General features: G+C 73.1%; 54 protein-coding genes, 1 tRNA gene and 4 pseudogenes (1 of these 59 cut by a window edge). 25 read left to right on the top strand and 34 right to left on the bottom strand.

Annotation, left to right across the window (positions count from 1 at the left end; translation table 11 throughout):
* Positions 1-1,228, top strand: the 3' portion of a protein-coding gene (locus AB0C62_RS01290; protein ID WP_362969019.1) for a hypothetical protein. 284 nt of this gene lie to the left of the window's left edge; 1,228 of the gene's 1,512 nt are visible here — the last part of the coding sequence; the start codon falls outside the window, past its left edge; the stop codon is at positions 1,226-1,228.
* Between the two features lie 82 nt (positions 1,229-1,310).
* Here the strand turns inward: AB0C62_RS01290 and AB0C62_RS01285 are convergent, their stop codons facing one another.
* Both AB0C62_RS01285 and AB0C62_RS01280 read right to left on the bottom strand, forming a co-directional pair.
* The gene (locus tag AB0C62_RS01285; RefSeq protein ID WP_362969018.1) at positions 1,311-2,552 is read right to left on the bottom strand and encodes an amidohydrolase; all 1,242 of its coding nucleotides are present in this window, start codon (positions 2,550-2,552) and stop codon (positions 1,311-1,313) included.
* A 136-nt stretch (positions 2,553-2,688) separates the two neighbouring features.
* Positions 2,689-2,850 (bottom strand): hypothetical protein, encoded by a 162-nt coding sequence (locus AB0C62_RS01280; RefSeq protein WP_362969017.1) that lies wholly within the window; start codon positions 2,848-2,850, stop codon positions 2,689-2,691.
* A 151-nt stretch (positions 2,851-3,001) separates the two neighbouring features.
* Between AB0C62_RS01280 and AB0C62_RS01275 the strand changes: the two genes are divergently transcribed.
* Positions 3,002-4,345, top strand: a complete 1,344-nt coding sequence (locus AB0C62_RS01275; protein WP_362969016.1) for a helix-turn-helix domain-containing protein — start codon at positions 3,002-3,004, stop codon at positions 4,343-4,345.
* Positions 4,346-4,767: 422 nt separating this feature from the next.
* On the opposite strand, the gene AB0C62_RS01270 is transcribed toward AB0C62_RS01275, so the two are convergent.
* Positions 4,768-5,043 carry a ribosomal protein L7/L12 gene (locus AB0C62_RS01270; RefSeq protein WP_362969015.1) on the bottom strand — a complete coding sequence of 92 codons (276 nt, stop codon included), beginning with the start codon at positions 5,041-5,043 and terminating at the stop codon, positions 4,768-4,770.
* Between the two features lie 11 nt (positions 5,044-5,054).
* Positions 5,055-5,528: a MarR family winged helix-turn-helix transcriptional regulator gene (locus AB0C62_RS01265; RefSeq protein ID WP_362969014.1), complete on the bottom strand. Its 474-nt coding sequence runs from the start codon at positions 5,526-5,528 to the stop codon at positions 5,055-5,057.
* A gap of 63 nt (positions 5,529-5,591) precedes the next feature.
* Here AB0C62_RS01265 and AB0C62_RS01260 point away from each other — a divergent pair, with 63 nt between their 5' ends.
* Positions 5,592-6,425: an alpha/beta hydrolase gene (locus AB0C62_RS01260; protein ID WP_362969013.1), complete on the top strand. Its 834-nt coding sequence runs from the start codon at positions 5,592-5,594 to the stop codon at positions 6,423-6,425.
* 56 nt (positions 6,426-6,481) lie between these two features.
* Here the strand turns inward: AB0C62_RS01260 and AB0C62_RS01255 are convergent, their stop codons facing one another.
* Positions 6,482-7,198 carry a L,D-transpeptidase gene (locus tag AB0C62_RS01255; protein WP_362969012.1) on the bottom strand — a complete coding sequence of 239 codons (717 nt, stop codon included), beginning with the start codon at positions 7,196-7,198 and terminating at the stop codon, positions 6,482-6,484.
* Between the two features lie 22 nt (positions 7,199-7,220).
* Positions 7,221-7,778 (bottom strand): SigE family RNA polymerase sigma factor, encoded by a 558-nt coding sequence (locus tag AB0C62_RS01250; RefSeq protein ID WP_362969011.1) that lies wholly within the window; start codon positions 7,776-7,778, stop codon positions 7,221-7,223.
* Between the two features lie 112 nt (positions 7,779-7,890).
* Between AB0C62_RS01250 and AB0C62_RS01245 the strand changes: the two genes are divergently transcribed.
* The 6 genes from AB0C62_RS01245 (at position 7,891) to AB0C62_RS01220 (ending at position 13,027) form a co-directional block, all read left to right on the top strand.
* Complete coding sequence (locus AB0C62_RS01245; RefSeq protein WP_362969010.1) at positions 7,891-8,865, top strand: L,D-transpeptidase; 975 nt, start codon at positions 7,891-7,893, stop codon at positions 8,863-8,865.
* 105 nt (positions 8,866-8,970) lie between these two features.
* Complete coding sequence (locus AB0C62_RS01240) at positions 8,971-9,573, top strand: hypothetical protein (protein WP_362969009.1); 603 nt, start codon at positions 8,971-8,973, stop codon at positions 9,571-9,573.
* 209 nt (positions 9,574-9,782) lie between these two features.
* The gene (locus AB0C62_RS01235; RefSeq protein ID WP_362969121.1) at positions 9,783-10,250 is read left to right on the top strand and encodes a SigE family RNA polymerase sigma factor; all 468 of its coding nucleotides are present in this window, start codon (positions 9,783-9,785) and stop codon (positions 10,248-10,250) included.
* A complete protein-coding gene (locus AB0C62_RS01230) occupies positions 10,247-10,972 on the top strand; it encodes a hypothetical protein (RefSeq protein WP_362969008.1) in 726 nt (241 codons plus the stop codon). Before AB0C62_RS01235 ends, AB0C62_RS01230 begins: the two co-directional genes overlap by 4 nt.
* A 167-nt stretch (positions 10,973-11,139) precedes the next feature.
* Positions 11,140-12,219 carry a tyrosine-protein phosphatase gene (locus tag AB0C62_RS01225; protein WP_362969007.1) on the top strand — a complete coding sequence of 360 codons (1,080 nt, stop codon included), beginning with the start codon at positions 11,140-11,142 and terminating at the stop codon, positions 12,217-12,219.
* A 586-nt stretch (positions 12,220-12,805) separates the two neighbouring features.
* Positions 12,806-13,027, top strand: a complete 222-nt coding sequence (locus AB0C62_RS01220; protein ID WP_081218430.1) for a hypothetical protein — start codon at positions 12,806-12,808, stop codon at positions 13,025-13,027.
* A gap of 34 nt (positions 13,028-13,061) precedes the next feature.
* On the opposite strand, the pseudogene AB0C62_RS01215 reads toward AB0C62_RS01220, so the two are convergent.
* Both AB0C62_RS01215 and AB0C62_RS01210 read right to left on the bottom strand, forming a co-directional pair.
* Positions 13,062-13,612 (bottom strand): annotated as a pseudogene (locus AB0C62_RS01215) (TerD family protein); the annotation flags it as partial.
* Positions 13,613-13,751: 139 nt separating this feature from the next.
* Positions 13,752-14,618, bottom strand: a complete 867-nt coding sequence (locus tag AB0C62_RS01210) for a hypothetical protein (protein WP_362969006.1) — start codon at positions 14,616-14,618, stop codon at positions 13,752-13,754.
* A gap of 204 nt (positions 14,619-14,822) precedes the next feature.
* Here AB0C62_RS01210 and AB0C62_RS01205 point away from each other — a divergent pair, with 204 nt between their 5' ends.
* Both AB0C62_RS01205 and AB0C62_RS01200 read left to right on the top strand, forming a co-directional pair.
* A complete protein-coding gene (locus tag AB0C62_RS01205) occupies positions 14,823-15,137 on the top strand; it encodes a MerR family transcriptional regulator (RefSeq protein ID WP_362969005.1) in 315 nt (104 codons plus the stop codon).
* A gap of 302 nt (positions 15,138-15,439) precedes the next feature.
* Positions 15,440-15,643: a cold-shock protein gene (locus AB0C62_RS01200; RefSeq protein ID WP_020871138.1), complete on the top strand. Its 204-nt coding sequence runs from the start codon at positions 15,440-15,442 to the stop codon at positions 15,641-15,643.
* A 197-nt stretch (positions 15,644-15,840) separates the two neighbouring features.
* Here the strand turns inward: AB0C62_RS01200 and AB0C62_RS01195 are convergent, their stop codons facing one another.
* Together AB0C62_RS01195 and AB0C62_RS01190 are read right to left on the bottom strand one after the other, a co-directional pair.
* Complete coding sequence (locus AB0C62_RS01195) at positions 15,841-16,260, bottom strand: ATP-binding protein (protein ID WP_362969004.1); 420 nt, start codon at positions 16,258-16,260, stop codon at positions 15,841-15,843.
* A 222-nt stretch (positions 16,261-16,482) separates the two neighbouring features.
* A complete protein-coding gene (locus tag AB0C62_RS01190) occupies positions 16,483-16,932 on the bottom strand; it encodes a cupin domain-containing protein (RefSeq protein ID WP_362969003.1) in 450 nt (149 codons plus the stop codon).
* An 80-nt stretch (positions 16,933-17,012) separates the two neighbouring features.
* On the opposite strand from AB0C62_RS01190, the gene AB0C62_RS01185 reads away from it, so the two are divergent.
* Positions 17,013-17,948 (top strand): FkbM family methyltransferase, encoded by a 936-nt coding sequence (locus AB0C62_RS01185; protein ID WP_362969002.1) that lies wholly within the window; start codon positions 17,013-17,015, stop codon positions 17,946-17,948.
* Positions 17,949-18,094: 146 nt separating this feature from the next.
* Here AB0C62_RS01185 and AB0C62_RS01180 read toward each other — a convergent pair whose 3' ends face one another.
* The 3 genes from AB0C62_RS01180 to modA all read right to left on the bottom strand — a co-directional run bounded on the left by AB0C62_RS01180 (position 18,095) and on the right by modA (position 21,038).
* Positions 18,095-19,177 (bottom strand): ABC transporter ATP-binding protein, encoded by a 1,083-nt coding sequence (locus AB0C62_RS01180; RefSeq protein ID WP_362969001.1) that lies wholly within the window; start codon positions 19,175-19,177, stop codon positions 18,095-18,097.
* 28 nt (positions 19,178-19,205) lie between these two features.
* Entirely contained in the window at positions 19,206-20,096 is an 891-nt protein-coding gene (modB, locus tag AB0C62_RS01175; RefSeq protein WP_362969000.1) for a molybdate ABC transporter permease subunit, read from the bottom strand.
* Between the two features lie 96 nt (positions 20,097-20,192).
* Positions 20,193-21,038: a molybdate ABC transporter substrate-binding protein gene (gene modA / locus AB0C62_RS01170; RefSeq protein WP_362968999.1), complete on the bottom strand. Its 846-nt coding sequence runs from the start codon at positions 21,036-21,038 to the stop codon at positions 20,193-20,195.
* Between the two features lie 238 nt (positions 21,039-21,276).
* Between modA and AB0C62_RS01165 the strand changes: the two genes are divergently transcribed.
* The gene (locus AB0C62_RS01165) at positions 21,277-21,774 is read left to right on the top strand and encodes a molybdopterin-dependent oxidoreductase (protein ID WP_362968998.1); all 498 of its coding nucleotides are present in this window, start codon (positions 21,277-21,279) and stop codon (positions 21,772-21,774) included.
* Here AB0C62_RS01165 and AB0C62_RS01160 read toward each other — a convergent pair.
* Positions 21,741-21,941, bottom strand: a pseudogene (locus AB0C62_RS01160) (hypothetical protein); the annotation flags it as partial. The gene AB0C62_RS01165 and the pseudogene AB0C62_RS01160 sit on opposite strands and share 34 nt — an antisense overlap.
* On the opposite strand from AB0C62_RS01160, the gene AB0C62_RS01155 reads away from it, so the two are divergent.
* From AB0C62_RS01155 to AB0C62_RS01145, 3 genes are all read left to right on the top strand, one after another.
* A complete protein-coding gene (locus AB0C62_RS01155) occupies positions 21,853-22,473 on the top strand; it encodes a helix-turn-helix domain-containing protein (protein ID WP_362968997.1) in 621 nt (206 codons plus the stop codon). The pseudogene AB0C62_RS01160 and the gene AB0C62_RS01155 sit on opposite strands and share 89 nt — an antisense overlap.
* A 55-nt stretch (positions 22,474-22,528) precedes the next feature.
* On the top strand, positions 22,529-23,464 hold the full coding sequence (locus AB0C62_RS01150; protein ID WP_362968996.1) for a LysR family transcriptional regulator: 936 nt from the start codon (positions 22,529-22,531) through the stop codon (positions 23,462-23,464).
* A gap of 104 nt (positions 23,465-23,568) precedes the next feature.
* Positions 23,569-24,744, top strand: coding sequence for an NAD-dependent formate dehydrogenase (locus tag AB0C62_RS01145; protein WP_362968995.1), 1,176 nt, complete (start codon positions 23,569-23,571; stop codon positions 24,742-24,744).
* A 44-nt stretch (positions 24,745-24,788) separates the two neighbouring features.
* On the opposite strand, the gene AB0C62_RS01140 is transcribed toward AB0C62_RS01145, so the two are convergent.
* Complete coding sequence (locus AB0C62_RS01140) at positions 24,789-25,184, bottom strand: helix-turn-helix transcriptional regulator (RefSeq protein WP_362968994.1); 396 nt, start codon at positions 25,182-25,184, stop codon at positions 24,789-24,791.
* Between the two features lie 86 nt (positions 25,185-25,270).
* Positions 25,271-25,882: a hypothetical protein gene (locus AB0C62_RS01135; protein WP_362968993.1), complete on the bottom strand. Its 612-nt coding sequence runs from the start codon at positions 25,880-25,882 to the stop codon at positions 25,271-25,273.
* 571 nt (positions 25,883-26,453) lie between these two features.
* Here AB0C62_RS01135 and AB0C62_RS01130 point away from each other — a divergent pair.
* Complete coding sequence (locus AB0C62_RS01130; RefSeq protein ID WP_362968992.1) at positions 26,454-27,269, top strand: hypothetical protein; 816 nt, start codon at positions 26,454-26,456, stop codon at positions 27,267-27,269.
* A gap of 79 nt (positions 27,270-27,348) precedes the next feature.
* On the opposite strand, the gene AB0C62_RS01125 is transcribed toward AB0C62_RS01130, so the two are convergent.
* The gene (locus AB0C62_RS01125) at positions 27,349-28,737 is read right to left on the bottom strand and encodes a hypothetical protein (RefSeq protein ID WP_362969120.1); all 1,389 of its coding nucleotides are present in this window, start codon (positions 28,735-28,737) and stop codon (positions 27,349-27,351) included.
* A 419-nt stretch (positions 28,738-29,156) separates the two neighbouring features.
* On the opposite strand from AB0C62_RS01125, the pseudogene AB0C62_RS01120 reads away from it, so the two are divergent.
* Positions 29,157-29,717: pseudogene (locus AB0C62_RS01120) on the top strand (hypothetical protein); the annotation flags it as partial.
* A gap of 630 nt (positions 29,718-30,347) precedes the next feature.
* Positions 30,348-31,004: pseudogene (locus tag AB0C62_RS01115) on the top strand (molybdopterin-dependent oxidoreductase); the annotation flags it as partial.
* A gap of 454 nt (positions 31,005-31,458) precedes the next feature.
* On the opposite strand, the gene AB0C62_RS01110 reads toward AB0C62_RS01115, so the two are convergent.
* The 3 genes from AB0C62_RS01110 to AB0C62_RS01100 form a co-directional block, all read right to left on the bottom strand.
* Positions 31,459-32,391: a methyltransferase domain-containing protein gene (locus AB0C62_RS01110; RefSeq protein ID WP_362968991.1), complete on the bottom strand. Its 933-nt coding sequence runs from the start codon at positions 32,389-32,391 to the stop codon at positions 31,459-31,461.
* Positions 32,392-33,068: 677 nt separating this feature from the next.
* Entirely contained in the window at positions 33,069-33,836 is a 768-nt protein-coding gene (locus AB0C62_RS01105) for a DUF2064 domain-containing protein (protein WP_362969119.1), read from the bottom strand.
* Positions 33,837-33,859: 23 nt separating this feature from the next.
* Positions 33,860-34,717 (bottom strand): glycosyltransferase family 2 protein, encoded by an 858-nt coding sequence (locus tag AB0C62_RS01100; protein ID WP_362968990.1) that lies wholly within the window; start codon positions 34,715-34,717, stop codon positions 33,860-33,862.
* Positions 34,718-34,828: 111 nt separating this feature from the next.
* Between AB0C62_RS01100 and AB0C62_RS01095 the strand changes: the two genes are divergently transcribed.
* Together AB0C62_RS01095 and AB0C62_RS01090 are read left to right on the top strand one after the other, a co-directional pair.
* The gene (locus AB0C62_RS01095) at positions 34,829-35,749 is read left to right on the top strand and encodes a response regulator transcription factor (protein ID WP_362968989.1); all 921 of its coding nucleotides are present in this window, start codon (positions 34,829-34,831) and stop codon (positions 35,747-35,749) included.
* Positions 35,746-36,861: a HAMP domain-containing sensor histidine kinase gene (locus tag AB0C62_RS01090; RefSeq protein WP_362968988.1), complete on the top strand. Its 1,116-nt coding sequence runs from the start codon at positions 35,746-35,748 to the stop codon at positions 36,859-36,861. Before AB0C62_RS01095 ends, AB0C62_RS01090 begins: the two co-directional genes overlap by 4 nt.
* 87 nt (positions 36,862-36,948) lie before the next feature.
* Here the strand turns inward: AB0C62_RS01090 and AB0C62_RS01085 are convergent, their stop codons facing one another.
* From AB0C62_RS01085 to AB0C62_RS01075, 3 genes are all read right to left on the bottom strand, one after another.
* Positions 36,949-37,944: an NAD-dependent epimerase/dehydratase family protein gene (locus tag AB0C62_RS01085; RefSeq protein ID WP_362968987.1), complete on the bottom strand. Its 996-nt coding sequence runs from the start codon at positions 37,942-37,944 to the stop codon at positions 36,949-36,951.
* An 89-nt stretch (positions 37,945-38,033) separates the two neighbouring features.
* Positions 38,034-38,378, bottom strand: a complete 345-nt coding sequence (locus AB0C62_RS01080; protein WP_362969118.1) for a hypothetical protein — start codon at positions 38,376-38,378, stop codon at positions 38,034-38,036.
* Between the two features lie 281 nt (positions 38,379-38,659).
* A complete protein-coding gene (locus tag AB0C62_RS01075; protein WP_362968986.1) occupies positions 38,660-38,986 on the bottom strand; it encodes a MerR family transcriptional regulator in 327 nt (108 codons plus the stop codon).
* A 449-nt stretch (positions 38,987-39,435) separates the two neighbouring features.
* Here AB0C62_RS01075 and AB0C62_RS01070 point away from each other — a divergent pair, with 449 nt between their 5' ends.
* Positions 39,436-39,810: a hypothetical protein gene (locus tag AB0C62_RS01070; protein WP_362968985.1), complete on the top strand. Its 375-nt coding sequence runs from the start codon at positions 39,436-39,438 to the stop codon at positions 39,808-39,810.
* 163 nt (positions 39,811-39,973) lie between these two features.
* Here the strand turns inward: AB0C62_RS01070 and AB0C62_RS01065 are convergent, their stop codons facing one another.
* The 7 genes from AB0C62_RS01065 to AB0C62_RS01035 all read right to left on the bottom strand — a co-directional run bounded on the left by AB0C62_RS01065 (position 39,974) and on the right by AB0C62_RS01035 (position 45,714).
* On the bottom strand, positions 39,974-40,288 hold the full coding sequence (locus tag AB0C62_RS01065) for an SCO5918 family protein (RefSeq protein WP_362968984.1): 315 nt from the start codon (positions 40,286-40,288) through the stop codon (positions 39,974-39,976).
* 121 nt (positions 40,289-40,409) lie between these two features.
* Positions 40,410-40,616, bottom strand: coding sequence for a hypothetical protein (locus AB0C62_RS01060; protein ID WP_362969117.1), 207 nt, complete (start codon positions 40,614-40,616; stop codon positions 40,410-40,412).
* A gap of 279 nt (positions 40,617-40,895) precedes the next feature.
* On the bottom strand, positions 40,896-42,449 hold the full coding sequence (locus AB0C62_RS01055) for a DEAD/DEAH box helicase (protein ID WP_362968983.1): 1,554 nt from the start codon (positions 42,447-42,449) through the stop codon (positions 40,896-40,898).
* A 508-nt stretch (positions 42,450-42,957) separates the two neighbouring features.
* Positions 42,958-43,161 carry a cold-shock protein gene (locus AB0C62_RS01050; RefSeq protein WP_030224351.1) on the bottom strand — a complete coding sequence of 68 codons (204 nt, stop codon included), beginning with the start codon at positions 43,159-43,161 and terminating at the stop codon, positions 42,958-42,960.
* A gap of 355 nt (positions 43,162-43,516) precedes the next feature.
* A complete protein-coding gene (locus tag AB0C62_RS01045; protein WP_362969116.1) occupies positions 43,517-44,326 on the bottom strand; it encodes a hypothetical protein in 810 nt (269 codons plus the stop codon).
* 326 nt (positions 44,327-44,652) lie between these two features.
* Entirely contained in the window at positions 44,653-45,417 is a 765-nt protein-coding gene (locus tag AB0C62_RS01040; RefSeq protein WP_362969115.1) for a polysaccharide deacetylase family protein, read from the bottom strand.
* Positions 45,418-45,640: 223 nt separating this feature from the next.
* A tRNA-Gly gene (locus AB0C62_RS01035) sits at positions 45,641-45,714 on the bottom strand.
* 269 nt (positions 45,715-45,983) lie between these two features.
* Between AB0C62_RS01035 and AB0C62_RS01030 the strand changes: the two genes are divergently transcribed.
* From AB0C62_RS01030 to AB0C62_RS01020, 3 genes are all read left to right on the top strand, one after another.
* Positions 45,984-46,142, top strand: a complete 159-nt coding sequence (locus tag AB0C62_RS01030; protein ID WP_362968982.1) for a hypothetical protein — start codon at positions 45,984-45,986, stop codon at positions 46,140-46,142.
* Positions 46,143-46,256: 114 nt separating this feature from the next.
* A complete protein-coding gene (dcd, locus tag AB0C62_RS01025) occupies positions 46,257-46,832 on the top strand; it encodes a dCTP deaminase (protein WP_010985889.1) in 576 nt (191 codons plus the stop codon).
* Positions 46,833-46,842: 10 nt separating this feature from the next.
* Positions 46,843-47,340, top strand: a complete 498-nt coding sequence (locus AB0C62_RS01020; RefSeq protein WP_362968981.1) for a phosphoribosyltransferase — start codon at positions 46,843-46,845, stop codon at positions 47,338-47,340.
* A gap of 103 nt (positions 47,341-47,443) precedes the next feature.
* On the opposite strand, the gene AB0C62_RS01015 is transcribed toward AB0C62_RS01020, so the two are convergent.
* The 4 genes from AB0C62_RS01015 to AB0C62_RS01000 all read right to left on the bottom strand — a co-directional run bounded on the left by AB0C62_RS01015 (position 47,444) and on the right by AB0C62_RS01000 (position 53,447).
* The gene (locus tag AB0C62_RS01015) at positions 47,444-48,466 is read right to left on the bottom strand and encodes a YIP1 family protein (protein ID WP_362968980.1); all 1,023 of its coding nucleotides are present in this window, start codon (positions 48,464-48,466) and stop codon (positions 47,444-47,446) included.
* A gap of 58 nt (positions 48,467-48,524) precedes the next feature.
* Positions 48,525-49,961, bottom strand: a complete 1,437-nt coding sequence (locus tag AB0C62_RS01010) for an FG-GAP-like repeat-containing protein (protein WP_362968979.1) — start codon at positions 49,959-49,961, stop codon at positions 48,525-48,527.
* 112 nt (positions 49,962-50,073) lie between these two features.
* Positions 50,074-51,561, bottom strand: a complete 1,488-nt coding sequence (locus tag AB0C62_RS01005) for an FG-GAP and VCBS repeat-containing protein (protein ID WP_362968978.1) — start codon at positions 51,559-51,561, stop codon at positions 50,074-50,076.
* A 446-nt stretch (positions 51,562-52,007) separates the two neighbouring features.
* Positions 52,008-53,447 carry an FG-GAP and VCBS repeat-containing protein gene (locus AB0C62_RS01000; RefSeq protein WP_362968977.1) on the bottom strand — a complete coding sequence of 480 codons (1,440 nt, stop codon included), beginning with the start codon at positions 53,445-53,447 and terminating at the stop codon, positions 52,008-52,010.
* Between the last annotated feature and the right edge of the window lie 481 nt (positions 53,448-53,928).

Here is a 53,928-nt window from a genome sequence, read left to right as displayed (position 1 = left end):
CCCGGCGACGGTCCGCTACACCGCCTTCCCCTGGCACTGGGTCACCGAGGAGCTGCGGCTGCGTCCGCCGGGCCTGACCAGCATCTTCGTCGATCTGCACGCGGACGCGGACACCTGGTCCCTGCTCTCCGGGCGCCCGCTCACCGCGGGACCGTCGACCGCGCTGTACGGCAGGGTCGCGCCCCCGCCCCCGCGTCGTACGGTGGCTCACCCGACGTACATGAAGGCCGTCGCCACCCTGCTGCGCAGCGGTCACCGCCCGCCGCTGCCGCAGCTGCACCAGCAGGCACTGACGAGGACATCGGGCGAGGAGACGGGCCGTCCGGGACCGGCGGACCTCGTGTTCGCACCCGGGCAGAGCGGTCCGGTCGGCTCGGTCGCTCCTGTCGCTTCGAGCGGCCCGGTCGTGGCCGCGGTGATCCCGGCCGCGACGGTTTCGGTCCCGACGGTCCCGGAGGCCGGGGCTCCCGCGTTCCAGCCCGCCGCCGGCCAGTCCTGGGCCGGTCAACCCTGGCCGCCCGCACCGGAGTTCACGCCGGTGACCCCACTGCCCCCGCACGCTCCCCCGGAGCCCGTTCACACCGACCGGGCCGCCCCCCTCGTCACGGCGTCGCTCGGCACCGCACCGCCGATGCCCCTCACGCCGCCCGGCGGCGAGCCGCCCACGGCTCCGGCCGCACAGGCGACCCCGCAGCCGGCGTCACCAGTCTCAGCGACCTCAGCGGCCTCGCCCGCGGAGCGACCTGCAGGCGTCGACCTCGTGACGCTTCCCGACCAGGCTGTCCAGCAGCGGAGTTCGGCTCCTCTCGATCCCCACGAGACGATCACCACCGCCGTGCGGGCGGGCCGGCACGGCGAGGCGCTCGCCCTGGCGGGGACGTGGGAGGAGGAGGCGGCCCGGGTGCACGGGCCCGGCTCCGAGCAGGTGCTGCACTGGATGGAGGTACGGGCCGACCTGGCGATGTTCGCGGGGGACCCGGAGCGCAGTTGCCGTACCTGGCTGGCGGTCGCGGCGGCCCGGCTCGACGCGGGACAGGCCCCGGACGCGCCGGAGGTGGAGTCGGCCGTGGACCGCGCGCACCACCAGTGGGGCCGGGTCGACGCACCGGCGCGGGCCCGCGAACTCGGTGCGGAACTGGCCTCCTTGAGGCTTCGGGTGCCCGGGCGTCGGCAGGGCGCGCTGGACCACGTCCAGCAGCAGTTGCGCCAGTTGCAGACGCAGGCCTGAGCGGGCGGGGACGACAGCTCCGCCGTAGGGACGGGCGGACGGCTCGGTCGTACGGCTCGGCCGGCCGGTTCCGGCGGCCGGCTCAGGCGGACAGTGAGGCCAGCGCCCCCGACACCAGGGTCCGTACGCCCGGCGCGACCGTGGAGAGGTCCGGGGCGAAGTGCGGACTGTGGTTGCTGGGCACCGCCTCCAGCCGGGCCATGAGGTCGTCGCCGCCGGGGGCCGCGTTCCAGACGTCGGCCGGGGTGCCGGTGACGAACCAGAAGGAGTAGGGGATTCCGCCGGCCGCGAGCCGGGAGAAGTCCTCGCTGCCCATCGCCGGGCCGGGGTCGAGGACCGTCCCGGCACCGAACACCTCGCCGTGCACGGCGGCGATCCGCCGGTCGGTCTCGACGTCGTTGACCGTCACGGGGAAGTCGTTGCCGACGGTGACGTCGGGCTCCCTCGGGCAGCCGGCCGCCGCGCACTCCCCCGCCGCCACCCGCCGCACGGCGGCGATCATCCGCTCCCGCACCCCCGGCGACTGGGTCCGCAGGTTCAGGGAGATCCGGGCCTCGGACGGGATGATGTTGTGCCGGGTGCCCGCCTCGATCCGCCCGACCGTCAGCACGGCGGAGTCACGGGCCGCGATCTCCCGGCTGACGACCGTCTGGAGCCGCGTCACGATGTACGCGGCCGTCACCACCGGGTCGACGGTCGACTCGGGCCGCGAACCGTGACCGCCCCGGCCGTGCACCACGATGTCGATGTCGGTCGCGGCGGACATGATCAGCCCGGGGGAGTGCGCGTACAGGCCGGCGGGGCCGGGCGCCACATGCTGGCCGAGCAGCACGTCGGGCCGCGGGAAGCGTTCGTGGAGACCGTCCTCGATCATGCGGGCCGCGCCCGCGCCCGTCTCCTCGGCGGGCTGTCCGACCAGGACGAGCGTGCCGGACCAGGTGTCGCGTCCGGCGGCGAGCGCGTCGGCGGCCCCGGCCAGCCAGGTGACGTGCAGGTCGTGACCGCAGGCGTGCATGACCCCGTCGTTCCCCGAGGAGTACGACAGGCCGGTCTCCTCGGGAACGGGCAGCGCGTCCATGTCGGCGCGCAGCAGGACGGTGGGCCCGTCCCCGTTGCGCAGGACGCCCACCACGCCCGTACCGCCCACGCCCTCGGTCGTCTCGTACCCGGACGTGCGCAGTCGCCGCGCGAGGGCGGCGGCCGTGCGGTGTTCCTGGAGCGAGAGTTCGGGATGCCGGTGCAGGTCCCGGTAGAAGTCCTCCAGGGCGGGGACCGGGAGGTCGGCGGTGAGGTCCAGTGCGGTGCGGGCTGCGGCTGAGGTCACCGGGTCAGCGTATGCCGCGCCCCGTGCCGTCGGCAGTCAGTGGCGCGGTGGGCGCCGTCCGGGCGGGAGAGGACGCGCGGACGGCGCCGTCCGGGCGCCGGTCGGCGGGGGGCCGACGGGTCCGGCGCGGGCCCGGTCACCGTCCGGCGGGCAGGGCTCCCTGCTCGGACGTGTGCGCGGCACCGCTCGGTACGGTGGCCCTCGCCGGGCCGACGTTGGCCACCGTCACGAGCGCGGCGACCGCGAGGAGCGCGGCGAGAAACCCTCTGGAGTAGCGCGCGGAAATACGTCGGAGCACGGTGACCTCACAACAACAGCGGCGTATTAAGCATGCTTAATCCGCCGCTTAACGTAGAGGCTTCCGGGCTCACCTCGCAAGGGGGCCAAGGGAGTTGGACAATAGTCAAAAGCTGGACCGACTTAACTCGGCTTAATGGCATGCTTAACCCATGGCGGAGCGGGACGGCCCGGAGATCATCGGGCGCAGGGTGCAGCAGTTGCGGACGAAGCGCGGCCTGACACAGAAACAGCTGGCGGAACCCGCCTACACCCCGGCGTACATCTCCACCCTGGAGGCGGGACGCGTGCGGGCCTCCGAGCCGGCGCTGCGGCACATCGCGGAGCGACTCGGCATCGCCTACGAGGAGTTGGCGACCGGGCGGCCCGCCCACCTCGCCACCGACCTGCGGCTGCGGCTCACCGACGCGCAGCGCACACTCGCCACCGGCGAGGCCGAGGTCGCCGCCGAGGCGTACACCGCGCTGCTCGCGGAGGCGGTCGCGCACGGGCTGGAGGCCGAGGAGGCGGCGGCGCTGCTCGGGCTCGGCGAGTGCGCCCTGGACACCGGGGACCTGGAGACGGCGCGCCGGCGCTTCGAGGAGTCGGAGCAGCGGCTCGGGGACGCCCCGCTGCCGCAGCGGGTGCCGGCGGTGCGTGGGCGGGCGACCGCCCACTATCTCGCCGGTGAACTCCGCTACGCCTGCTACCTGTTCGAGTCCACGCTCGACGAGCTGAACCGGACCGGCCTGCACGACCCCGACGCCCTCCTCCTCCTCTACACGGGTGTCATAGCGCCCTACATGGACATGGGCGCGCACGCCCGGGCCGCGCAGGCCGCCGAGTTCGCCCTCGCCCTCGCGCCGCAGGTCGGCGACCCCGCCCTGGTGGCGCGCATGCACCGGTCGGTGGCGCGGACGATGATCGCCGAGGGGCGGATCGCCGAGGCCGACGTGTCCCTCGGCAAGGCCGCCGAGCTCTACAGGCAGCTCCAGATCCGTACCGAACTCGCCAACTGCCACTGGATGCGCGGGTACCTGTACGCGCAGAACGGTGAACTGGAGCGCGCCGAGACGGAGTTGCGCGAGGCGCAGGCCATGCTCTCCGCCAAGCGGGCGGCGCTCTACACCAGCCAGGTCGCGGTGGAGCTGGCCGACGTGCTGCACCGCCGGGGCAAGTCGGACGAGGCCGGCTCCCTGCTGCGCCAGGTGCTCGGGGACCTGAGTTCCGAGCGGGGAGCCATCCACTCCGCCGCCGCGCACCGGCTGCTCGGCATCATCGCGGAGGACGCCCGGGACACGGAGGCCGCGGAGGAGCACTACGTCCGGGCGATGAGCCTCCTGGAACGGGCCGGCGCGGCCGGTGACCTGGCCGACCTGTGCAGGCTGCTGGGCGACCTGCTGCGCCGCACGGGCCGTGTGGAGGCGGCCCTGGACGCCTACCGCACGGGCCTCGGCCACCGCACGGCCCCCGGCACCACGACCCTGGGCCCGGCCCCGGCACAGCCCCCGCTCTGACGACGCCCGACGGTCCGATGCCCGGAGGTCCGGTGCCCGACGGTCCGATGCCCGGAGGTCCGATCCCCGGCGTCGGTCACCGGGCGGAGAACCCGACAGCGGCGGGCGTCCGGGTGGGGCGGCGCGCCCGCGGACGGTGATGCCGGCGGGCGGTCAGGTTCGCGGAGCCGGTCCGCGACCGTGAGGCCGGCAGGGCGTCGATTCGGGCGGCCTCCGGTCCGGTGCCCGGCGTCGCTTGCCGGGCGTCAGACCGGAGAGTGGCGGGCCTCCGAGTAGGGAGGTCGACCCGCGGGACGTGAGGCCGGCGGGGTCAGACCGCGGAGCAAGTCGGGGGCCGTGAGGCCGACAGGGCGCCGAGTAGGGCAGGTCCCGGTCCGGTGTCCCGGACCGGGGCGGCGGGAGCGGGGGCGGCGTGAGGGCCGTCAGTCCATGCGCTCCACGGCCTCCTTCGCCTCCAGGAGTCCCGCTCCCGTGGCCTGCCGGTACGCCTTGATCGCCTCGATCCTCTTGCCGTCGCGCAGCAGCTCGGTGACCCGCGGCAGCGACGGCTGCTCCTCGTGGATGCCGAGATGACCGAGGATCAGGTCGAGTTGCCGCTCGACGCGCTCGATCTTCCGGCGGGTGCGCCCGAGTCGGGCTTCGAGACCGGCGAAGCTCGCGATCATCAGGGCGGAGAGAAAAAGACCCCATATTTCCATGGTCACGAATCTTAGGGCGCCTCGCCCGCAGAGCCCACGCGGCGCAACAGCGCGAGCAGCGTGGCCCGTTCGGGCTCGGTCAGGGGGCCGAAGGACGCGGCGAGGACGTCGCGGGTGACGGTGCGGCCCGCGGCGAGTACGCGTTCGCCGGCCTCCGTCAGATGATGCTCGATCCGGCGGCCGTGGCCCGGGCGGCGTTCGACGAGCCGCCGCGCCGCGAGGCGGGACGCCAGGGTGCCGAAGGCCTGGTCGCCCTGGAAGGTGGCGACCGCCAGCTCGTGCGCGGACGCGCCGGGTGTCCGGGCGATCGCCCGCAGCGCGTCCCACTGGGCCAGCGTCGTGCCGACCCCGGCGAGCCGTGTGTCGAGCGTGCGGTGATGCCGGTACTGCGCCTCCTTCACGGCGCGGCCCAGCTCTTCGAGATCGACGGGGCGGTGGCGGGACCCGGCGTCCACGGCCCCCGCTTCCTCTTGGTTCGCGGTCATGTCCGCATCCTAATCCAGTATCTAAGCTTGCGTATATACGTATGCGTAGATACCGTGGGGCGCATGACCGAAGCAGAGATCCAGACCCGTACCCGTACCGTCTTCCCGCGTCCCGACCTCCCCCTGACCCTCACCGAGAGCGGCCCCGCCGACGGCCCGCTCGCCCTCGTCCTGCACGGCGGTGGCGGCCCCGCCACCGTCCGGGGCATCGCCACGCACCTGGCCGGCCGGCACGGCATGCGCGCGATCGTCCCCACGCATCCGGGCTGGAACGGGACCGAGCGCCCCGACTGGTTCACCGGCGTCGACGACCTGGCCCTCGCGTATCTGCACTGGCTGAAGGACGAGGGCCACCGTGACGCCCTCGTCGTCGGCTCCTCTCTCGGCGGTTGGACCGGCGCCGAGATGGCCTTCCGCGACGACGGCGCGGTCATCGGCTCGCTCGTGCTGGTGAACGCCGCGGGCGTGGCCGTCCCGGGAGAGCCGGTCCGTGACGTCTTCGGGCTCCGGCCGGACGAGCTCGCCGCGTACTCGTTCCACGACCCGGCCCGCTTCGCCGTGGACCCCGCCGCCCTCGGCGAGGAGCGGATCGCCGCCCAGCGCGCCAACATGGCCACCCTGCGGATCCTCGCCGGCGACCCGTACATGCACGACCCGAAGCTGCTGAACCGGCTCGGCCGGGTGCGGATCCCGGCCCTCGTGCTGTGGGGCGAGAGCGACCGCGTCGTCACACCGGCGTACGGGCGGGCCTTCGCGGCGGCCTTCGCACAGGCTCGGTTCGAGACGATCGCCGAGGCCGGCCACCTGCCGCAGATCGAGCGGCCGGCCGAGACGTTCGCCGCGCTCGACACCCACCTCGCCGCGCTCGCCGAGAGCAGGAGCGCGTCCGTCGCGTGACCCCGGTGGGCGCGGGCGGCGCGTCGTGCCGCCCGCACGGGACCCGGCGCCCGGAGTCAGCCGCCCGAGGCTCCCGGGCCGCTGCCCGTGCCTGTTCCCGCCGTCTCCGGTCCCCCGGTCCCGCGCGTGGCCCCGTCCTCGCCCTCGGCCCGGTTCGTGGACGTGGCAGTGGACGACGTCGACCCGGCCGAGGCCTCGATGTCGACCACCGCGCCCACGTCGAGGTGCCCGTACAGCCACTGCGCGTCGTCGGGGCGCAGCCCGATCCAGCCGTTGGTCCGGTCGTACTTCCCCGGCGCCTTCGTGTCGTACGTCAAGGCCGCGACGAAGCTCTTCGCGCCGTCGGAGCCGGTGAGCTCGATCACCCACGGGATCTTGACGTCGTACTTCTCCCCGAGGCCGACGTCCTCGGCGACCATCCGCCTGACCTTCACCTTGGCGGTGACCGTCATCCGGCCCGTCGGCGTGGGGGTCTTCGCGGTCCCGGCGGTGAGCGGCATGGTGCGGCCGGACGCCGAGAGTTCGCGCCGGGACAGGTCGACCGTGGCGTTCGGCGTCACCGGCGCGCTCGGTGTGCCGACGGGGCTCGCGGCCGGGGGTGCGGGGCGGTCCGTCCCGCCGCCCAGGCTCACCATGACGACCAGCGCGAGCGCGCCCGCCGCGGAGGCGCCGGCAGCGGCCAGTGCCGTACGGCGGCGGCGTCGGCGGCGTCCCGCCCGGCCGCGGATCTCCGCGCCGGTCAGCGACGGGGACGACTCGCCCTCGGCAGCCAAATCCCTTAGTCCAGAGGTGAGTTCATCGGACACGGTCGTCCTCCCTCTCCCCCTCGTCCGGCGGGCCCGCGCCGTCCGGTGGACGCGTGGAACCGGCGGGGTCGGCGGCGTCCTCCGAGAGCACCCGTGCCAGCGCCGCCCGGCCCCGGGACAGCCGGGCCTTGACCGTGCCGACGGGGGCACCGGTTTCGGAGGCTACCTGCTCGACGCTGAGGTCGCACAGATGGTGCAGAAAGACCGCCATCCGCTGTGCCTCGGGCAGCGAGCGCAACGCGGCGACCAGCGCGGCCCGTTCGGGTCCCGGGCCGGGGGTGTGCTCGGGCGGCGGAGTGCGCCGTACGAGCTCCAGCCAGCGGCGCGCACGACGCCAGCGGCTCACCGCGAGCCGTATCGCCACCGTCCGGATCCACGCCTCGGGCGCACCCTCGGCGAGGAACTCCCGCCGCCGGTCCCAGGCGCGGACGAACGCCTCCTGGACGACGTCCTGCGCCTCGCCGTGGTCCCCGGTGAACGCGTAGAGCTGGCCGGTCAGCCGGGGGAACGCGGACGCGTAGAACGCGTCGAACTCTTCCTCGGTCATGTCCCCCGCCGGATGGTGCGGATTTCCTCCCGGCCGCGTGCAACCCGGCCGTCGGTGCCGTGCGTACAGGTCCCGTACGTCGCACATCGAAACACATCACAGGGGGATCACCATGACCACGGAACTCAAGCCCGGCCGGGGCCGGTTCGCCCGCGCCTGGAGCGCGGCGGCCGTGTGCGCGCTCGCGCTCACCGGATGCTCGGCGCGGGCGCTGGCCGACGGGGGCGGGAGCGGTACGGAGGAACGGCCGGCGGCCACGGCCACCGGAACCGTCGACCCGACGGGCAGCACCCGTCCGAAACCGTCGGTCACGCCGCTCGGTTCACTGCCCGGCGCGCACATCAACATCACCGACGGGCAGACCGTGGGCGTCGGCATGCCGATATCCGTGACCTTCGACCGCCCGGTCCCCGCCGGTGAACGTGCGCGGGTGGAGCGGCAGTTGAAGGTGAAGGCCGACGTCGAGGGGTCCTGGGGCTGGGTGAAGGACCGCAACCTCCTCGACGGACAGCGCGTCGACTTCCGGCCCCGCGCCTACTGGAAGCCCGGCACGGCGGTCACCGTCCGGGCCGGCGCGGACCTCACCCGGCACTTCACCGTCGGCCGCTCACTCGTCGCCACGGTGGACGTCCGCACCCACGTCATGACGGTGGAGAAGGACGGCGCGTCGCGTCGCGTCCCGATCACCGCGGGCGCGCCGGGCATGGACACCTGGAACGGCACGATGGTCGTCTCCGACAAGGCGACCCGCGTCTTCATGAACTCGCGGACCGTCGGCTACGGCGACGCCTACGCGGGCTACTACGCCTACGCCGTCCACCTCACCGCCTCGGGCACCTACCTCCACCAGAACCCGAAGGCGAACCTCTACGGCGGCCGCCAGAACGTCACCCACGGCTGCGTCGGACTCGCCACCGACGGCACCGCGAAGCGCTTCTACGACGAGGTCGTCCCGGGCGACGTCATCAAGGTCGTCGGCTCCCGCGACACGGTCGCCGTCGGCAACGGCTACGGCGACTGGAACCTGCCCTGGAACGAGTGGCGGGAGACGAGCGCGCTCGACCGACCGAACCCCTCGCGGAATTGATCGCTGACGGTGTCATCCGATCCCGGGGCGACCGGAGTTTGTACGGGGGGAGAGGCGCCCTCCCTCGTCCGAACGTCGGGTACACCGCGAGGAGTTGTCCGTTCAATGACAGGGATCAAGAAGTACGTGGCCGCGACCGCCGTCGCCGCAGCACTGCTCGGGCTGCCCACGGTGTCGTACGCCGTCCCACAGGGGAGGACGGCGCACGGCACGGTCCCGGCGGCCGCGCAGCGGGGATCCACCGGCACGGGGACGAGGACGGCCCCCTCGCTCAAGGCGCCCACGGCCCGGATCGTCGCCCCGGGCCGGCGCGTCCGGGTGTCCGACGGATCGCGGATCTGGCTCACCGAGGAGGGCAAGCACTGGACGACGCCCGACGATCCCGACCCGCGGTTCCGCAGCGTGGTCGACGGCAACATCGACCTCGGCACACCCGGGGTGTCGCTCCAGGCGGAGGGCCTGGGCGGCCACTACCTGCTCTCCGGCCTGTACTACGGCGGCACGGGCACCGCCTCGCGCGTCACCGTCCGCACCACGGCCGGCACGGTGCACGGCAGACTCCTGGAACTCGACGGCAGCCCCGGCTGGGGCGTCTGGTACGCCACCGTCGACCTGCCGGCGGGCGGGGGCAAGGACGGCCTGGACTTCCTGGCCGTCGTCGTCCGCGACACCGAGGGCAAGATCTACGCCCGGCTGGGCCTGAACTGAAAGGGCCACGACCGCACTGAAATCGTGGGCGGGGGAGCCGGGTCGCTCAGGTCCCGGCTCCTCCGCCCCGGCCCACCCCACGCATCCGACCCGAGGGACCGCAGGTCGTGCCCCAGCACCCCACCGTCACTTCCCCGGTCCCCGCGGGCGGCGCGTTCGGCGCCGACAGCGGGGACTTCGCCGCGTACGCCACCGCGGCGTGGCCCCGGCTGGTGCGCACCGCGCACATGCTCACGGGGGACTTCCACGAGGCCGAGGACCTCGTCCAGACCACCCTGGCCAAGGTGTACGTCCGCTGGCGGCGCATACCGGGCGACGAGATCGACTTCTACGTACGCCGCTCGCTGGTCAACAACAACCTCAGCCGGACCCGCAAGAGACGGGTCGCGCACCTGCTGATGCCCTTCGTACCCGAGCGGGCTCACCGGCCCGACCCCGGTCACGCGGAGGCGGTCACCCAACGAGCCGCCCTGGACGCCGCTCTGGCCGATCTGTCGGCGCGGCAGCGTGCCGTGCTCGTGCTGCGCTTCTGGGAGGACCTGGGGGAGGGCGAGACGGCCGAACTGCTCGGCTGCTCGGTCGGCACCGTGAAGACCCACACGCGGCGCGGCCTGGAAGCGCTGCGCGCCCACCCCCTGTTCGCCGGCCGCCTTCCCGTTCCCGGAGCACGCCCATGAACCACTCGTCCCGCTCCGCGCGCGTGTCGGCGGAGGCCGAGCGGCTGCGCGAGGTGTTCGCCGAAGCGGCTCAGGACCTCACACCGTCGGCCGTGCCGCTGCGCTCCATCGAACGCGCGGGCCGCCGCCGGCTGCGGCGCCGCAGGGCCGCCGTGCTCGGGGCCGCGTGCGGAGCCCTGCTGGTGCCGCTCACCCTGTTCGGGCCCCGTGACGGGTCGGTCCCGCATCCCGCCCGGTCGGTGAAGCCGTCCCCCAGCCGTACCGCGAGCGCCTCCCCCTCGCCCTCCGCCCCGGCGCCGACGGTGCGGACCGTCGCCCCCGGCGAGCGGGTGCGGGTGGCGTCCGGCATCCGGATCTGGCTGACCCAGGAGGGCAAGCACTGGTCCGAGCCGGACCGGCCCGACGAGTTCCGCAGCGCCGTCGACGGCAACCTGGACCTGACCCGGCCCGGCCTCTCCCTCCAGTCCTCCGGACAGGACGACGGCCGCGTCTTCCTCTCCGGGATCTTCTACGGGCCCGGCACACCGGCCCGCGTCGAGATGACGACGGACACGGGCCCGGTCGCCGCCGTCGGCCTCACCCTCCCGGGCAGGCCCGGCTGGGGCGTCTGGTACGCGCTGATGAAACGGCCGGCGCTGGTCGACGGCCAGGAGAACCCGGCGGACACCGTCACGAAGGTCACGGTGTACGACGCCAAGGGCCGGGTGATCGCGAAGGGGTGATCGCGTGGGGCGAGCGGCAGGGGGACGTCCGGTGAGGGAGCAGGAGACGCACGGGGGCCGGGTCCGGCACCTCGGCCGGATCGGCTCGCCGGTCCGACATCTCGGAGTCCGCGTGGATCCGTGCCCTGTACACCCGGAGTTTGTTTCAACGGCCAACCATCCGGGTCATGAAGATCGCTTCCCTCACCGGTGTCGTGCTCGCCCTGACGGCCGTCTCCGTGACCGTCCCGGCCGCCTCCGCCGCTCCGTTCCACGCGTCGGTCCGGCACGGCGCCGCCCACCACGCGGCTTCGCAGCGCATCCCGTTCACCGGCGCGACCGTCACCGCCGGCGCCGACGGTTCGTACCGCATCGTGTGGAAGGCCCCCGGGGTGCGTCAGGTGGTCGTGCGGGCCGCAGGGCGGGTCGTCGCCCGCGGCGGCGCCACGGGTGACGTCACCGTGCGCGGGCTGCCCGCGGCCGACCGGCAGTGGTTCGACCTGGTCCCCGAGCGCGGCGGTTCCCTGCGCCTCGCCGACCGCCTGATCAAGCTCGACGGCGCGGTCAACTTCCGGGACGCAGGCGGCTACCGCACCGGCGACGGCCACTGGGTGAAGATGGGCGAGATCTACCGCTCCGACGCCCTGGACAAGCTCACCGCCGCCGACCTCGCGAAGCTGAGGCGGCTCGGCATACACGCCGTGTACGACCTGCGGATGGAGTCGGAGCGCTCGTCCGCCCCCGACCGCGTTCCGGCGGGAGCCACCTACACGGTCGCCGACGTGCTCGCCGGATCCCCGGCCTACTCGGTGATGCCGACCACCGAGGCCGAGGCCGTCACGATGATGGTGGACGGCGAGAAGTTCATGGTGAGTGGCGACTCCGCGCGGGCCGCGTTCAGCACGGTCTACGCCGGTGCCGCGGCCGGCGACGGGGTGCTCTACCACTGCACCGCCGGCAAGGACCGCACCGGCTGGTCCAGCGCCGCCCTGCTCACCGCTCTCGGCGTCCCGCGCGACACCGTGATGAACGACTACCTCGCGAGCAACACCTACCGCGCCGCCGCCAACGCCGCCGCGCTCGCCTCCATGCCCCCGGCGCAGGCGGCCGTCTACAAGCCGCTGCTGGACGTCCGCGCCGAGTACCTCAACTCCGGCTTCGACGAGGTCCGCTCCACGTACGGCGGCTTCGGCTCTTACCTGAGGAAGGGCCTGCACATCGACTCCGAGGAGCTGCGCGACCTGCGCGCAGAGCTGCTCGTCGGCTGATCCCTCCGGAGTGGGCGGGGGCGAACCGCGCGGTCCGCCCCGGGCCGCGAGACCTCCCGGCGGGCGCGCGGTGCGGGGGCCCCTCGCTTCCTCGAATCCAAGTGCGACAGGTGCGGCGTGCCGCCCGATCGCGGACCCGGACGAGGACGGGCCCCGGCGACCGGCCGCAGGCTGCCCGCGGGAAGCAGCCCGGCGGGGGCGGAGCGGCCCACGCCGCGGGCCTCCGGGACCGCCACGGCTGTGGCGTCCGGGAGCACCCGCGGCCGCCGACGCGCGGGCGTACGCCCCCGGAGCACCGCCCGGCCGGGCACCCGGGATCCCGGGTCCGCCCGGCCCCGGACCCGCCACGGAGATCTCCGTCTCGTGCGCGCCCAGCCCACCCCGTGGACCGTTCCGCGCGCCAGGATGATCACCGAGGCCGAGCCCCGCGGCTGACCTCAGCGAACGCGCGGCAGGACCGGCCGGGACGCCGGGCCGGCCCCCCGGCCCACCCGCGTTCCGGGGCGCCCCGGGACACCGAGTCGGAGCGGGATCGAGACCATCAAGCCCTACCGCGCGCCGGAATAGGGCCCATACTGGCAACACGATGACTAAGCCCTCCGCGCCCCGGCGCCACCTGCCCACCAGCCCCTTCGCCGCCCCGGTCGTCCCCGTGGCCAAGGAGTTCAGCCTCGGAGACCGTGTCTCCCACGACCAGTACGGCCTGGGCACGATCGTCGGCGTCGAAGAGGGCATTGCGATGCTCGTCGACTTCGGCGCTCGCCAGGTCCGCGTCCTGAGTCCCTACACCCGGATGGACCGGCTCTGACGCACATTTCCTGACACCACCCCGGCCCGCCACCTCAGCCCGCGGCAGCCCCCACCACCGGCTGCCGGGGCCGCGGTGCGCGGCGGTCGAGGTGTTCCACGACAGACGTGTGGAAGCGGTCGACGGAGTCGTCGACGCTTCGGATGAAGCCCGACTCGGCGTTGCCCCGGGTGTTTCCCATGCCCCGGAAGAGCGACAGCCGGAACCCGGTGATCTGAGCGGCGTTCCTGGGCAGCATGTCCGCCGGTTCCGGCCGCAGCCGCTCCAGCGTCCCCCGCGGCCCACCCAGGTCCCCGACGACCAGCGTCTCCACGTGCAGGTCGGCCGGCGCCTCCTCCAGCTGCCGCACGAGCCGCTTGGCCCAGGTGAGCGGATACCCCTGCTCCGGCGCCGGGATCTCGATGGACGTCCGCAGCTTGCCCGTCCGCAGGTCCGCGCAGAGCGCGAGGACACCGGGCGTCCCCTCGATACGCAGCTCTGCGTCCAGCTTCCCGTCAGTGCACAGCCGGTCCGCGAGCGCGGCACGCCGAGCCTGCGGCTCCCCTCCCCGCCTGGCCCCTGAACGGGCAGCACCATCTGCCCGAGCACACCCTGGGCATCGCGGAGGACCTCATTCCCCGCTCCCGATCACCGGCATCGGATCGTCCCGTCCGCTCCCCCGGCCTACGGGTGCCTGCCCCCGTAGGCCCCCCACGGCGACGCGCCGGAGAGGGGCTCCCGCTGCTCAGCCCTGTGTGGGCTGCGGGGACTTTCCGTTCAGGACGTCCTTCAGGCGGTCGGCGCCCGCCTCGGTGGCCTGGGTCGTGGAGTCGTGTTCGGCTCCGGAGAGGCCGCCGTTCGTGAGGGAGAGGGCGCTGTCGCCGACGCGGACGGCGGCGAAGTCGAGGGTCAGGGTGTCGGGGTTGTCGTCCAGGTCGCCGGTCATCTTGATCTGGAGGCCCTTGCGCGCGTCACCCGCGTCGTCCAGGTCCGTGTGGATGACCTGGACCGTCTGCCGGCCGCCCTTGGTGCTGACGGCCGTGAACTGGTCGCACTTGTCCGGCAGCGAGTCGAGCCACTTGAACCGGTCGTCCAGCGCCTGCTTGCCGTAGGCGGCGACCTCGTAGCGCATCTGCGCCTCGTCGTCGCTGTCGTCGAAGCCGGTGTCGGCGCTCTCGCCCTTCGGCTTGCCCAGCAGGTCCTCGGCGTACAGGCCGTCCAGCAGCTTCTGGCAGTCGGCCGCGTTCCCCTTGTCCGTGACGAACTGCGACGCGTCGACCTTGCTCTTCAGCAGCGCGTCGCGCCAGGTCGCCGCCCCCTCCGAGGTCGTCCACTGCGAGCCCAGGTCCGTGTTGGTGATCAGCGCCGTGCGGGCCTCGTCCTTGGTCAGCTCGCGGACGGCCGGCGAGGCGGAGGCGGAGCTGGAGGAAGCCGCGGCGCGCGGCTCGTCCGCCACCGGCGACGCGGAGACGGGGGAGGCCGAAGCGGCGGCGGGGGACGCCGAGCGGTCCGTGGGGCCGGAGGCGTTGCCGTCGTCGCTGGAGCAGGCTGCCGTCGACAGCAGCATCCCCGCGGTGAGGGCGGACGCGAGGAGACAGGACGGACGGTTCATGCGGAGGCCTCCCGAGGACGGTCCCGAGGTCGGGCGTGTGTCCTCCCACGCCACCACCGGCCGCCGTCCCCCACCAGCGCACCGGGCCGTCCGGGTGAGTGCGGGCCCCCGACGCCCCCGCTCCGTCCTCCGCGGCGGATTCCGGTCGCGGCGGGCCCGGATCTGCCAAGGTGGAAGGTGATGCACGCGCTCCAGGGAAGCACCATGAACGCCAACGACCGGTTCGACGACGACGAGTACCCCGCGTACACGATGGGCCGTGCCGCCGAGCTGATCGGCGCCACCCCCGCCTTCCTGCGGGCCGTCGGCGAGGCCGGACTGATCACCCCCCTGCGCTCCGACGGCGGCCACCGGCGCTACTCCCGCAGCCAGCTCCATGTCGCGGCCCGCGCCCGCGACCTCGTCGACCAGGGCACGCCCGTCGAAGAAGCCTGCCGCATCGTCTCGCTGGAGGACAGCCTCGACGAAGCCCTGCGGATCAACGCGGAACTGCGGGGCACCAGCCCGCAGGACGCGTGAGGGCGGCGGAACCGGACGGGCCGTGCGGCTGCCGGGCGCGCTCGGTGAGCGTTTCTTCACGGGGCGGGGATATCTGCTTCGGCCGTTGCAGAATTTGCGCAGCGATCCCACGAGGTTTTGATATTCCCCACGCCGGGGTGAGATAGTGCGCGCCCTTCGAGGCTCGTGGCGTGCTACTGTCGATTTCAGTTGCAGTTGTGGTTCCCAAAGTTTTTCCGGTGCATTCCGGTTGGGGCAATCATTGCGGCGACGCAGGTCCACACAGTGTGGGCCTTCGAGCTTTGCCCCGAAGGAGATTTGAAATGGCTACTGGCACCGTGAAGTGGTTCAACGCGGAAAAGGGCTTCGGCTTCATCGAGCAGGATGGCGGCGGCGCCGACGTCTTCGCTCACTACTCGAACATCGCCACCTCTGGCTTCCGTGAGCTCCAGGAAGGCCAGAAGGTGACCTTCGACGTCACGCAGGGCCAGAAGGGCCCGCAGGCGGAGAACATCGTCCCCGCCTAGTCTGGGACACCAGTCGGCCGGGGTCCGCACCGCAAGGTGTGGGCCCCGGCCTTCTGCGTTTCGCGCTCATGCGCTCTATGAAATTCCGACGAAAGTTTCAGCGGCCGGCCTCTTCCCGTTTTCCGTGAGGCCAAACCCGGATCATCGGTTCGATCGAGACGGGTCATGGGCACGCCACCGGCGGTGACGCGTAGTCGTCACATCGCGAGGACGGCCCGGACGGTCTTCCCGCCGAAACTCGTGCTGACGACCTCCAGGCTGTGAGCGAGCTGCTGGACCATCGCCAGCCCCCGGCCGCTCTCCGATTCGGTGTCCAGGACGCCGACCTTCGGCTGCCCGGGACTGTCGTCGTGGACCTCGACCGTCACCACTCCGTGCCCCAGCTGGAGCCGCAGCCGGCAGCCCGTACGCCCGTACCGCACGGCGTTGGCGACCAGCTCGGAGGCGATCAGGGTCGCGTCGTCCACCTGGTCGGCGGTCGGTGACGCGAGAAGTGGCCGTGGCCGGGTCAGGAACGCCGTCGTCAGCTTGCGGGCCCTGCCCGCCGAGACGGCCGTACGCGGCAGTGTGTACTCCACGCGGGCGGTCGGCCTGACGGTGCGCTGGTGCGCACGCATGACTGACACCTCTCTTCCCCCTCCCAGGACATCCGGCACCCGCCCGACGGCTCCGTCCCCGTCGGCCGGGACCCCGCGCCGAACGGTGCGCGGCCGGTCCTGCCCACGGGTGATGCCCCACCCGGATGATCCGCAACCAACGACGTACGTCACAAAGACGTCCCGGGACCGCCGCGGCCCCCTCAGGTGCCGGGTCGGCGGCCGGATCGCCCGTCGAAGTCGTCAGTCCAGGAGGCGGAAGTCCTCGTAGTCGAAGCCGGGGGCCACCACGCAGCTGACCAGCACCTCCTCGTCGCCGGCCGGGCGCGCCGACTGCCAGACGCCGCCCGGCACGAGGAGTTGGGGATGTTCGCCCGCCTCGACACGGGGACCGAGACGGACGACCTGCGGCGGCGACTCGGGGGTGGAGCCCGCACCGCCGAGCAGCAGGTCCAGGGGACCACCGCGGTGCCAGAGCCACAGTTCGTCCGAGCGGACGGTGTGCCAGGCGGAGGTGTCCCCGGGGGTGAGGAGGAAATAGATGGCGGAGGCGGCGGCGCGCGGGCCGGGGTAGCCGTCGGGCCGGAAGGCCTGCGGCGCCGTCCAGGTCTCGACGAACCAGCCGCCCTCCGGGTGCGGTCGCATGTCGAGAGCGGCGGCGAGGTCCGGGATCCCGGTGTCAGGAGAGGTCACACCCTGCCTCTACCACGCGGGCCGGGAGGGGTTCAACAAACGGCCGGTGGTCCCGGGTTGGAGTCTGCCAGGGTGGGGGCATGGCGACCCTTCACCGCAAGCTGCTCGGTCTGCTGCCCCGCGTCGGGGTGCGGGTACTGGACCTCGGATCGGGTACCGCGCTGCTCTACCGGCGCGGAGTGCGCAGACGCGTCGCGCTCGGCCGAGGCGCCGACCTGGTGTTGAGCGGGCGCACCGCCGCCTACCGGCACGTGCCCCTCGGGGACAGCGGAGCCCGGCTCCTGCTCGACGAGAAGCGGACCGCCGCGGACGAACGCAGGTTCCAGCTGGCGGCCGCCTCCTATCTGTGCGGCCAGCACGTCACCGCCCTGCTCGACCGGTACGCGGTGAACTGCGTCTTCGACGTGGGCGCCAACTCCGGCCAGTACGCCCGGCAGTTGCGCCGCCTCGGCTACACCGGGCGGATCGTCTCCTTCGAGCCGACCACGGAGACCTTCGGCAGGCTCCGGAAGGCGGCCGAGGGCGACCCCGACTGGCTCGTCTTCCAGATGGGCCTGGGACGGGAGGACACGAGCCTGTCCATCCACGTCGACTGGAAGTCCATGAACTCCCTTCTCCCGCCCAGCGACTACGGCAAGGACCGCTACAAGCGCTTCGCCAGGTCGCGGACGGAGGAGATCGAGGTACGCCGGCTCGACGGGATGATGGACAAGGCGCTCGACGGCATCACCGACCCCCGCCCCTATCTGAAGATGGACACCCAGGGATACGACCTGGAGGTGTTCGCGGGCGCCGGGGAGCGCGTCGCGGAGTTCGTCGGGATGCAGTCGGAGGTCGCGGCGCTGCGACTGTACGAGGGCAGCCCGCGGATGGACGAGGCGATCGCGCTGTACGAGGAGAACGGCTTCGAGATCACCGGCATGTACCCCGTCACGCGGGAAGAGGCGACGGGCCGGGTGGTCGAGTTCGACTGCGTGATGGTGCGCGCGGCGGCGGTCCCGGTGGACGACGCGTAGCGCGGGAGCACGGGCGGCCGGCACCCCCTGGGGCGTTTCCTGGACAGCCGGACAGCCGGACAGCCGGACAGCCGGACAGCCGGACAGCCGGACAGCCGGACAGCCGTGCGCCGTGTCGGCGCCCGGGGAAGCGGGGCGGACACGACCTAGGCCGGGTAGGCGTGGGTCTGGGTCGCCTTGACGGTCGCCCAGACCGGGGCGCCCGGGCGCAGGTCGAGTTCGGCCGCGGCGACCGTCGTCAGGTCGGCCGCGAGCGGGAGTTCACCCGTGAGGTCCGTGCGGATCTGGTCGCCGTGGGTCTCCAGGCCCCGCACGCTGCACTGCCACACGTTGCGGGCGCTGGAGCCGGTGGGGCGGTCGCGGTGGAGCGTGACGGCGCTCGGCGGGAACGCCACGAAGACAGGCCCCCGGAGTTCCTCGGTCGTGGTGATCTCCGGGCCCGCGTCCAGCCGTACGGCGTGGCCCGCGGCCTCGCCCCGGTAGAGGTTGAGGCCGACGAGCCGGGCGATGTAGTCGGTGCGCGGCCGGCGGGCGATCTCCGCGGGGCCGCCCTCCTGGACGACATGGCCGTCCTCGATGACGACGAGCCGGTTGGCCAGCACCATCGCGTCCAGCGGATCGTGCGTCACGAGGACGGCGACCGCCTCGAACTCGGCGAGATGGTGCCGGAGTTGGGACCTGACCTCCAGGCGGGTGCGGGCGTCCAGCGCGGCGAGCGGCTCGTCGAGCAGCAGCAGCCGCGGACGGGTGGCGAGGGCGCGCGCGACGGCGACGCGCTGCGCCTGGCCGCCGGACAGCCGGCGCGGCTTGGCCCCCGCGTGGTCGGCCAGGCCCATGCGGTCCAGCCACGCGGCCGCCTGCGCGCGGGCCTCCGCCTTCGGCACCCCCTGACAGCGCGGCCCGAAGGCGACGTTGTCGAGGGCGGAGAGGTGCGGGAAGAGCAGGTAGTCCTGGAAGACGACGCCGACGGGGCGGGACTCGGGGGGTGTGCGGTCCAGGGAGGCGCCGTCGAGCCGCAGCCGGCTGCCCTCGGACAGCGGGGTGAGTCCGGCCAGTGCCCGCAGGGCCGTGGTCTTGCCGGCGCCGTTGGGGCCGAGGAGGGCGACGACGTCACCGGGTGCGGCGGTCAGTTCGACGTCGAGGTGGAACGCGTCGCGCCGCACGACGAGCCGGGCGTCCAGCCCCTTGCCGGACGGCACGGCCCTGGTGGCCGGGGTCGTCTCGGTCATCGCGCGTTCTCCCTCGCGTGGACGCCGGTCATGACGCCGTGATCCAGCGGTCCCGCAGTCCGGCGAGCACCGCGATCGACACCGCGAGCAGTACGAGGCTCAGCGCGATCGCCGCGTCGGGGTCGCTCTGCAGGGCCAGGTAGACGGCGAGCGGCATGGTCTGGGTGCGGCCCGGGAAGTTGCCCGCGAAGGTGATCGTCGCGCCGAACTCGCCGAGGGCGCGGGCCCACGCGAGGACGGCACCGGCGGCGATGCCCGGGGCGATGAGCGGCAGGGTGACCCGGCGGAACGCGGTGAAGCGGGAGGCGCCGAGCGTCATGGCGGCCTCCTCGTAGCGCGGGTCGGCCGCCCGCAGGGTGCCTTCGACGCTGATGACGAGGAAAGGCATCGCCACGAACGCCTCGGCCACGACGACTCCGGCCGTGGTGAAGGGCAGTGTGATGCCGAACCAGGAGTCGAGGAGCTTGCCGACCACGCCGTTGCGGCCGAGGGCCAGCAGCAGGGCCACACCGCCCACCACCGGGGGCAGCACGAGCGGCAGGGTGACCAGGGCCCGGACGAGGCCGCGTCCGGGGAAGTCGGTGCGGGCCAGCAGCCAGGCGAGCGGCACGCCGAGCACCAGGCTGACCGCGGTGGCCGCCGTGGCCGAGAAGAGGGACAGCTGGAGGGCCTGCCACACCTCGGGCTTGGACAGCTGGTCGGGGAGGGTGCGCCAGGGTGCCCGCACGATCAGCGCGAGCAGCGGCAGGAGCAGGAACGCCAGCCCGACGAGGGCCGGCAGCAGCAGGGGCAGCGGCGCCCCGCTCCGGAGCCGGCCGCCGCTCCCGGCCCGTTTGCGGACACGTCCGCGCCGCGGCCCACCCGTCAGGGTGTCGGCCGGGGCGTCGGACTTGTCGAGCGCGGGCACGGGATCACTCATGTCTTCAGGAGACGGTCTTCGGCACAGCGGCGGCAAGGGGCTGTGCCGGACGGCACGCGCCGGACGACGCGTGCCGTGACGGACGGAGCGGGCGGGTCAGGCGGTGGGCTTCAGGAACCCGGCAGCCGTCAGCACCTTCTGGCCCTCCGGGGACTGCACCAGGGCGATGAACGCCTTGGCGGCCTCGGCGTTGGGCGCGTCCTTGAGCAGGGCGATCGGGTAGTCGTTGACGGCGTCGGCGGACTCGGGGAACTCCACGCCCTCCACCTTGTCACCCGCGGCCTTCACGTCGGTCTTGTACACGACCGCCGCGTCGGCCTCCTTCAGCTCCACCTTGGTCAGGGCGCTCTTGACGTCCTGCTCGTAGGAGACCGGGGTGAGCTTCAGGTGGCCGGCGTCCAGCGCCTTCTGCGCGGCGGCGCCGCACGGCACCGTCTTGTCGCAGAGCACGACCTTCAGGTCCGACTTGGTGAGGTCCTTCAGGGAGGAGACCTTGTCCGGGTTGCCGGGCAGGGTGGCGATCTCCAGCTGGTTGCGCACGAAGGTGGCGGGGGTGGTCGCCGCGTCCTTCTTGTCGGTGACGATCGCCATGGTCTTCGGGCTGGCCGCCGCGAAGACGTCCGCCGGGGCGCCGCCCGTGATGCTCGCGGCGAGGGTGTCGCTGCCGCCGAAGTTGAAGGTGACCTTCGTGCCCGGGTGGGCCTGCTCGAACTCCTTGCCGAGGGAGGTGAAGCTCTCCTTGAGCGACGCGGCGGCGAAGACGGTCACCGTGCCGGTGAGCTTCGGCGAGGAGGAGGCCGAGGACTTCGGCGTGGAGGAGGAGTCCGACGAGGCGTCGTCGGAGGAGGAGCAGGCGCTCAGGGCCAGCAGCGCGGCGGCACTGACGCCGGCCACCTGAAGGCTCCGGGTGGTGCGGCGGGTCCGGCGCGCGGATCGGGTCATCACGGATCTACTCCCTCGGAAAACGAAAACGGAAGACGCTGCAGCTCGCTGTCGCTGAAGCCTCCGTCGTGCTCTTCAGTCCTGAGCTCTCTTCAGCATGCCCAGATCATAGTGACGCAGATGCGAGCGAGAAGTCTTCTGTTGCATCGCATGAGCTGTGGGTTGGCGGTTGGGATGTACGCATGTGCGTTTGTACGGGACCTCTCGCTGGGTACCGTTCTGCGGGAGGTGCTGCCCCGTGAGCCAGTCCCTGACAGAGCCGAATCCGCCCGCGCCGTCGCTCGCCGAACTGGCGCTGACCGGCGACCTCGCCCGGCCGGCCCGGCTGACGGTGCCCGATCTGCTCGCCTGGCCCCAGCACCGGGTCAGGGTCAGCTTCGACTGCGCGACCAGCGGGGTGCAGCACCACGGTTTCGCGGGACCCCTGCTGCACGACGTGCTGCGGGACGCCGGACCGTGCTTCGATCCGGCCCGCCGAAAGGACCGGCTGCGCTTCCTGATCGCGGTGGCGGGCGCGGACGGTCACCACGCCCTGCTCACCTGGGCCGAGATCGACCCCGACTTCGCCGACGCCCCCGTCCTGCTCGCGGTGGGCATCGACGGCACCCCGCTGGACCGGGCGGGCCCCCAGTTGGTCCTGCCGCAGGACCGGTGCGGGGCCCGGCACATCAGCGGCATCAACGCCATCCGGGTGGACGGCTGTTACCCGGCCTGGTCCCCGGCCGCAGCGGGCTGACCGGGCCGGCAGGGCCGACCGTCCCGCCCGGCCCGGTGCAGGGCCAGCCAGACCCGGTCCCGGGTGACCGGCAGCTCCGTGAAGCGCAGGCCCGTCGCGTCGCGCAGGGCGTTGGCGAAGGCCGGGGCGACCGGGTTGAAGGGGCTCTCGCTCATCGACTTGGCGCCCGCGCCCGCCGGACGTCCCGCCACGGCAGCCGCGCCGGACCTGCCCGCCGTCTGGGCGCTGCTGTCCGACGCCGAGCCCGCCGTCGCGCTGCACGGCGGGACCGGCCGGGCCGACAGCGCCGAGGGGCTGAACGGGGCGCTGGCACAGGCCCGTTACGCGCTGGCCTCCGCGCGCACCACCTCGCCCGACACGTCCGCGCTCATCGACGCGGCGTCACTCACCGGGCTCGGCACACTGCTCACCGGCATACCCGCCGAGGTGCGCACCGCGTTCAGCCGGACCGTGCTCGGCCCCCTCTTCGAGGCGGACAACGCGTCCTTCGCCGCCCTGCTGGAGACCCTGGAGATCTTCCTCGCCTGCGACGGATCCTGGTCGCGCACCGCCGAGGCCCTCCATCTGCACGTCAACACCGTCCACTACCGCGTGCAGCGCGTCGAGCACTTCACCGGGCGCGACCTGTCGAGCCTGTACGACCGGCTCGACCTGCGGGCCGCCCTGCTCTGCCGCCCGCGGCGACCGGCACGGCCGTGACGGTGACAGGGGTGTCCGGTGTCTGCGACGCTGGCCCGCCGACGGGAGGGGGCGCATGCTGCTGCGTCAGCTGGAGTATCTGGTCGCGCTCGCCAGGGAACGGCACTTCGCGCGCGCGGCGGCCGCCTGCTTCGTGTCGCAGCCCTCGCTGTCCGCCGCGATCCGCCGCCTCGAACACGAACTGGACGTGCCGATCGTGCGCCGCGGCCGGCGCTACGAGGGCCTCACCCCGGAGGGCGAGGTCGTGCTCGCCTGGGCGCACCGGATCCTCGCCGAACGCGACGCCCTGCACCAGGAACTGTCGGCGCTGCGCGGCGGACTGACCGGCACCCTGCGCCTCGGCATCGTGCCCACCGCGCTGCCCGCCGCGTCCCTGCTCACCACCCCGTTCTGCGAACGCCACACGGCGGCCCGGGTCAGCCTTGAGTCGCTGTCGTCGGCGGACATCAACCACGGGCTCGCCGAGTTCGAACTCGACGCGGCGATGACGTACCTCGACGACGAGGACCTGCGGCACGTACGGCGCTTCCCGCTGTACGAGGAGCGGTACGTCCTCCTCACCCCGGTCGACGGCCCCCTCGCCGGTGCGACGACGGCCCGCTGGGCGCGGGCCGCGGCCCTCCCGCTGTGTCTGCTGGGCCCGCGCATGCGCAACCGGCGGATCATCGACGAGTGCTTCGCCGCCGACGGCGCCCGGGCGAACCCGTCGATCGAGTCGGACAGCGTCGCCGGGCTGTACGCCCACCTGCCCGGGGGCCGCTGGTCGAGCGTCATCTCGCACGCCTGGCTGCACATGTTCGGAGTGCCGGAGGGGATGCGCGTGGTGCCGCTCGAAGGTCCCGCGCACGGCCCCAGGGTCGGCCTCGTGGTCGCCCGGCACGAACCCGAGTCGGTGCTCGCCCAGGCCCTGTTGGCGGTGGCGAGGGAGGCGGGCGTACGGGACGCGCTCGACGCGTTGCTGAACGAGCACCTGGGCAGGGCCGGCTCATAGCCGTCGGCTATCGGCACATAGCGAGGTTCGCTTTGACCAGCGCCTTCGGCCCCGAGGATGGTGGAAAGCACCTTCCGAACAACGGAGTTGAGGAGAGCCGCGTCATGGCCAAGGTGCTCTGCGTGCTGTACGACGACCCGACCGACGGATACCCCACGACGTACGCCCGGGACGACCTGCCCGTCATCGACCACTACCCCGGCGGCCAGACCACGCCCACCCCGAAGGGCACCGACTTCACCCCGGGGGCCCTGCTCGGCAGCGTGACCGGTGAACTCGGCCTGCGACGCTTCCTGGAGGAGCGCGGTCACACCCTCGTCGTCACCTCCGACAAGGACGGCGCCGACTCGGTCTTCGACCGTGAACTCGCTGACGCGGACGTCGTCATCTCACAGCCGTTCTGGCCCGCCTATCTCACCCCCGAGCGCATCGCCGCCGCCAAGAACCTGAAGCTCGCGGTCACCGCCGGCATCGGCTCCGACCACGTCGACCTCGACGCGGCCATCGAGCACGGCGTGACCGTCGCCGAGGTGACGTACTGCAACAGCATCAGCGTCGCCGAGCACGTGGTGATGATGACGCTCTCCCTGGTCCGCAACTACCTGCCCTCGCACCAGGTGGTGCTCGACGGCGGCTGGAACATCGCCGACTGCGTGGCCCGTTCGTACGACCTGGAGGGCATGCACGTCGGGACGGTCGCCGCCGGGCGCATCGGGCTCGCGGTGCTGCGGCGGCTCGCGCCCTTCGACGTGAAGCTGCACTACACCGACCGGCACCGGCTTCCCGAGGAGGTCGAGCGCGAGCTCGGGCTCACCTTCCACGCGTCCGCCGAGGACATGGCCCCGCACTGCGACGTCGTCACGATCAACGCGCCGCTGCACCCGGAGACCGAGGGGCTGTTCGGCGACGACCTGCTCGGCGCGATGAAGCGCGGCGCCTACCTCATCAACACCGCGCGCGCCCTGATCGTCGACCGGGACGCGGTCGACCGGGCCCTGCGCAGCGGACAGTTGGCCGGCTACGCGGGGGACGTCTGGTATCCGCAGCCGGCTCCCGCCGACCACCCGTGGCGGACGATGCCGCACCACGGGATGACCCCGCACATCTCGGGTTCCTCGCTCTCCGCGCAGACCCGCTACGCGGCGGGCACCCGGGAGATCCTGGAGTCCTGGCTGGACGGCACGCCGATCCGCGACGAGTACCTGATCGTCGACGGGGGCGCGCTGGCGGGCACGGGAGCCCACTCGTACTCGACGACCACGACCGCGACGACGTCCTGAACCGGACCTCCCGAGCCTGAGGCCGGGCCGGACGTGGTCCCGGGTCAGGCCCGGTCGATGTGCACGTTGGTCGACTTGACCCGGGCCGTGGCCTCCATACCGACCTCCAGGCCCAGTTCCTCGACGGCCTCGCGCGTGAGCAGGGAGACCAGCCGGTGCGGTCCCGCCTGGATCTCCACCTGGGCCGCGACGTCGCCGAGCTTGACGGCGGTGACGATGCCGGGGAAGGCGTTGCGCACGGAGGTGGAGGAGGGGACGCCGTCCTCACCGCCGGTGCCGGCCAGTTCCACCGAGAACGCGGCGAGGTCGCGGCCGTCGATGAGCCGCCGGCCGCCCTCGTCGCGATGTGTGGTCACCCGCCCGGCATCGGCCCAGCGCCGGGCGGTGTCGGGACTCACCCCGAGAAGCCGGGCTGCCTGGCCGATGGTGTAGGACTGCATACGCGCGACCATAGGCAGGTGGTCCACGCCCCTGCAAGCCGGGCCCGGGAAGGCCCCACGCCCCGTTCGAACAGGTCGGAGGCGGGTCAGAGAGGCGAGGACTCCTCCGCGTACCGCACCGTGATGTGCCGCGCCCAGAACGGGCCGAAGGCCTTGCGCAGGACCGGTTCGGCCGCCGCCGGGTCGTCGACGCCGAAGTACACGAACCCCCGGGGGTCCGGCGCCACCTCACGCAGCTCGAACCGGCCGTCCCAGCGGCCCATGTCGTCACCGACCCGCTCGACCAGCGCGGCGAGCCGGACCCCGCTGACGTCCGTGGCGTGCAGGCGCACCCGGACGCCCTTCTCCGCGTGGGAGCAGATGTCCGCGTCGAACGTCCGGGAGGGGATGCGGTACACGTGCGCGGTCCGCCGGCCCTGGTCGACCGACGAGCCCGTGAAGACGTTCCGGAAGCGGCCGGCGCCGCGCTTGTCGACGTAGGCGAGCACCCGGTCCACGGCGGGTCCCGTTCCCGGCAGGCTGCCCGCAGGGCGGGTGCCGACACACTCCGTCGTGCGCCCCGATGCGAGGGCCGGGCCGGCATCCGACGCCCCGGCCGCCGTCGCACCCTGGACCGCCGCCCCCGGGATCGCCACGAGTGCCACGGCACTCGCCGCCACGACGCCCACCGTTCCCCTGATCCTGCTTCGCCCGCCCATCCGGTCCTCCCCGTCCACCCGCCGTCCGGTCGCGGCGATGCGCGCGACCGGTACGGGGACGCACGGGAGGGCCGTCCGGTTCACTTCAGCGCGCGGGGTTCCCCAGGGCCGCGTAGGCGGGCAGGAAGAGCGCGTCGACGCGCGGGCCGGGTGCTCGATCCGGGCACGCTGGTGGCGGCCCGGCCCGGCCTGTACCGAGGCCGCGGGTCCCCGGCGACGTGGACCCGCCGGGCGGCGGGCGACGCGTCGAAGGAACCGAGGGGAGGGTGCAGTTGACGGCGGGCACGGTGGCGACGCCCACGAAGTCGCCGTGTTCCCGGCGCGGTTGGCCGGCCCGCTGCCGCGGTCCAGCAGCGAGGGCGCCGTCCTCGTCGAGCGATCCGTCCGGAGCACCGGGCAGGCGCCGTGGGCGAGGCGGCCGTCCTCCTCGTCCCGGACGGGGCGGCGCTCACCGTCACCGTCGGCGCCGCCGGCCCATGACGCGGCGATCATGGCTTGGTAGCCTCCGTCTCCCGCTGATTGAACGTTCATGCGTTCGGGCGGTTCCGCAGCGCGCAGCGAGAAGGTGTGAATGAACCCTGGCAGACGAACCGGCGTCGTGGCAGCGATCGTGGGGGCCGTGGCGCTCTCCGCGCTGACCGTTCCGGAGGCACAGGCCGCGACGACCGGCATCACCGTGTCGAACGTGGTCGTCAACAAGGGCCTGCCGATCGTGGTCGGCACGTCGGACGAGAAGGAACCTCCGGTCTCCTTCAGCGTCACCCTGCCGTCCGGCTACTCGACGGACGACCCGTTCGCCTGGGAGGCCGAGCCGTATCTCTACCACGGCACCAGCGCGGCGGCGGGTGCCGACGCGGGCGGCCTCTCCATGGGCGGCTACACCTGTTTCGAGGAGAGCGCGCGGAAGGAGACGTGCAAGGGCGAGCTGTACATCGACCCGCGCTACGACCTCGACTCCAACGGTGACGCCACGACCTGGAAGATCGGTCTGGCGCTGCGCCTGTTCAAGTCCAGCGGTTCGCTGAAGGCCGAGGAGTACAGGACGGCCCCGGGCAGCGTCTCCGTCCGGCGCTGGGCGAAGGCCACCGTGAACGCCTCCCCGGAGCCGGTGGCCAAGGGCAAGACGATCACGGTCACGGGCAGCCTGACCCGGGCCGACTGGGTGAAGCACCGGTACGCGGGCTACGCCGGGCAGTCGGCGAAGCTCCAGTTCCGTAAGAAGGGTGGCTCCACGTACTCCACCGTGAAGTCGGTGAAGTCCGGATCCACCGGAGCGCTGAAGACCACCGTCACGGCGAACGCCGACGGCTACTGGCGCTGGAGCTTCGGCGGCACCTCGACGACGGGCACGGCCACGTCCACGAGCGACTTCGTCGACGTGACCTGACGTTCCTCCGGCGGGCCGGTCCCGGATCTCCGGGGCCGGCCCGTCCCCGTTCCTCCCCGCGCCCACTCGGTCCGGTCGCTCACCAGCCGGTCAGCAGCAGGTGGTTGAGAAGCAGGGCCAGGGCCGCCTGGGCGATCAGCCAGGCGCGGGGGCGGGGGAGGAACGCGGCCGCCGGGAGCATCCACAGGACGAACGGCAGCCAGATGCGTTCCGTCTCCGCCTTGCTCATACCGGAGAGGTCGGCGGCGAGCAGCGCGATCAGCGCGGCGACGACGAGGACGGCGAGCCGGGGAGCGGCCGAGCCCGTGCCGGTGCCGTCGGTGGTGCCGGGCCGGTGCGCGGGGGCGGGCAGCGGGGCGGGGGGCGCCGGAGTCCGGAAGGCCGCCACGGCCAGCCGTACGGTCGTCACTCCCGCCCGGCGCAGGCCCGCGACCGTCGCCGGGCCCGCGATCAGCACCGTGCAGGCGAGGTTCGCCCAGACCCAGTAGCCGTACGGCCGGACGCCGCCCGCTCCTTCGTAGTAGCGGGTGACCAACAGGTGATACGCCTCCCACCAGTTGAAGCCGAGCAGTGTGAACACCAGGGGCACGACGGTGAGTCCGGCCAGCACGAAGGGGAGCGGACGGAGCCGGGACCGCGTGCCGAGCAGCACCGCCGCGCCCGCGATCACCGCGAACAGGGTCAACCCGTACGAGAGATAAGCGGTGAGGCCGAGGAGGAGCCCGGCGGCGAGGCCGGCCGTCCGGGGCCGGTGCCCCGTGACCGCGAGGGCGAGCAGCGCGACGGACCAGGCGGCGACCGCGGCGAAGTAGCCGTCCGCGGAGGTGCCCATCCAGACGGCCGCCGGGGCGAGGACGAGGAAGGGCGCGGCCCGCCGGGCGAGTGCCTCGCCCGCCAGCACACGGACGGTGACCAGGACCGCCGTCGCCGCCGTCGCGCCGACGGTCACGCACCAGACGCCCGCCCAGGCCCCGCCGCCCAGACCGATCCGGTCGAGATACACGAACGTGAGCGTGGCGGCCGGCGGGTGCCCGGCGATGTGCGCGGGCCAGTGGCCGGGGGAGTGGATCAGGATGTGATGGGTGAAGTCCCGCAGGGCGGCCGGGATGTCGTGGAAGCGGTTCACCGGGGAGATGACCTGGAGGTACTCGTACCGTGCGGTGAGACGCCCGGCCACACCCCGCTGCCAGCCGTCGATCAGCGCGAGGGAGAACGTCCACGCCGTCCCCGTGCCCCACGCGGCGGGCAGCAGCCACCGCCAGGGCAGCCGTGCGGCGAGGGACGGTCCGTACGCGACGACCGCCACGGCCAGGGCGACCGCGGCCGCCGTGCCGGGTCCGACATGGGGGCCCCAACGCCCGTACAGCGGCGCCGCGCTGACGAACAGGGTGCCGTCGCTGTGCTCGATGGCGTACCCGACCACCGCCGCCGTGGCGACGAGCAGCGCGGCGGCGACGGCGACCGCCAGATCGCGGCGGACCGCCCGCGGCCGGTCGCCGAGGAGCGCGCCGGAGAGTTCACCGGAGCGGGCCCGCGCCCGGAACCGGGAACCGGCCCCGGTCAGGAACCGCGCCACACCCCGGGAACCGGCCGGAGCCGGGGCCGGTGAGGGGCTCGTCGCGGAGTCCGAGGAGGGAGCCGCGGTGGAGGTCCCGGACGGCGGCGGTGCCGGGGAGGGGACCGGGGACGGGGCGCGGGAGGCGCCTCCGGGGCGGTCGTCGAGCAGATCGCGGGGGAGGTCGCCGGGGATGTCGCGGGGAAGATCGCGGTTCACCCTCGCACGCTAGGCCGGACAGCCCCCGACAGAGCCGTGACAGGGGTGGACGTCAGAGTTTCGTCATGGTTTGAGAACCCGTTCGGGGGGTCGCCGCGGCCTACGGTCGGGGCATGCCACGGTCCCCCTCCTCACCCGCGTTCTGGCGCAGCCCGCTGCGCGGTCCCTGGTTCACCTCCGTGCTCGGCGTGGTGCTGCTCGTCGGTATCACGGTGATGTTCGTGACCGGGCTGCTGTCGTACGCCGCGTACAACCCGAACCTCTCGGCGGTGAACGACAAGACCCCCGACAAGGGGCTCCTCGGGTTCTACCTGTTCTCCTGGCCGACGCATCCGGTCTGGCTCTACCGCCTCACGCAGGGCGTGCACGTCACGCTCGGCATCACGCTGATCCCGGTGCTGCTGGCGAAGCTGTGGTCGGTCGTCCCGAAGCTGTTCGCGCTGCCGCCGGCCCGCTCGCTCGCGCACGCCCTGGAACGGCTGTCGCTGCTGCTGCTGGTCGGCGGCGCCCTCTTCGAGTTCACCACCGGCGTGCTCAACATCCAGCTCGACTACATCTTCCCGGGCTCCTTCTACACGCTGCACTTCTACGGCGCCTGGGTCTTCATCGCGGCCTTCGTGACCCACGCGGTCCTGCGCGTACCGATGGCCCTGCGCAACCTGCGCGAGATGCGCCGCCCTGGCGGGTGGCCCGACCGGGCGGGTGAACCGCCCGGCGGGGCGGAAGCGGAACGGTCCGAGGGTGCGGACACGGGCCCGTCCGCGGGCGCGGACCTGTCCGAGGGTCCGGGCGCAGGACGAACCGAGGGTCCGAGCGCAGGACCGACCGAGGGTGCGGGCACAAGACTGTCCGAGGGGGCCGGCGCGGCGCCGGGCCCGTCCGGCACGAGGACCGACGGCCGGGGCGTGGCGTGCGACCGGCCGACTTCGTCTTCCGACGACCCGGGTTCGGCCTCCGACCGGCCGGGTTCGGCGGCAGGCGGACCGGGGGCGGCGACCGACGGCTCGGACTCGGACTCGGCACCCGATGGTGCGGGTTCGGTGGCTGGGCGGCCGAGTACCTCGGCCGCCGGACCGGCACCTGGTGGGCCGGGCGCTGCGCCCGACGGGTCCGGTCCTGTGGCCGACGACGCCGGCCGGGTGCCGGACGGGGAGGGCGCTGTGTCCGGTGGCGCCGGCCGTGTGGGCGGACCCGAGGCGTCCTGGGGGCCTGCGCGGGGGGCGCAGGGGCGGCACGGTGGCCGGGACCGCGTGCCGGGGCGGTCGGTTCCGGCTCCGGGAGCGAGTGAACCGGCCCGGCCCGAGGACGAGTTGATCTCCCCCGACCCGCTGCCGCCCACGGTCTCGCGCCGCGGTGCCATCGCGTTCGTCGGCGGCGGGTCCCTGCTCCTGGCCGCCACCACGGTGGGTCACAGCTTCGACGCGCCGGTGCGCGAGACCGCGCTGCTCGCCCCGCACGGCGGCCCCGAACCGGGCTCCGGACCCGGCGCCTTCCAGATCAACAAGACGGCCGCGTCGCGGGGCATCGACCCGAAGGAGACCGGGGCGGGGGTTTGGCGCCTGGTCGTCGTCGGCAACGGACGGACGGTCCGGCTGAGCCGCGCCCAGCTCCAGGAACTCCCCCTGCACGGTTCGTCGCTGCCCATCGCCTGCGTCGAGGGCTGGTCGACGTCCGACCAGGCGTGGCGGGGCGTACGACTGCGGGACCTCGCGGAGCTCGTCGGCTACGAGACCGACGCGGCCCCGGACGTCGTCGTGGAGTCGCTCCAGCGCGCCGGGGCGTTCCGCGTGGCGGCCCTGCGCTACAACCAGGTCCGCGATCCGCTCTCCCTGCTCGCCCTGTCCGTCAACGGCGCGGACCTGACCCCGGACCACGGCTACCCCGCGCGGATCATCGTCCCGGCCGCGCCGGGTGTGCTGAACACCAAATGGGTCTCCCGGATGACGTTCGGGGCCCTGTGATGACGCGACGGAGGCCTGACGTGGGAGAAGAGACCGGGGCGCGCCGCCGGCCCCCGATGCGGCGCCGCCTCGGCGCGTTGCGACGGCACGCGGCGACGCGGTGGGGCCGGATCGGGGCGGGGCTGCCGCAGAGGCGCCCGGTCTCCGCCCGGGACCTGATCGGCAGCCCCTTCCAACTCCTGATGCTGGCGTGCACGTTCGCGCTCGCCGCCTACGCGGCGGTACGGCTGCTCCAGGGCGACTGGTTCCGGGTGGCGCTCTGGTTCGTCGGCGCGGCCGTCCTGCACGACCTGGTCTTCGTGCCGTTGTACGCGGGCGCGGACCGGGTCGTGTCGGAGACGCTGAAGGCGACGGGCCACCGGAACCTGACGATGTACGTCCGTGTTCCGGCGGCCTTCTCCGGGCTCCTGCTGCTGATCTGGTACCCGCTCGTCAGCGGCCAGGTGGCCGACCACTACCGGTCGGCCACCGCCCTGCCCGGCGACAGCTTCCTGGCCCACTGGCTGCTGATCACGGCGGCGCTGTTCGCGGGGTCCGCGCTGCTGCTCGTCCTGCGGTCCCTGCGGCCGTCGCGTCCGGGACCGTTGCGCAGGGCCACGAAGGAGCGGCCGCCGGCCTCCCACTGAGCGTCCGTGCGCCAGCCGGCCCGGACCGCGTGGCGCAGCAGGGCCGGGGTGCCGACCCGGGCCCAGGGGAAGGCGGCCCGGTCGGCGGACGGGTCGCCGTCCCGTGCGTCGGCGCCCTCGTCGGACGCGTCGTTCACGGCGTCGCCGGGGTGCGCGGCGCTGACGATCCGGACGTCGACGCGTTCGTCGACGTCCGCGCCCGCCACCGTCTCGGCGATCAGCAGCCCGCCGGGGGCGAGCAGTTGGGCCGTGCGGCTCAGGAGGGCGGCCGGGTCGCCGCCGATGCCGATGTTGCCGTCGACGAGCAGGGCGGTGCCCCAGCGTCCCTCGCCGGGAAGTGGCTCGAAGACCGACCGGCGCAGGGCCTGGCCGCCGAGCCGCACGGTACGGGCGACGGCGGCCTCGCTGACGTCGATGCCGAGCGCGGGCCGTCCGAGGGCGGCGAGTTCCGCGACGAGCCGGCCCGGCCCGCACCCCACGTCGAGCACCGTGCCCTCGCAGTGGGCCAGCACCTGGAGGTCCACGGCGTCGGCGCGGGCGCACCAGCGCTCCACCTCCAGCGGGAGAAGCCATCCGTCGGTACGGCGCAGGAACAGCGGCCCTCGTTCGGCGCCGAGCGCGTCCGCATAGGGATCGGCAGCCCAGGACCGCCCACCGCACCCGGCACCTTCACCGCCGACACCTGCTCCCCCGACCCGGGCGCCGGACCGGGGCCGGACGTGGCCCGCGGCCCGACCTCCACCGCCGGCCCTGGCTTCCACCCCGGCGGGGTGTCCCGAGTCCGACGTGACGTCCCTCCGGGACGGGAGCACGGTCTCCGACCGGGAGTCCGTGCCGGTCCGGCACTCCGCTCCGGTCCGGGTTCCCGGCTCCGACCCCGCCTCCCTGCCGGCCGGGAGCACCGTCCCTGGCCGGGAGCCTGTGGCGGTCCGGCACTCCGCTCCGGCCGGGGAGTCCGTGCCGGTCCGGGTTCCCGGGTCCGACCCCGCTTCCCTGCCTGCCGGGAGCACCGTCCCCGGCCGGGAGTCCGCCGCGGACCCGGCGCCTGTCCAGGGCAGGACCTCTGCGTCCGCCCGGGTTTCGGTCCCGGACCCGGCTTGCGTTCTCCGGGACGGGAGCGCCGACGCCGGACGGGATCCCGTTCCGGTCCGGCACTCCGCTCCGGCCGGGGAGTCCGTGCCGGTTTGGCACTCCGCTCCGGCTCGGGTTCCCGGCTCCGACCCCGCTTCCCTGCCTGCCGGGAGCACCGTCCCCGGCCGGGAGTCCGCCGCGGACCCGGCGCCCGGCCGGGGCAGGACCTCTGTGGCTGACCCGGATTCCGCACCGGGCCGGGTCTCGGCTGCCAGACCTGCGTCCGTCCCCGGCGTGGTGCTCTCCGGGGCCGGTCGGGGCCTTCGGGGGCCCGTCACGCCGGGCGGGGTGGTCCCGCGGGTGGCGCTCATCGGGCGGTACCCCGTCCGGCGGTCGCCCGCGCCGCGTCCTGGCCCGCGGCGGCCTTCGCCGGGACCGGAACCGGACCCGAGAGCGGAGATGGTGCGGGGGACGGCAGGGAAGTGGCCACCGGGCCTCGCAGGCGCGTCAGTTCCGTGGCGAAGGACCCGCCCGGAGCCGCCGCTGCCGCCGCCGTCGCGTCGGGTGCCGTGTCGACGTCGCGCAGCCGGGGCAGATCCCGGACCCGCAGCCCCGCCTCGACGAGCCGCGCCCGCTGCACGGCACCCGTGGTGTGCGTCGACATCGGTACGCCCCGCAGGAGGGCCGGATCGGGTTCGGCCAGCCCCAGCGCCCAGAAGCCGCCGTCCTCGGCCGGCCCGAAATAGGCGTCGCAGTCGGCGAAGTCGACCGTGAGGAGCTCGGGCGTCACCTGCGGGGTGTCCATGCCGACGAGCAGCGCGGGCCCGTCGCAGCCCGCGAACGCCGCCGCCAGCCGTTCGTCCAGCGTGCCCGCGCACTGACGTACGACGTCGAAGCCGTCCGGCAGCCAGGCGCCGGGCGTTCCGTCCAGGACCAGCACCCGGCGCCGTGCGGGCGTCGCCGCTACCGCGTGCAGGGTGTCGACGAGGGCCGCCTCGGCGAGCGCCGCCGCCTCCTCGGGGGTGAACGGCGGCGTGAGCCGGGTCTTCACCCGACCGGGCAGCGGTTCCTTGGCGATGACGAGCAGGGTGACGCCCTCAGGACCCTGGGGGCTCTCGGGACACGCAGGGTCCACGCGACCTGCGGGGCTTGCGGGGCTCACTGGACGGATCCTCCTCGGGACGATGCGGGCGCCGGCGCGGACACACGGACCGGCGCCGGTGGGGGAGCGGTGGCCGAGGCGGGCACCGGAGTCCGGCCCACGGCCTCGGCGCCGAGCGCGGCCTGGGAGGGCACGCCGACGGCGGACCGGGCGGCCGCCGCGCCGGAGACGGACGCCGGCGGCTCGGCCAGCACCTGGCTCATGTCCCGGACCGCCTGCCAGGTGCCGCGCCAGGTCCCGGTGACCTTGGAGACACCGGTGCGCGGCAGGTACGGCACGTCGTGCTCGGTGACGCGCCAGCCGGCGTCGGCGGCGCGGACGACCATCTGGAGCGGATAGCCGCTGCGCCGGTCGGTGAGCCCCAGCCCGAGCAGCGCCTCACGGCGGGCGGCACGCAACGGCCCGAGGTCGTGCAGACGCAGGCCGGTCCGGCGCCGGAGCATCCGGGCCAGCGCGATGTTGCCCGCGCGGGCGTGCGGCGGCCAGGCACCGCGTTCCTGCGGCCGGCGCCTGCCGAGCACGAGGTCGGCGTCGCCCGCCAGCACCTCGGCGACGAACGGCCGGAGCAGGGCCGGGTCGAGGGAGCCGTCGCAGTCGCAGAAGCAGACGATGTCCGCCGTGGCCGCGGTCAGTCCGGCGTGGCAGGCGGCGCCGAACCCGCGGCGCTCCTCCCGTACGACGGTCGCGCCGAGTTCACGGGCCAGTTCGGCGGAGCCGTCCGTGGAGCCGTTGTCCACGACGAGCGCCCGCCAGCCGGGCGGAATGCGGGACAGGACCCAGGGCAGGGCTCCGGCCTCGTCGAGGCAGGGCAGCACCACGTCGACGTCCGGGTTCGGTACGGGAAAGGTCGTCACGGCCTCACCCTACGAACGCGAAAGGGATATAACGGACTTCGGGACCTTACGAAACTCGGACGTCGGCGGTGGGAAGCCGCGCCGCGCCCGCCCGGGTGGGACGCTGAAGGCATGCATCAACCGCACGAATCCCCAGGTACCGGCGCCGACGAGGGCCCGCGTCCCGGCGCGGCCGCCGATGCCCGGGCGGGGGCGCGTGCCGCCGCGAGGAAGGAGCCCGCTCCCGGCGTGGCGGCCACCCGCGTCCTCGTCGTGGACGACGATCCGACCGTGGCCGAGGTGGTCTCCGGGTACCTCGACCGGGCCGGCCACCTCGTGGACCGGGCCGCGGACGGTCCCACCGCGCTCGCCCGGGCCGCGGCACACCGCCCCGACCTGGTGGTCCTCGACCTGATGCTGCCGGGCATGGACGGCCTGGAGGTGTGCCGACGGCTGCGCGCGCAAGGTCCCGTGCCGGTCATCATGCTCACCGCGCGCGGCGACGAGGACGACCGGATCCTCGGCCTCGAGGTCGGCGCCGACGACTACGTCACCAAGCCGTTCAGCCCCCGGGAACTCGTCCTGCGCGTCGAGTCGGTGCTGCGCAGGGCCCGCCCCGCCCCGGCCGCGCGCCCCCTGGACGCCGCCGGGCTCACCGTCGACCCGTCGTCCCGCCGCGCCGCCAAGAACGGCGTCGAACTCGCGCTGACCCTGCGGGAGTTCGACCTCCTCGCCTTCTTCCTCCGGCACCCCGGACGGGCGTACGCGCGGGAGGACCTGATGCGGGAGGTGTGGGGGTGGGACTTCGGCGACCTGTCGACGGTCACCGTCCATGTGCGCCGGCTGCGCGGCAAGGTCGAGGACGATCCCGCGCACCCCCGCCTGATCCAGACGGTGTGGGGCGTCGGCTACCGCTTCGCCGACCCCGAGGGCCCCGCCCCCGCTCACGCCGACCACATGGACCCGACCGACCGGACCGACCGGACCGACCGGACCACCCCGTCCCACCCGGACGACTCCCCCGCCGCCCGCCAGGAAGAGGCCCGCCCGTGAACGCGATAGTGGCCATGGCTCTGTACGCCTTTCTGGGCGCCGCCGCGGCGGGCCTCGGCGGGGCGGGTGTCCTGTGGCTGATCAGGCGCCGCTCGCTGACCGCCTCGCTCACGGTCGTGGCCGCGGTGGCCGTCTGCGCGATGCTGGCGGGCACGCTGGTGGTCGCGTGGGCGATGTTCCTGTCCTCGCACGACCTGTACGTGGTCACCACGGTCGTCGCCATGGCCGCCGTGGTCTCCCTCGCCACCGCGCTGCTGCTCGGCCGGTGGGTGGTGGCCCGCAGCAGGGCGCTGACGCTGGCCGCGCGTTCCTTCGGCGACGGCGGCGACTTCGCCGCCCCGACCGGCCCCGCGACGGCGGAACTGTCGGCGCTCAGCCGGGAGTTGGCCGCCACCAGCCGCAAACTGTCGGAGTCCCGTGACCGCGAGCGCGCTCTGGAGACCTCGCGGCGTGAACTCGTCGCCTGGATCTCGCACGACCTGCGCACCCCGCTCGCCGGACTGCGCGCCATGTCCGAGGCGCTGGAGGACGGGGTCGCGGCCGACCCGGACCGCTATCTGCGCCAGATCCGCACGGAGGTCGAGCGCCTCAACGACATGGTCGGCGACCTCTTCGAACTGTCCCGCATCCACGCGGGCGCCCTCGCCCTGTCCCCCTCCCGCGTCTCCGTCTACGACCTCGTCGGTGACGCCCTCGCGGGGGCGGACCCGCTGGCCCGCGAGCACGGGGTGCGTCTGGTCGGCGACCGCATCGAGCAGGTGCCGGTCGAGGTGGACGGCAAGGAGATGAGCCGGGTGCTCGGCAACCTGCTGGTCAACGCGATCCGCCGCACACCCGCCGACGGCACCGTCGCGGTCACCGCCGAACGGTCCGCCGTGGGCGTCGTCCTGTCCGTCACCGACGGCTGCGGCGGCATCCCGGAGGAGGACCTGCCGCGGGTCTTCGACACCGGCTGGCGCGGCACCCACGCCCGCACACCACCCGCCGGGGCGGGCCTCGGCCTCGCCATCGTCCGCGGCATCGTCGAGGCGCACAGTGGCCGGGCGGCCGTCCGCAACGTCCCCGGCGGCTGCCGCTTCGAGGTGACCCTGCCCATGCCGGCGGGCGTCTGAGGACACCGGCCATCGGGCTCACCGGGCCGGGACCTCACGGCGTCCCGGCCCCCCCGCTGCTCCGTACCCCCTACTCCCCTGCTCCGCCTACTCCCCCTGCAACCTCGCTCCCGCGAACTCCCGCATTCCCTCGGTGAATCCGATCTCCGCCTTCCAGCCGAGTTCGGCACGCAGGCGGGCCGAGTCGGCGGTGATGTGGCGGACGTCGCCGAGGCGGTACTCGCCGGTCACGAGCGGGTCGGGGCCCCCGTACGCGGCGGCCAGCGCGTGTGCCATCTCGCCGACGGTACGGGGGTCGCCGCTGCCGGTGTTGTAGACGGCCAGCGCGCCGGACGGTGAACTCGCCTCCAGCGCGGCCACGTTGGCGGCGGCCACATCGCCCACGTGGACGAAGTCCCGGCGCTGGCCACCGTCCTCGAAGACACGCGGGGCCTCACCGCGGGCGAGCGCGGAGCGGAAGAAGGAGGCGACACCGGCGTACGGGGTGTCCCGGGGCATCCCGGGGCCGTAGACGTTGTGATAGCGCAGCGACACGGCGGAACCGTCCGTCGAACGGGCCCACGCCGCCGCGAGATGTTCCTGCGCCAGTTTGGTCGTCGCGTACACGTTGCGCGGGTCGACGGGCGCGTCCTCCTCCACCAGACCCGGCGTCAACTCCTCGCCGCAGCGCGGGCACCGCGGCTCGAACCGCCCGGCGTTCAGATCGGCGACGGCCCGCGGCCCCGGGCGCACCACGCCGTGCCACTCGCACGCGTAGCGCCCCTCCCCGTACACGACCATCGACCCGGCGAGCACCAGCCGCCGTACCCCCGCGTCCGCCATCGCGGCGAGCAGCACGGCCGTGCCGAGGTCGTTGCGCGACACGTACTCGACCGCGTCGCCGAACCCCACGCCGAGGCCCACCATCGCGGCCTGGTGGCAGACCGCGTCGACGCCGGCGAGCGCGCCCGCGACCGCCTCGGCGTCCCGTACGTCCTGTCCGCCCCGCAGGTCGAACACGACGGGTTCGTGCCCACGCGCCCGCAGCGCCTCGACGACATGACTTCCGATGAACCCGGCCCCGCCGGTTACCAGTACACGCATGCCCCGAACGCTAGGACCGGCACCCCGTTCCACGGCGGCACCGCGCCCGACACGTCATGGCTCCGTAAGACCTCGCGGGGCCGCCGGCCTCACATGCGCAGCAGCCGCTGGGTGATCTCCCGGTACTCCCGCAGCGCCTGGCGGAGTTCGTCGCCCTGGGTCTCCGGGTCGCGGTCCTGCCAGCCCTCGTGGAGAGCGGCACGCCGTTCGGTGAGGGCGCTCATGACGTGGGCGGCCGCTTCGTCGAACGCGGTCTCGGCCTCTCCGAGCGCCTCGCGCGGGTTGTGCGCGAAGGTGTTGAGGGCGTGGTTGAGCCGCTGGGTGAGTTCGCCCCGCTCGTCCGGCCCGAGCAGGGGCTCCGGGCCTGCCGTGCGACGCCCGGAGGACCCGGGCTGCCGGTCCGGGGGCTGCTGGGCGCGTGTCTGGTCGTACATCATCGTGGGCCACTTCCTGTACGTCGTACCGGCCGGGCGCGCGAGCGCGATCGGTCGGTACGGTCGAGGACCCCGCCCGCGTGGGCTGCCGTCGCGACGACGATCACCTCGGTGATCACTTCGCGGGCCGCTGTGCCGGCCACGTCGGTGACCACGGCTGCCACGGTCGTCGGAGAGGCGTGGGCCGGCTGTGCACCGGGCTGTCAGTCAACGCCGGGTGCCTGCCCGTGTCAACGCGGTCTCCGCCCTCGGACGGGAGTTCGGCAACGGGCGGCGCCGGATCAGTCCGAGGGCGCGGCCGCGCGCCGGTACTCGGCGTTGATGCGCTGGGCCTCCTCCAGCTGATCCTCGAGGATGACGATGCGGCACGCGGCCTCGATCGGCGTCCCCTTGTCGACGAGTTCGCGCGCACGGGCGGCGATCCGCAGCTGGTAGCGGGAGTAGCGCCGGTGGCCGCCCTCCGAGCGCAGCGGGGTGATCAGGCGAGCCTCGCCGATCGCCCGCAGGAAGCCCGCCGTGGTGCCGAGCATCTCGGCTGCCCTGCCCATCGTGTACGCGGGATAGTCGTCGTCGTCGAGACGACCGGTGAGTGGAGTGTCCGCTGTCATTTCACCTCGTTGTGGCGCGCGTCGAGGGGCCCCGATGCCGTACGGCACCAGGGCCCCGAAGGAAATTGAACACCATCTGCCGGCTCTACTGCGGAGCCGACCGTCTGTTTCCGCTCCCGGGCCCGGGCGTCGGGCGGGTGAGCGGGGATCGCGATTGCGTGACCGGGGACCACCTTCCAATCCTGGTCTTGCGGTACCCGCGCCCGAATACCTCTCGGACGGGGCGATCCTGATGGCGTCTGCTTCCTCAGTCCTTCCTCTGGAGGGATCTCGAGTCGGACCTGCCCGGAACTTCGGCGGTCCGCGATGTCTACAAGAGAAACCTTAATCATGTGACCGCGCGATGTCTACCGTGACGACGATAGATTTTGGTTCGCTCGTGTCGCAGGAATACTGGGGTGCGTGGGGGCCGGAGCGCCGGGCGGGGCTGCTGAATAGAATCGGCTCCCATGTCGAACCCTGACGAGCTCCTCGTTGACATCTCCGCCATGGTGGAGTCCGGGCACAGCACGCAGATGTCGTTGACGGTGGTCGTCGGCGGCGCCGTCATCACCGGCAGGCTGGCCCCCGAAACGGTGTGGCGGGAGCGGGTGTCGGAGGTCCTGAGGGACTCGGACCGCCTCGGCCCGTTCTCCGACATCTTCGGCACCGGCCGGGCGGCGGCCCGCTCGGAGAACGCCCCGGCACCCACCCATCTGCACTTCCACCTCGCCCGCATCCTCCAGGGCAGCGTCGGGATCCCCGAGACCGGCGGCATGTACCGCGTCGCGATCAAGGACGTGGGGGCCTGGACGGTGGGTGACTTCAGCTACTCCGACCACTGAGCCTGCCCGACAGCGACCGTGAGGGCGTACGGACGCCGCACTCCGGCCCACGGGCCGGAACGTCATGAGGGCCCCGCCGACGGGTGTCGGCGGGGCCCTCATGGCTGTGGCCTGCTCCGGTGGTCCGGACCCTGCGGGTCCGTCCCGGTGGCGTGGGGCGTCCTCAGGGCTCGAGCGGCGCGGGGCTCCCGAGCATCGCGGACGCGTTCTGCAGCGGGCTGAGCGCGCGCGGCGCGGGGGCCACCTCGGGCGTGCGGCAGGTGAAGCCGAGGCGGGCCATGGCGCGGGTGACCTCCCCGCTGGTGAAGTCGCGGCGGTCCTGGCGGGTGATGACCTCACCCACCTGCTTGACCGGGTAGTGGCAGCGGCCGATGATCACGGATTCCCCCGTGATGGGTTCGGGCTTGACGCCCTTCATCGAGTCCAGCACACCGCTCTTGGTGAGATCGAACGGGAAGCGGGCGATGACACAGCGCATGGTGCCTCACAGGTGACGAGAGGAAGCGGGGGACGGAGAGGAGCGGGGAGAAAGCAACGGGGAGTGCGGCCGGGCGTGTCGCCCAGCGTACGGGCGCCGCGGGGGCGGCAGGCCCGGACGCTCAGCCGGACAGGGCGAGGACGCCCGCCGAACGGTGGCGGGCGAGGACGTCCCGGAGGCGGACGCGGTCGGTGTAGGCGGAACCGGCGCGGACGACGGCGAGCTGCGCCGCGGTGACCGAGCCCGTGCACTGGTCGTCCTCGTCGCAGACGAGCAGGTACGCGACTCCGGCGCCCGCCATGACGGACAGCGCCACCTCGACGGTCATGTCGGCCCCCACTCGCGGCCCGGAGAGGTCCTCCCGGTCGACGAGACCCACGGGGACGGCCCCGGCGGAACGCGTCCGCGCCGGCTGACCCTGCTGCCTCGGCGGAAGCTGAATGATCGTCAAAGGTGCCTCCTGCGGCGTTGTTGCGGAGAGGACGTACGGGTCGGAGCCGGAGTCGACCGTGCGCCGCACCGGGGTCCGGCCCGCGCCGCTCACCCCGGAGGGGGAACGGCGGGACCGGACGTCCGACGTGCGACGCGCGATGTGTCCGGGTCCGGACTAGCGCTCGGCCGTGGGGCGCGCGGCGGCCTCGGCGGTACGCCGCCCGCCCGCCTCGGACGTGCGGTGCGCGCCCGTACCGGTGGAGCGGCCACCGCCCTGACCGGAGCGGCCACGCCGGCCGCGGGAGGAGCCGGAGGACCCGCGCCGGGGCCGGTCCGACACCGGCGCGCGGATGACGACCGGCACACCCGAAGGCGCCTGGGCGCCCGTGATGCGGGTCAGCTCGGCCTCTCCGGAACGCACTTGACTGGTCTGCGGGGTGATCCCGGCGGCCGCCATCAGCCGGGTCATGTCGCGTCGCTGGTTCGGGGTCACCAGCGTCACGACACTGCCCGACTCACCGGCACGGGCCGTACGGCCGCCACGGTGCAGGTAGTCCTTGGGGTCGCTCGGCGGGTCGACGTTCACCACGAGGTCGAGCTGGTCGACGTGGATGCCGCGCGCCGCGACGTTGGTCGCCACCAGGACCGTCACGTGCCCGGTCTTGAACTGGGCCAGGGTCCGCGTGCGCTGCGGCTGCGACTTGCCGCCGTGCAGGGCCGCGGCCCGCACACCGCTGTTCAGCAGGTGCTCGGTCAGCCGGTCCACCGCGTGCTTGGTGTCCAGGAACATGAGCACCCGGCCGTCCCGCGCCGCGATCTCGGTGGTCGTACGGTTCTTGTCCGCGCCCTGCACGTGCAGGACGTGGTGCTCCATCGTGGTGACGGCACCCGCGGACGGGTCGACCGAGTGCACGACCGGGTCGCTCAGGTAGCGGCGGACCAGCAGGTCCACGTTGCGGTCGAGGGTGGCGGAGAAGAGCATCCGCTGCCCGTCCGGACGCACCTGGTCGAGCAGCTCCGTCACCTGCGGCATGAAGCCCATGTCGGCCATCTGGTCGGCCTCGTCGAGGACGGTGATGGAGACGTCGCCGAGTCCGCAGTCGCCGCGCTCGATGAGGTCCTTGAGACGGCCCGGCGTGGCGACGACGACCTCCGCGCCGCCGCGCAGCGCGCCGGCCTGGCGGCCGATCGACATGCCGCCGACCACGGTGGCGAGCCGCAGCCGCAGGGAGCGGGCGTACGGGGTGAGCGCGTCGGTGACCTGCTGGGCCAGCTCGCGGGTCGGCACGAGGACCAGGGCCAGCGGCTGACGCGGCTCGGCGCGCCGGCCGGCGGTCCGGGTCAGCAGCGCGAGGCCGAAGGCCAGCGTCTTGCCGGAGCCGGTGCGGCCGCGGCCGAGTACGTCACGTCCCGCGAGGGAGTTCGGCAGGGTCGCGGCCTGGATCGGGAAGGGGACGCTGACGCCCTCGTGCCCGAGCGCGGCCAGCAGCGGCGCCGGCAGGGCGAGGTCGTCGAACGCCTCCACGGCCGGCAGGGCGGGCGTCACGGTCACGGGGAGGGCGAACTCGCCCTGCAGGGACGTCTGCTGGCGTCCGTAGCCCTTCGACCTGCTGGGGCCGCCGGAACGGCCCGAGGACGCGGACCCGAAGCGGCTGCCACCGCTCCTCTTGGGGCCGGCGCCCTCGGATCGGGAACGGGCGAAACGATCGTTCGTGCGCGTGCGGTTCATGCGGAACCTTCCTTGAACGGGCGCGTATCAAGGAATTCCCGCAGCGAATGTGCAGCGCTGAGAATCGCGAGAACGAGCCGAATGAAATACGACACCGAAAGGGATCGGACCGATATCGGTCCGGGGCGGTGAAGAATTCGAGCGGGACGCGGGGCCGGAAATCCGGCACTGTCCCGAAAGCGATGAGTCCGAAACGGCGGCGGTGCCGGGCGGAACCAGGGGTCGATGCAACCGTGGAGGAAACCGGTGGCGGAGCCGAGAAGCGAAGAGGGGGAGCCGGGGCGATGCCACCGGCGGAACCAGGATTTTCGCGGGCGGTCCCGAGGGGATTCATACCCGCGTTCGGGTTCGGCCACTCTCGTACGGCGGTCCGGGTGAGGTGTGCTCGGCGGCGGGGCGGTGGGCGACGCCTGTCGCGTCGGCCGGTGCCCGTCTCGTACCCGGGAAAGCGGCGAGCTGGGGCCCGCACCCCAAGGTGCGGGCCCCAGCTGCGCTGTGCGTCTGGGTGTCAGGCGGGAACGATGTTCTCCGCCGTCGGGCCCTTCTGGCCCTGCGCGATGTCGAAGGAGACCTTCTGGCCCTCCTGCAGCTCGCGGAAGCCCTGCGCGGCGATGTTCGAGTAGTGGGCGAAGACGTCGGCGCCGCCGCCGTCCTGCTCGATGAAGCCGAAGCCCTTTTCAGCGTTGAACCACTTCACGGTGCCAGTAGCCATGTCAATTCTCCTTCGGGACGGTGCTCGGAGTCCGCAGTGCGCGGATTCCGCGTCGCCGTGATGATTACCCCGCCGGAAAAAGACCGGAGACACAAAAGAACTCCACCACAGAAACAAGGGTGGAAGCTCACAAGTTTTTGGGAACCACAACTGCAACTGTTGTCGACAGTAGCACGAAGAGATCGCCGATGTGCGGTGCATAACGCCACACCCCGAGCGGATCAAGAAATACTGAGCGCGTCCGACGCCCATTTCTCATGTGGCGGTCACAGATATTGACTCGCCCGGGTCGCAGCGTTCCTTCGTTCTTTCCCAGCCCGTCACGGGGGCGCGTGGGTGCGCGGCCGTCCGTGGGTCAGTGGTCGTCGTGGATGCTCGTCGCGATGCCGTTGCTGATCACGACCTCGGCGCTGAAGCCCTTCTTCGCGGCCGTCTCCAGCTCGTCCTCCGTGCACTTGGTGCCGGCCTGGCCGGCGTGGGCCGCGTCACCGCAGATGTCGTCGTAGCCCAGGATCTCGGTGTCCTCGGCGACGAGGAACTCCTGCTCGCTGCCCTTCAGGTCGGAGACCGTGTACTTGCCCGGAGCCAGGAAGGAGACGTTGCCGAACCAGGTGCCGTTGACGCCCTTGCCCTTGTTGATGCCCTCGACTGCGGTGTCGCGGGAATCGGAGCCCGAGTCGGAGCCGGAGCCGGAATCCGAGCCGGAGCCCGAGCCCTGCTGGGCGGCGCGCCGCTCGGTCACCAGGGTGGCGATGCCGTTCTTCATCCGGACGTCGGCGCCGACGGCTCCCTTCTTCGTCGCCGCCTCCAGCTGGTCCAGCGTGCACGGCGCGTCCACCTTGGCTCCCGCCTCGCCGCAGATGGTGCCGGTGCCGTAGACCTCGGTGTCGTCGGCGACGAAGAACTGCTGGTCCTGCCTGCCCGGCACGGACACGATGTACTTGCCCGGGGCGAGATAGGTGACCTTGCCGTTCTCGAACGAGCCGCTGACGCCCTTGGAGTTCGCGGACTTCTCGGAGTCCGAGGCCTTTTCCGCGACGGCCGACGTACCGGATCCGTTCTTGCCGGAGGAGTCGGATTCGGTGCCGTTCTGGCACGCCGTCATCAGCAGCCCGGCGGTGATCGCGGCGGTGGCGAAGACGGCCTTGCGCAGGTGGCGGTTCATCACGGGAGTTCCTTCCGGAAGGGGCGACGGGGAGCCGGCGTTTCTCCGCCGGTCTCTCGCTCTGTGCCGACTATGAGGGGTCCGAGAGCCCGCAGGTCTCCCCCGTCGTCCCTTCCGGACACCGCCGTGGCAGCGTCGTGACACGGCAACACTTCGGCTGAGGAGGGTGGTTCGACGACGCGCCGCCTTGCGGGGGTGCGCGAGGCGGCGCGTGAGGTACGGGTGCACCCGTAGTGCGGGGCCGGAGCGCGGGGCCGGCGCCGGGACCACGCGAGGAGCCACCGGCCGGGGCCGGTGGCTCGGGTGACACGGGCGGCTGCGGTGGCTCAGCGCACGGGGAAGCCGAAGGAGTAGCCCTGCTGCTTGAGCCAGGGCAGGACCCTGCGCAGCGCCTCGACGGTCTGGGAGCGGTCGCCCCCGGCGTCGTGGAAGAGGAGTGTCGGCCCGTTGGGAAGCTCCTGCTGGACGGTGGCGACGATGGCGTCCGTGCCCGGCCGCTCGAAGTCCTTGGTGTCCACGTTCCAGCCCAGCGGGCGCATGCCGTGGGAGGCGGCGAGCTTGCGGCTGTCCGGGGTGAAGGCGCCGCCGGGTGCCCGGTAGTACATCGGCCGTACGCCTCCGGACGCCTTGGTGATCATGCGCTCGGCGTCGAGTATCTGCCGGGAACGGTAGGCCGGGGACTTCTTGTCCATGGTGGTGTCGTGCGACACCGTGTGGTCGCAGAGCCGGTGCCCGGCCGCGACCACCTTCTTCACGAGGTCGGGGTGGGCCTGCGCCTGTGTCCCCACCATGCAGAACGTGGCCTTCACCCCGTACTCCCGCAGCACGTCCAGCACTTGGGGGGTCCACACGGGGTCGGGGCCGTCGTCGATGGTGATGTTGACGCCGTGCGCTCCCTTGTCGGAGGCGTGCGCGATGGTCGTCGCGACCGTCCTGACGGCGGGCTTGGCCGGTGCGGCCGCCTTCGCGGAACCGCCCACGGCGTCGGCCTGCGCGGTCCACACCGAGGCCCCGACCGCGAACAACGTCACCCCGAGTGCCGCCCCGACCACCTTGCCGTACCAGCCCCGCGTTCCGCCGTGCCGCGCCATGTCCGCCCCGCTCTCGCCCAGTGCCCCGTCGATCCCCGGTCGCGACGCGACCACTTGGCAGGACGAGAGATGTGCACGGGGGGATGCGCCCGTTACCGATCACGGACAATCCCGGGGGAGTTCGGGGACAACCGGGGAACCGCGCCGTCGCGGACCGGACCTGACCGCTCCGGGACAACAAAGAACCCCCGGGTCACGGACCTGGGGGTTTCATCGGTTCTGGTGGAGCGGGTGACGAGAATCGAACTCGCACTCTCAGCTTGGGAAGCTGATGTTCTACCACTAAACTACACCCGCGTAAGACGCCGGTTGAACCGGTGTCGAATGCTCGGTCACTCTACCTCATGCCCGGCCGCAGGCGTCGAAGCCGCGGGGCCCGCCCGTGTTCCAGGGGGTGGATGAGGCTGCGGCGGGCCGGAGTTGAGGCGTACGGTGGGGGCCTTCGAGAGGGTCCGGACGGCACCGGAGTGCCGCCTGGAGAGCCGTCCCTTTGATCCCGTAATGTGGCTTTCGCTGTCAGGGCATCAGCCTGACAACGGCTCTTGGGGAAGGGACTCTGGGACTTGATGGAGCACACCGTCGTCCGTTGTGCCGAGGGGCACGTGTTCAGCACCGCGTCGTTCCCGATGCAGCAGGCCGAGCGGCTCGGCCCCGGACGGCTGGTCCGGTGTCCGCGCTGCGCCCGGCTCCGCAGTGTGGTGCCGGTGACCATGGAGAAGCATTGACGCGGTGAGCCGGTGACGTGACGCTCCGGTGCCGGGGCGTCGCGTCACCGGTGTGCGGGTGCGTGGTGCCGCCGCGATGGTGGAGGCACCACGCCCCTTGCGTATCCTCAGGTCGTGCTTCTCTCAGACAAGGACATCCGGGCCGAGATCGACGCCGGGCGGGTCCGGATCGATCCCTACGACGAATCCATGGTGCAGCCGTCGAGCATCGACGTGCGCCTCGACCGCTATTTCCGGGTGTTCGAGAACCACCGCTATCCCCACATCGACCCCTCGGTCGAGCAGGCGGACCTCACGCGGCTCGTCGAGCCGGAGGGGGACGAGCCGTTCATCCTCCACCCCGGTGAGTTCGTCCTCGCCAGCACGTACGAGGTCATCTCGCTGCCCGACGACCTCGCCTCGCGCCTGGAGGGCAAGAGCTCGCTCGGCCGCCTCGGTCTGGTCACCCACTCCACCGCCGGGTTCATCGACCCCGGGTTCTCCGGGCACGTGACCCTGGAGCTGTCCAACCTCGCGACGCTGCCGATCAAGCTCTGGCCGGGCATGAAGATCGGCCAGCTGTGCATGTTCCGGCTCAGCTCGCCGGCCGAGTTCCCCTACGGCAGCGACCGGTACGGGTCCCGCTACCAGGGCCAGCGCGGTCCGACGGCGTCCCGGTCCTTCCTGAACTTCCACCGGACCCAGGTCTGAGGCGGTGACCATGTCCTCCGAGCGCGAGAACCTCACCTACGAGGGGTTCGGCGTCGCCGTACGCGAACTCGCCCAGACCATCGCCGACGACGGCTACGAGCCCGACATCGTGCTGTCGATCGCCCGGGGAGGCGTCTTCGTCGCGGGCGGGCTCGCCTACGCCCTCGACTGCAAGAACATCCACCTGGTGAACGTCGAGTTCTACACGGGGGTGGGGACGACGCTGGAGATGCCGGTGATGCTGGCCCCGGTCCCCAACGCGATCGACTTCTCCGAGAAGAAGGTCCTGATCACCGACGACGTCGCCGACACCGGCAAGACGCTCAAGCTCGTCCACGACTTCTGCGTCGGCGAGGTCGCCGAGGTCCGCAGCGCGGTGATCTACGAGAAGACCCAGTCCCTCGTGAAGTGCGAGTACGTCTGGAAGCGCACGGACGAGTGGATCAACTTCCCGTGGAGCTCCGAAGCTCCTGTGGTCCGCCGTGCCGGCCAGGTGCTGGACTCCTAGGCGGCGTCTGCGGCCACGACGGTTCGCGGACGTGACGTGACACGAGAGGGGCTCCCGGTGGTGTGCCGGGAGCCCCTCTCGTGTGTTCCTGGTGCCGTCGGCGTCAGAACGTGCCCAGCTTGACGATCGACAGGATCGCGATGAGCTGGATGGATGACGCGGCGAGCGCCTTCGGCCAGGGGAGGTCGTGGGACTTGCCGACCATCAGGGTCAGCAGCGCGCCCGCGGCGACCCACGTCGCCCAGCCGAGCAGCTGCACGAACGACGCGTCGCCGCCGAGGAACATGGCGACCAGCAGACGCGGGGTGTCCGTGATGGACATGATCAGCATGGAGAGGCCGACCGTGGGCTGCCAGGCGCCGTCGCCGCCGAGCTGGCGGGCCAGGGTGTGGGTGACCACGCCGAGGATGAACGTGCTGAGCACGATGGCGACGGCGGTCGTCAGGACGATCGGGATCGCGTTGGAGAGGGTCGCGTTGATCGCGTCCTCGCGGGCGCCGTCGAAGCCGAAGACCGCCAGCAGGCCGTAGATGAACGTCACGACCAGGGCAGGGCCCCACATCGCGTAGTCGCGCATCTGCAGGAAGGTCCTGTTGGGCGCGGTCACGACGCCCTTGAGCAGGTCCTTCCAGTGCAGCCGCGGTCCGACCGGCGGAGCCGCCGCCTGCCCGGCGCGGTACGTCCCGCCCTGGCTGTACGGGTCCTCGTCGATCGAGAAGGCCTGTGTGTGCCCGGGGCTGTTCGCCGCGTACGGGTCCGGGCCCTGCTGCGGGTGCCCGTCGCCGAAGTACTCCGGCTCGCCCTGCCCGCCGCCGCTCTGGGGCCAGCCGCCCTGCGCGTTGCCGCGGTAGGGCTGACCGCCGCCCTGCCGGCCGCCGTACGGGGGCTGTCCCCCGTACTGGGGCTGCGACGGCGCGTTCGGATAGCCGTACGGCTGCTGCCCGCCTCCCTGGGGGGCCTGCTGTCCGTACGACGGTTGTTGTTGCGGTCGCGCCTGCGAAGCACGGTTGTCCCGGCCGCCGCGTCCGATCCTGAATCCAGCCACGTCATCGAACGTACCCGCTCCCGGAGAGTCACGTGCCGGGCCCGGGGGATCGGGCCCGGCATTGGGTCCGAGCTGTGACATCCCCTACGGGGGAGGTGCGGTGGCCCCCTACGGGTCCCGGAGGGGGCCGCTGGGCAGGTCAGCCCGCCAGGACGTTGCCGAAGTAGGCGTCGCCCGAGGGGCCGCCCAGAGTGGTGCCGTTGAAGGACTTCGAGCCGGTGGCGGTGATGCCGGAGGAGCCGGCCTTGAAGTACCAGACCGCACCGTCGGCACTGTTCTCGCCGAGCGCGCCGACGACCAGCTCGGCGCGGCCGTCCCCGTTCGCGTCGGTGAGCCGGACCGCGTCACCGAAGTAGTCCTGGGCCTCGGCGGTGCCCGGGACGCCCGCGGAGTTCTGGGAGAAGGACGTGGAACCGGTGCCGGTCAGGCCGGAGGCGGAGCCGCGCAGGACGGTGACCTGGCCGGCGTGCTTGACCGACCCGATGTACTCGCTGTCCGAGCCGATCGCGATGTCGGCGTACCCGTCGCCGTTGGTGTCGCCCGACGACAGGCTCCAGCCGAAGCCGTCGTTCTTCTCGCCGGTGCCCGGGACGCTCGCCGTGTCCTGGGTGATCCGCTTCGGAGTGCGGGTGCTGAGACCGCCCGCGGCACCGTACGTCACGGTGATCGCGCCGCCGAGTCCGCCGTCCGGCTCGGACGACGACTTCTCCATGAAGTTGCCGGTGACGATGTCGCCGTAGCCGTCCTTGTCGACATCGGCGATCGTGCCCGCGTAGCCGCCCGCGAGCTTCTTGCCGAGCTTCGGGCCGGTGGCGGAACCGGTGTAGAGGACGCTGCGGGTGCGGTAGTCGCCGCCGCTGGTCTCCTCCTGGCCCATGACCAGGAGATCGGTCCTGCCGTCGCCGTTGACCTCGCCCGCGATGAGCTGGTCGGGGTAGACGGTGCTCTGGGCGATCGTGTCGACGCCGATGCGTGAAGCGGCCTTGCCGGTACGGGAGATGGGGCCCTTGAAGATGTTCAGCGCGGGCGTGCTGTTGTTCGCGGCGGCCAGGTCGGTGTGGCCGTCGCCGTCGAAGTCGCCGGCCGCGACCTGCCAGCCCAGCTCGTTGAGGTACTGCGGCAGCGGCGAGGAGATGTCGGTGCCGGACTTCACGCCGCTCGCGCCGCCCCACAGCACCGTCAGGGTGCCGGAGGAGTCGGTGGAGCCGATCCGCTCGCTGTGTACGCCCACCACGATGTCCGTGTAGCCGTCGCCGTCCATGTCACCCGTGGTCACGCGGTCGCCGAAGTAGTCGTACGACTCCGGTGTGCCCGGGATGCCGGCGGTGGCCTGGCTGATGATCTGCCGCTTGGAGGTGTCGAGGCCGCTCGCGGTGCCGTAGACCACGGCGACGTATCCGGCGCCGGACTTGCCGGAGACCTTGGCGAGGGGGGCGGCGATCGCCAGGTCGCGGTGGCCGTCGCCGTTGAAGTCACCGGAGAGCCCGGAGGGCGCCGCCGTGGCCGAGGTGGCGGGCAGGGCGGCGAGCAGGCCGGTGGTGAGGGTCGCGGCCAGGAGGAGGGTGCGTTTGCGCAAAGTGGGGCTCCGGTGGCGGGAGGGGACAGGGAAAGACACGCCGGGCCCGTGAGCGGAGCGGGCCCGGCGTGTCGGGAACGGGGCGCTCGCTGGGGAGCGCCCCGGGTGGTGGCTAGTCGGCGAACAGGGCGCCGAACTGCGGCGAGCCGGTCGTCGAGACGCCCGAGGTGCTCGGGGACAGGGTCCGGGAGCCGGTCGTGGTGATCGTCGTGCCGTTGGAGGGCAGGTAGGTGACCGAGCCGTTGCCGGCGTTCTCGTACGAGCCGACGATCAGGTCCGCCCTGCCGTCGCCGTTGACGTCGTCGAGCTTGACGTCGGCGCCGAACAGGTCGTTCTTCTCGTCGCTGCCGGGGACGCCCGCGGTGCTCTGGGCGAAGGACTGCGTGCCGGAGGAGACCTTCACGCCGCTCGACGAGCCGTAGAGGACGGTGACCATGCCGGTGTTGGTGACACCGTCGATGTCCTCGTTCGGGGCGGAGACGACGAGATCCTGGAAGCCGTCGCCGTTCACGTCGCCCAGGTCGAGGTCCCAGCCGAAGCTGTCGCCCTTCTCGGAGCTGCCGGGGACGCTGCCGGTGTTCTGGTTGATCCCGGTGGTGCCGGCGGGGCCGGAGGCCGAGCCGTAGGTGATGTTCGCCTGGCCGCCGTCGGAGGAGTCCGGGATGGTCTCGCCCTCGTCGGTGTGGTGGTCCCAGCCGGCGCCGCTGACGATGTCGCCGTAGCCGTCGCCGTTGATGTCGCCGACGCCGGTGATCTGGCCGGGCTGGAGCGCCTCGGCGGAGGCGACGCTGAGGCCGCTCGCCGTGCCGGGCACGAAGTAGTTCGTGTTCCAGCCGGTGCCGTTCTCGAAGCCGTCGACGATGAGGTCGGTGCGGTGGTCGCCGTTCACGTCGCCCGCGGTCAGGCTCAGCGGCCCGTACGGGAAGTCGTTGGAGCCGGACTGGATCGGGGGCTTGATGGTGTACCGGCCGCCGGGCGTGCCGGACGTGTTGAAGCCGCCCTTGTAGACGTAGATCGTGCTGGTCGAGCTGCCCACGGCGAGGTCGGCCCTGCCGTCGCCGTCGAAGTCGCCGGCGGCCAGGTCCTTGCCCCAGTAGTCGTGCGAGGAGGGGGAGGGGTCGGCGATGGTGACGCCCTTGCCGGTGAGGCCCGCGGCGGAGCCCCACAGGATGGCGACGGTGCCGCCGCCGGTGTCGCTGCCGACCTTCTCCCACGGGGAGGCGACGGCGAGGTCGTCGTAGCCGTCGCTGTTGAAGTCCGCGTACGCGGTCTCACCGCCGAAGCCGTCGCCGGCCTCGGCGGTGCCCGGGACGCCGGAGGTGTCCTGGCTGATGGTGGAGCGCTTGGCGGACGAGACGCCGGTGGCGGTGCCGTAGAGGGCGACGATCTGGCCGGCGGCCTTGTGGCCGCCGACGTACGCGGCGTGCGCGGAGAAGACCACGTCGCCTATGCCGTCGCCGTTGAAGTCGGCCTGGGCGACGTGCGCGGAGTCGGCGGCGGTCGCGGTCGCGGCCGAGAAGGTGATCAGTCCGCCCGTCAGCGCGGCAGCGGTGGCCGTCGCGAGGGCGATACGCACGGAGTGCGGGTGACGCTTGTGCATGCGGGATTCTCCTGCGGCATGCGGGGATGTCTGGCGGACATCCCCTGTCAATGGGGTTCCGACTGCCCGTGTTTGCCGGGAGTTGTCCATGAGGCGTCCGGCAGTTCACTGGCTGATCGGCGAACAGGAGACTGCTGGTGGGGGGTGAGGGTTGTACGTGAGTTCGGAGAATCTTCGGGGCGGTCGAGGCCGTTGGGCCATCGCCCCGGCCGACCGCTCCGCCGTGCTCGGGGCCCGTCCCGGCCGGTCGTGCGCGGAGGCCGGCACCCCGGCCCGCTGGTGCGACGCCGCGCCCGGGCGCGGCGGCGGACTCCCGCAGCGCCCGTTCCGCGTCGTGTCCGGCGTGCGCTGCGCGCGCCGCGGTGGCGTGCCGCTCGAAGAGCTCGAAGAGGCGGACGTCCAGCTCGCCCTCGGCGACGGTGGACGTCGCGTCGCGCCGCCGTGGATCAGCCCGCCAGGTCCGCCCCGAAGGCCGAGCCCTGGTTTCTCGTCAGTCCGAGCGAGGTGGGACCGAAGGACACCGAGCCCGTCGACTTCGCGCCGGGCAGGAACCAGGCGGCGCCCGCCGGGTCGTTCTCGTTCGCGGCGATCGCGGTGAGGTCCGCGCGGCCGTCGTGGGTCACGTCGGAGGCGAGGAGCGTGGCGCCGAAGACGTCGCCCCCTTCGAGCGAGCCCGGTACGCCGGGGCTCGCCTGGGTCAGCTGGGTGGCGCCGGCGGTGGTGAGGCCGGCCGCCGAGCCGCGCAGCAGGGTGATCGCGCCCGCCGAGGAGAAGTAGTGCTGTTCGTCGCCGAACGACTCGCCCGGGGCGCCCACGGCGAGGTCGCCGTAGCCGTCCTTGTCGAAGTCGCCGACGGCGAGCGCCGTGCCGAACCCGTCGCCGTACTCGGCCGTGTCCGGCACACCCGCGGTGTTCTCGCCGAGGGTCGTCCGACGCGTCGCGCTCGGACCCGACGACGTGCCGTAGACGACGTGGATCCGGCCGCCCGTGGCCCCGGAGGGGTCCACGTCCGGGTCCGCCGGGTTGCCGAGGACGATGTCGCCGAAGCCGTCCTTGTCCAGGTCGCCGATCGCCGCCGTGGCGGCGGTGCGCAGAGTGGCGCCCTTGCTGAGGCCGCTGGACGTGCCCCGGTAGGAGACGGCGGTGGCCAGCCGGTCGCTGTTCGCCTTCTGCCCGGTGACCACCAGGTCCGCCTTGGTGTCGCCGTCGACCCGGCCCGCGGTGAGGGCCGGCCTGTCGATCCCGGGGGAGTACGAGGAGACCGAACCGGTCGAGCCCGATCGGCTGAACGGGCCGCGGATCAGCCGGATTCGGTAGGTGGGCTCTCCGCTGTCGCCCCGCGCGGAGATCGCCAGGTCCGGATTTCCGTCGCCGGTGAAGTCGGCGGCGGCGATGCTCAGGCCGAAGTAGCTGCCGTACAGCGACAGCGGGTTCTTCACCGTGGTGCCGCCCGACAGACCGCTCGCGGAGCCCCAGAGGACGACGACCGTGCCGGCGTCCTCCTTGCTCCCGATCTCCTCGCGCATCGCGCCGACGATCAGGTCGCTGTAGCCGTCCCGGTTCAGGTCGGCGGCGGCGACCTGGTCGCCGAACTCGTCGTAGGCCTCCGCCTCGCCCGGGACGCCCGCGGAGTTCTGGCTGATGAGCTGGTGCCTGGCGGGGTTCAGCCCGGTCGCGGTGCCGTAGACCACGGAGACCTGCCCGGCCCACGCCTTGCCGCTCACGGTGGCGCCCGACGCGGAGATCGCCGCGTCACGGTAGCCGTCGCCGTCGAAGTCGCCGGACAGGCCGGACGGCGCCGCGGAGGCGGGGGCGGCCAGCGTCAGCGGGGCCAGGCCCGCGGCCAGGAGGGCGGTGGCCAGGACTGCTGGGGTGGGTCGGCGCATTCGGGGCTCCAGAGGTCGCCCGGCGGGGCGGGGTCGGGGGTGCGGCGCGGTGCGGCCGGCCGGCGAGGTCCTGCGGCATCCCGGGGACGCGGCGCGGGCCTCTCCGGTCGACGGGTACGGCCGGGCGGTTCCTCCCGGAGTGGGCCCCGGGCGGCCCCCGGCCGGTGATCAAGAGACCTGTACGCGCCCCCGAGGGTTGTACGCGTGGGCGAGGAGAACCTGTGGTCGCTGTGCGGCGCGGGACCCCCACCTCGCGCTGCTCTCCGACGCGGTCGCGCGCGGCCTGTTCCCCCCGGCGGCGGACGCGGCGGACGGAGGCGGTCCGGGACGGACGACGCCCCCGTGTCCTGCGGGACACGGGGGCGTCGGCTGTTCCGACCGGGCCGACCGGGCCGACCGGGCCGACCGGGCCGACCGGGCCGACCGGGCCGACCGGGCCGACCGGGCCGACCGGGCCGACCGGGCCGACCGGGCCGACCGT

This window comes from Streptomyces sp. NPDC048643 (genome assembly GCF_040650615.1).
Classification (GTDB): Bacteria; Actinomycetota; Actinomycetes; order Streptomycetales; family Streptomycetaceae; genus Streptomyces.
The sequence above is the reverse complement of the archived record's forward strand: the minus strand, read 5'-3'. Positions and strand labels throughout refer to the sequence as shown.

Coding starts and splice junctions, on each gene's coding strand:
- modA (WP_362968999.1), bottom strand. CDS start 21,038: ATGACCCGATCCGCGCGCCGGACCCGCCGCACCACCCGGAGCCTTCAG.
- AB0C62_RS01195 (WP_362969004.1), bottom strand. CDS start 16,260: ATGCGTGCGCACCAGCGCACCGTCAGGCCGACCGCCCGCGTGGAGTAC.
- AB0C62_RS01200 (WP_020871138.1), top strand. CDS start 15,440: ATGGCTACTGGCACCGTGAAGTGGTTCAACGCGGAAAAGGGCTTCGGC.
- AB0C62_RS01020 (WP_362968981.1), top strand. CDS start 46,843: ATGTCCTCCGAGCGCGAGAACCTCACCTACGAGGGGTTCGGCGTCGCC.
- AB0C62_RS01075 (WP_362968986.1), bottom strand. CDS start 38,986: ATGACAGCGGACACTCCACTCACCGGTCGTCTCGACGACGACGACTAT.
- AB0C62_RS01085 (WP_362968987.1), bottom strand. CDS start 37,944: ATGCGTGTACTGGTAACCGGCGGGGCCGGGTTCATCGGAAGTCATGTC.
- AB0C62_RS01095 (WP_362968989.1), top strand. CDS start 34,829: ATGCATCAACCGCACGAATCCCCAGGTACCGGCGCCGACGAGGGCCCG.
- AB0C62_RS01145 (WP_362968995.1), top strand. CDS start 23,569: ATGGCCAAGGTGCTCTGCGTGCTGTACGACGACCCGACCGACGGATAC.
- AB0C62_RS01150 (WP_362968996.1), top strand. CDS start 22,529: ATGCTGCTGCGTCAGCTGGAGTATCTGGTCGCGCTCGCCAGGGAACGG.
- AB0C62_RS01080 (WP_362969118.1), bottom strand. CDS start 38,378: ATGTACGACCAGACACGCGCCCAGCAGCCCCCGGACCGGCAGCCCGGG.
- AB0C62_RS01185 (WP_362969002.1), top strand. CDS start 17,013: ATGGCGACCCTTCACCGCAAGCTGCTCGGTCTGCTGCCCCGCGTCGGG.
- AB0C62_RS01065 (WP_362968984.1), bottom strand. CDS start 40,288: ATGCGCTGTGTCATCGCCCGCTTCCCGTTCGATCTCACCAAGAGCGGT.
- AB0C62_RS01135 (WP_362968993.1), bottom strand. CDS start 25,882: ATGGGCGGGCGAAGCAGGATCAGGGGAACGGTGGGCGTCGTGGCGGCG.
- AB0C62_RS01210 (WP_362969006.1), bottom strand. CDS start 14,618: ATGAACCGTCCGTCCTGTCTCCTCGCGTCCGCCCTCACCGCGGGGATG.
- AB0C62_RS01230 (WP_362969008.1), top strand. CDS start 10,247: ATGAACCACTCGTCCCGCTCCGCGCGCGTGTCGGCGGAGGCCGAGCGG.
- AB0C62_RS01220 (WP_081218430.1), top strand. CDS start 12,806: ATGACTAAGCCCTCCGCGCCCCGGCGCCACCTGCCCACCAGCCCCTTC.
- AB0C62_RS01070 (WP_362968985.1), top strand. CDS start 39,436: ATGTCGAACCCTGACGAGCTCCTCGTTGACATCTCCGCCATGGTGGAG.
- AB0C62_RS01040 (WP_362969115.1), bottom strand. CDS start 45,417: ATGGCGCGGCACGGCGGAACGCGGGGCTGGTACGGCAAGGTGGTCGGG.
- AB0C62_RS01055 (WP_362968983.1), bottom strand. CDS start 42,449: ATGAACCGCACGCGCACGAACGATCGTTTCGCCCGTTCCCGATCCGAG.
- AB0C62_RS01180 (WP_362969001.1), bottom strand. CDS start 19,177: ATGACCGAGACGACCCCGGCCACCAGGGCCGTGCCGTCCGGCAAGGGG.
- AB0C62_RS01030 (WP_362968982.1), top strand. CDS start 45,984: ATGGAGCACACCGTCGTCCGTTGTGCCGAGGGGCACGTGTTCAGCACC.
- AB0C62_RS01260 (WP_362969013.1), top strand. CDS start 5,592: ATGACCGAAGCAGAGATCCAGACCCGTACCCGTACCGTCTTCCCGCGT.
- AB0C62_RS01265 (WP_362969014.1), bottom strand. CDS start 5,528: ATGACCGCGAACCAAGAGGAAGCGGGGGCCGTGGACGCCGGGTCCCGC.
- AB0C62_RS01140 (WP_362968994.1), bottom strand. CDS start 25,184: ATGCAGTCCTACACCATCGGCCAGGCAGCCCGGCTTCTCGGGGTGAGT.
- AB0C62_RS01275 (WP_362969016.1), top strand. CDS start 3,002: ATGGCGGAGCGGGACGGCCCGGAGATCATCGGGCGCAGGGTGCAGCAG.
- AB0C62_RS01270 (WP_362969015.1), bottom strand. CDS start 5,043: ATGGAAATATGGGGTCTTTTTCTCTCCGCCCTGATGATCGCGAGCTTC.
- AB0C62_RS01240 (WP_362969009.1), top strand. CDS start 8,971: ATGACAGGGATCAAGAAGTACGTGGCCGCGACCGCCGTCGCCGCAGCA.
- AB0C62_RS01250 (WP_362969011.1), bottom strand. CDS start 7,778: ATGACCGAGGAAGAGTTCGACGCGTTCTACGCGTCCGCGTTCCCCCGG.
- AB0C62_RS01005 (WP_362968978.1), bottom strand. CDS start 51,561: ATGCACAAGCGTCACCCGCACTCCGTGCGTATCGCCCTCGCGACGGCC.
- AB0C62_RS01245 (WP_362969010.1), top strand. CDS start 7,891: ATGACCACGGAACTCAAGCCCGGCCGGGGCCGGTTCGCCCGCGCCTGG.
- AB0C62_RS01205 (WP_362969005.1), top strand. CDS start 14,823: ATGAACGCCAACGACCGGTTCGACGACGACGAGTACCCCGCGTACACG.
- AB0C62_RS01000 (WP_362968977.1), bottom strand. CDS start 53,447: ATGCGCCGACCCACCCCAGCAGTCCTGGCCACCGCCCTCCTGGCCGCG.
- AB0C62_RS01050 (WP_030224351.1), bottom strand. CDS start 43,161: ATGGCTACTGGCACCGTGAAGTGGTTCAACGCTGAAAAGGGCTTCGGC.
- AB0C62_RS01015 (WP_362968980.1), bottom strand. CDS start 48,466: ATGTCACAGCTCGGACCCAATGCCGGGCCCGATCCCCCGGGCCCGGCA.
- modB (WP_362969000.1), bottom strand. CDS start 20,096: ATGAGTGATCCCGTGCCCGCGCTCGACAAGTCCGACGCCCCGGCCGAC.
- AB0C62_RS01045 (WP_362969116.1), bottom strand. CDS start 44,326: ATGAACCGCCACCTGCGCAAGGCCGTCTTCGCCACCGCCGCGATCACC.
- AB0C62_RS01060 (WP_362969117.1), bottom strand. CDS start 40,616: ATGACCGTCGAGGTGGCGCTGTCCGTCATGGCGGGCGCCGGAGTCGCG.
- AB0C62_RS01225 (WP_362969007.1), top strand. CDS start 11,140: ATGAAGATCGCTTCCCTCACCGGTGTCGTGCTCGCCCTGACGGCCGTC.
- AB0C62_RS01130 (WP_362968992.1), top strand. CDS start 26,454: ATGAACCCTGGCAGACGAACCGGCGTCGTGGCAGCGATCGTGGGGGCC.